Annotated in this window: 36 protein-coding genes, 1 tRNA gene, 1 rRNA gene and 1 other RNA gene; 23 read left to right on the top strand and 16 right to left on the bottom strand. The window is 48.7% G+C overall.

Features of this window, described 5'->3' with window-relative positions:
* The 12 genes from GJ688_RS16845 to dnaA form a co-directional block, all read right to left on the bottom strand.
* A 16S ribosomal RNA gene (locus GJ688_RS16845) occupies nt 1–170 on the bottom strand; the annotation flags it as partial.
* Between the two features lie 294 nt (nt 171–464).
* Nucleotides 465–1631 (bottom strand): ABC transporter permease, encoded by a 1167-nt coding sequence (locus GJ688_RS16840; RefSeq protein ID WP_170292101.1) that lies wholly within the window; start codon nt 1629–1631, stop codon nt 465–467.
* Nucleotides 1622–2260 (bottom strand): ATP-binding cassette domain-containing protein, encoded by a 639-nt coding sequence (locus tag GJ688_RS16835; RefSeq protein ID WP_155477691.1) that lies wholly within the window; start codon nt 2258–2260, stop codon nt 1622–1624. Before GJ688_RS16835 ends, GJ688_RS16840 begins: the two co-directional genes overlap by 10 nt.
* 14 nt (nt 2261–2274) lie before the next feature.
* The gene (locus GJ688_RS16830; protein WP_155477690.1) at nt 2275–3420 is read right to left on the bottom strand and encodes an HlyD family secretion protein; all 1146 of its coding nucleotides are present in this window, start codon (nt 3418–3420) and stop codon (nt 2275–2277) included.
* Nucleotides 3421–3529: 109 nt separating this feature from the next.
* Nucleotides 3530–4117, bottom strand: coding sequence for a TetR/AcrR family transcriptional regulator (locus tag GJ688_RS16825; RefSeq protein ID WP_155477689.1), 588 nt, complete (start codon nt 4115–4117; stop codon nt 3530–3532).
* Nucleotides 4118–4156: 39 nt separating this feature from the next.
* Complete coding sequence (gene gyrA, locus GJ688_RS16820) at nt 4157–6601, bottom strand: DNA gyrase subunit A (RefSeq protein WP_155477688.1); 2445 nt, start codon at nt 6599–6601, stop codon at nt 4157–4159.
* Between the two features lie 436 nt (nt 6602–7037).
* The gene (gene icmF / locus GJ688_RS16815) at nt 7038–10364 is read right to left on the bottom strand and encodes a fused isobutyryl-CoA mutase/GTPase IcmF (protein WP_155477687.1); all 3327 of its coding nucleotides are present in this window, start codon (nt 10362–10364) and stop codon (nt 7038–7040) included.
* 331 nt (nt 10365–10695) lie between these two features.
* Nucleotides 10696–12621 (bottom strand): DNA topoisomerase (ATP-hydrolyzing) subunit B, encoded by a 1926-nt coding sequence (gene gyrB, locus GJ688_RS16810; protein ID WP_328597393.1) that lies wholly within the window; start codon nt 12619–12621, stop codon nt 10696–10698.
* A gap of 113 nt (nt 12622–12734) precedes the next feature.
* Nucleotides 12735–13013 (bottom strand): extracellular matrix regulator RemB, encoded by a 279-nt coding sequence (remB, locus tag GJ688_RS16805; protein WP_155477686.1) that lies wholly within the window; start codon nt 13011–13013, stop codon nt 12735–12737.
* A gap of 11 nt (nt 13014–13024) precedes the next feature.
* Nucleotides 13025–14143, bottom strand: a complete 1119-nt coding sequence (gene recF / locus GJ688_RS16800; protein WP_155477685.1) for a DNA replication/repair protein RecF — start codon at nt 14141–14143, stop codon at nt 13025–13027.
* Nucleotides 14144–14434: 291 nt separating this feature from the next.
* On the bottom strand, nt 14435–15550 hold the full coding sequence (gene dnaN / locus GJ688_RS16795) for a DNA polymerase III subunit beta (protein ID WP_155477684.1): 1116 nt from the start codon (nt 15548–15550) through the stop codon (nt 14435–14437).
* Nucleotides 15551–15709: 159 nt separating this feature from the next.
* On the bottom strand, nt 15710–17044 hold the full coding sequence (gene dnaA, locus GJ688_RS16790; protein ID WP_170292100.1) for a chromosomal replication initiator protein DnaA: 1335 nt from the start codon (nt 17042–17044) through the stop codon (nt 15710–15712).
* Between the two features lie 504 nt (nt 17045–17548).
* On the opposite strand from dnaA, the gene rpmH reads away from it, so the two are divergent.
* The 14 genes from rpmH (at nt 17549) to GJ688_RS16720 (ending at nt 29779) form a co-directional block, all read left to right on the top strand.
* Nucleotides 17549–17683 carry a 50S ribosomal protein L34 gene (gene rpmH / locus GJ688_RS16785; RefSeq protein WP_012282181.1) on the top strand — a complete coding sequence of 45 codons (135 nt, stop codon included), beginning with the start codon at nt 17549–17551 and terminating at the stop codon, nt 17681–17683.
* Between the two features lie 47 nt (nt 17684–17730).
* Nucleotides 17731–18102 carry a ribonuclease P protein component gene (gene rnpA, locus GJ688_RS16780; RefSeq protein WP_155477682.1) on the top strand — a complete coding sequence of 124 codons (372 nt, stop codon included), beginning with the start codon at nt 17731–17733 and terminating at the stop codon, nt 18100–18102.
* A 1-nt stretch (nt 18103) separates the two neighbouring features.
* Entirely contained in the window at nt 18104–18316 is a 213-nt protein-coding gene (gene yidD / locus GJ688_RS16775; RefSeq protein WP_155477681.1) for a membrane protein insertion efficiency factor YidD, read from the top strand.
* A gap of 35 nt (nt 18317–18351) precedes the next feature.
* Nucleotides 18352–19035 (top strand): YidC/Oxa1 family membrane protein insertase, encoded by a 684-nt coding sequence (locus GJ688_RS16770; protein WP_155477680.1) that lies wholly within the window; start codon nt 18352–18354, stop codon nt 19033–19035.
* On the top strand, nt 19035–19829 hold the full coding sequence (gene jag / locus GJ688_RS16765; protein WP_155477679.1) for an RNA-binding cell elongation regulator Jag/EloR: 795 nt from the start codon (nt 19035–19037) through the stop codon (nt 19827–19829). Before GJ688_RS16770 ends, jag begins: the two co-directional genes overlap by 1 nt.
* An 80-nt stretch (nt 19830–19909) precedes the next feature.
* Nucleotides 19910–21322, top strand: a complete 1413-nt coding sequence (mnmE, locus tag GJ688_RS16760; RefSeq protein ID WP_155477678.1) for a tRNA uridine-5-carboxymethylaminomethyl(34) synthesis GTPase MnmE — start codon at nt 19910–19912, stop codon at nt 21320–21322.
* Between the two features lie 26 nt (nt 21323–21348).
* Nucleotides 21349–23259, top strand: coding sequence for a tRNA uridine-5-carboxymethylaminomethyl(34) synthesis enzyme MnmG (mnmG, locus tag GJ688_RS16755; protein WP_328597392.1), 1911 nt, complete (start codon nt 21349–21351; stop codon nt 23257–23259).
* Nucleotides 23256–24035: a 16S rRNA (guanine(527)-N(7))-methyltransferase RsmG gene (gene rsmG / locus GJ688_RS16750; RefSeq protein WP_155477677.1), complete on the top strand. Its 780-nt coding sequence runs from the start codon at nt 23256–23258 to the stop codon at nt 24033–24035. Before mnmG ends, rsmG begins: the two co-directional genes overlap by 4 nt.
* 298 nt (nt 24036–24333) lie before the next feature.
* Nucleotides 24334–25095 (top strand): ParA family protein, encoded by a 762-nt coding sequence (locus GJ688_RS16745; RefSeq protein ID WP_155477676.1) that lies wholly within the window; start codon nt 24334–24336, stop codon nt 25093–25095.
* Nucleotides 25088–26203, top strand: a complete 1116-nt coding sequence (locus tag GJ688_RS16740; protein ID WP_170292099.1) for a ParB/RepB/Spo0J family partition protein — start codon at nt 25088–25090, stop codon at nt 26201–26203. The genes GJ688_RS16745 and GJ688_RS16740 overlap by 8 nt, the downstream gene beginning before the upstream one ends.
* 70 nt (nt 26204–26273) lie before the next feature.
* Nucleotides 26274–26516 carry a hypothetical protein gene (locus GJ688_RS16735; RefSeq protein WP_155477674.1) on the top strand — a complete coding sequence of 81 codons (243 nt, stop codon included), beginning with the start codon at nt 26274–26276 and terminating at the stop codon, nt 26514–26516.
* Nucleotides 26517–26812: 296 nt separating this feature from the next.
* On the top strand, nt 26813–27958 hold the full coding sequence (locus tag GJ688_RS16730; RefSeq protein WP_155477673.1) for an aminotransferase class V-fold PLP-dependent enzyme: 1146 nt from the start codon (nt 26813–26815) through the stop codon (nt 27956–27958).
* Between the two features lie 6 nt (nt 27959–27964).
* Complete coding sequence (locus tag GJ688_RS16725) at nt 27965–28648, top strand: DUF554 domain-containing protein (RefSeq protein WP_155477672.1); 684 nt, start codon at nt 27965–27967, stop codon at nt 28646–28648.
* Nucleotides 28649–28675: 27 nt separating this feature from the next.
* On the top strand, nt 28676–29779 hold the full coding sequence (locus GJ688_RS16720) for an alanine racemase (RefSeq protein ID WP_155477671.1): 1104 nt from the start codon (nt 28676–28678) through the stop codon (nt 29777–29779).
* Between the two features lie 204 nt (nt 29780–29983).
* Here the strand turns inward: GJ688_RS16720 and larE are convergent, their stop codons facing one another.
* The gene (gene larE / locus GJ688_RS16715) at nt 29984–30898 is read right to left on the bottom strand and encodes an ATP-dependent sacrificial sulfur transferase LarE (protein ID WP_155477670.1); all 915 of its coding nucleotides are present in this window, start codon (nt 30896–30898) and stop codon (nt 29984–29986) included.
* Between the two features lie 150 nt (nt 30899–31048).
* Between larE and GJ688_RS16710 the strand changes: the two genes are divergently transcribed.
* The 3 genes from GJ688_RS16710 (at nt 31049) to GJ688_RS16700 (ending at nt 33144) form a co-directional block, all read left to right on the top strand.
* The gene (locus tag GJ688_RS16710) at nt 31049–31546 is read left to right on the top strand and encodes a DUF4446 family protein (protein ID WP_170292098.1); all 498 of its coding nucleotides are present in this window, start codon (nt 31049–31051) and stop codon (nt 31544–31546) included.
* 169 nt (nt 31547–31715) lie between these two features.
* The gene (locus tag GJ688_RS16705; protein ID WP_155477668.1) at nt 31716–32693 is read left to right on the top strand and encodes a M23 family metallopeptidase; all 978 of its coding nucleotides are present in this window, start codon (nt 31716–31718) and stop codon (nt 32691–32693) included.
* A gap of 16 nt (nt 32694–32709) precedes the next feature.
* A complete protein-coding gene (locus tag GJ688_RS16700) occupies nt 32710–33144 on the top strand; it encodes a bactofilin family protein (RefSeq protein WP_155477667.1) in 435 nt (144 codons plus the stop codon).
* Between the two features lie 27 nt (nt 33145–33171).
* On the opposite strand, the gene yyaC is transcribed toward GJ688_RS16700, so the two are convergent.
* The gene (gene yyaC, locus GJ688_RS16695) at nt 33172–33834 is read right to left on the bottom strand and encodes a spore protease YyaC (RefSeq protein ID WP_155477666.1); all 663 of its coding nucleotides are present in this window, start codon (nt 33832–33834) and stop codon (nt 33172–33174) included.
* Between the two features lie 89 nt (nt 33835–33923).
* On the opposite strand from yyaC, the gene GJ688_RS16690 reads away from it, so the two are divergent.
* The 4 genes from GJ688_RS16690 to spoIIR all read left to right on the top strand — a co-directional run bounded on the left by GJ688_RS16690 (nt 33924) and on the right by spoIIR (nt 39141).
* Complete coding sequence (locus GJ688_RS16690; RefSeq protein ID WP_155477665.1) at nt 33924–35066, top strand: YkvI family membrane protein; 1143 nt, start codon at nt 33924–33926, stop codon at nt 35064–35066.
* Nucleotides 35067–35187: 121 nt separating this feature from the next.
* A complete protein-coding gene (gene selB / locus GJ688_RS21425) occupies nt 35188–37176 on the top strand; it encodes a selenocysteine-specific translation elongation factor (RefSeq protein ID WP_170292097.1) in 1989 nt (662 codons plus the stop codon).
* A gap of 90 nt (nt 37177–37266) precedes the next feature.
* Complete coding sequence (locus GJ688_RS16680) at nt 37267–38430, top strand: ABC transporter substrate-binding protein (RefSeq protein WP_155477664.1); 1164 nt, start codon at nt 37267–37269, stop codon at nt 38428–38430.
* A gap of 87 nt (nt 38431–38517) precedes the next feature.
* A complete protein-coding gene (gene spoIIR, locus GJ688_RS16675) occupies nt 38518–39141 on the top strand; it encodes a stage II sporulation protein R (RefSeq protein ID WP_170292096.1) in 624 nt (207 codons plus the stop codon).
* A 162-nt stretch (nt 39142–39303) separates the two neighbouring features.
* Here the strand turns inward: spoIIR and ssrS are convergent.
* Nucleotides 39304–39482: non-coding RNA, 6S RNA (gene ssrS / locus GJ688_RS16670), on the bottom strand.
* 138 nt (nt 39483–39620) lie between these two features.
* Between ssrS and GJ688_RS16665 the strand changes: the two genes are divergently transcribed.
* Entirely contained in the window at nt 39621–39971 is a 351-nt protein-coding gene (locus tag GJ688_RS16665) for a four-helix bundle copper-binding protein (protein ID WP_155477662.1), read from the top strand.
* Nucleotides 39972–40045: 74 nt separating this feature from the next.
* Here the strand turns inward: GJ688_RS16665 and GJ688_RS16660 are convergent, their stop codons facing one another.
* Nucleotides 40046–40372 (bottom strand): hypothetical protein, encoded by a 327-nt coding sequence (locus GJ688_RS16660; protein WP_155477661.1) that lies wholly within the window; start codon nt 40370–40372, stop codon nt 40046–40048.
* Between the two features lie 137 nt (nt 40373–40509).
* Between GJ688_RS16660 and GJ688_RS16655 the strand changes: the two genes are divergently transcribed.
* A tRNA-Sec gene (locus GJ688_RS16655) sits at nt 40510–40607 on the top strand.
* Nucleotides 40608–40919 lie beyond the last annotated feature (312 nt).

The following is a 40919-nucleotide window of genomic DNA, read 5'->3' as shown; positions in this document are numbered from 1 at the left end:
ATTAGCAGCCCTTTCGGGCTGTTATCCCCCACTCTCAGGCAGGTTATCCACGCGTTACTCACCCGTCCGCCACTAAGAGCCTCCATCGAAACTTCAGCTCTCCGTTCGACTTGCATGTGTTAGGCATGCCGCCAGCGTTCGTCCTGAGCCAGGATCAAACTCTCCACAAATAATGTAGATAAGCTTGAGTCAAGCTCTCATTAATGAAATCATTGTCCGTCCCGCTTGCGCGGGCCGAATTGACTTTGGTTTCGCACGCTTTTGCTTTAACAACTGTTTGATTTTCAAGGACCAAAGTTTCACGCCGTAACAACCGGCGACAGTGATAAAGTATAGCACCACTGAATCGCTTTGGCAAGAGCTTTTTTCTACCAGTTTCACTGGCAGTGTTTCTCTTTGGCGCGAAACTTATACTAGCACTAGTTTCTCAAAAGATCAATAGTTTTTTTGATTTTTCCTCTGGATCAATTCAATTTTAGCAATTTCCCCTTCTCCCGTTGCGTCTTCCATACTTCAATACTCAGCATAATGCCGATGAGACCGATGCCATAGAGCGCTGCCATCTCTTTAGGTACTGCCGTTAAAGAAGCACCTTTCATGCCTACGATTCTGAAGGCACTTAAAAATTGAGTTAGGGGCAGACAATTGGATAGGCCGACAATCAAGGCCGGCATTTTGCTTAGTGGCCAAGTAAAGCCGGAGATAAGAAAAGACGGTGCAGCAATCAGCAGCAAGATTTGGTTCGCCCGAAGCTCATCAGGAACCAAGACCGATATGAGGGAAGCCATGCCGACCAACGCCAACACAAATCCAAGAGCAACACAAAAAAGGTCAAATCCGTTTCCCCGTACTCCGATTCCCGCAGTAACGTTGGCCAATAGGATCAGTAAAAATATATTCAGCAGGCTGATCGTGAAATAGGGGATAATTTTTCCCAAGACGACCTGGTTCGCAGAAATTCGTGATGCGACCAAAATCATGTTCGTTCCCTTATCTTTTTCCCGGCAAAAGGAACCGGCCATGGTCGTCAACAACACTTGCTGCAGTACCGTCGCTACGAGGCCAAAGAGCAGAAAGATGCGATAGTTATAAGTGGGGTTATAGCCAATCCGAATCGTCGAGTTGATCGGTTGTAGGATAGACATGGCCTTCGCTGGTACGATGCCGTTTGCTTCCATCAATCGCAGACTTACCCCCGCCGATAACGTCTGAAGCACCTGGGTAGCTCCCTTGGTAGCGCCGTTAGAGATCAGCATATTCGTTCCGTCAACGAGCGTCATCACCGTCGTCGGCCGCCCATCTTTCACATCGCGGTTGAAATGTTCCGGTATGATGACGGCCACGTCTGTTTTTCCTTCTTGAAGCCGCTTTTCTACTTCTTCATAGGAATCGACCAACCCTTGGTAGGAGAACAGTTCCGATTGGCCAAATTCATTGATGAGTTCACGACTCAAGGTACTATGATCTTGGTCCACAATGACTAGAGTCATGTCTGTTACCCGCTGACCCGTATACATATAGGAGAAGAGGACGAATGTCACCAGTGGTGCTAGGAAAAGCAAAAAGATGGTCCGTTTGTCCCGTAGGATATGGATGAATTCCTTGGTGGCCATCAGCAAAATCAGCTGCATGGTGACACCTCCTTCAACCGCTTTCCTAGATCGATCTGCGTGGTGCACCGGCATATTTCTTCCTTGTTGTGGCTGAGAAAAATAATTCCCTTTAGGAAAGCACCCTCTGCAGCATGTTCTCCTTCGATAACCTTCCAGAATCGTTCCTTGTCTTTTGAAGCCATTTCCCGGGTCGCTTCATCAAGCAATATCAGTTCAGATTCGGTCACTAGAGACGCCGCCAGTTGCAAAAACATCTTTTCCGTAAAGCTCAATAGGCCCGCTCGTTGTTTTCGGTATTCGCTAAGATAGCAAGCTTCTATCGACCGATCGATCCGTTCTGCCCGCAATGCCTCCGGTACGGTATAGAGCTCAGCGACAAGCTGAATGTTTTCTTCCACCGTTAAATCGGGATAAAGAAAAAAACGTTCCGGTACAAGACCGATGGGCTGAACTAAACTCAGTACTTCACCGGATAATGGCAGCATCAATCCGGCAGCCACCTGAAAAAACATCCAACGGGCATCGCCATCCGGTAAGTATATTCCCGTTAAGCTTCCTGCTTTGATCTCTAACGAGATATCCCTTAGTACAGGTATGTTTGGGTGACCGATAGTGACCTTTTTGAATTCTAGAACGGTTTTATTCATAGTTGCTGCCCTCCTTACTGCGGAGGGGGGTTGTCAAGATAGATTCGCGCGGACATGCCGTTTTTCATCAGACCTTCGGTGTTGGCAAATTCGATCTTGATGCCGAAAGTTTTGCGGTCAAAGTCTCCTGAATCCTGACTCGCTTTTTTCGTCGCAAAATCGGCACTGGCACTGATCCAAGTGAGCTTGCCGATCAGGTTTTGTTCGATTCCTTCGATGCGGACGGAAACGTCCTGTCCGATCGTTAACTTAGCCACCTGGTTTTCCGGAACATTGGCTTTTACCCAAACCGTATCGGTATCGACAATCGTCGCAATCGGCAATCCAGCCGAGATCATTTCCCCGGGCTGTACCATTTTTGCCGTTACATATCCCTTTTGGGGTGCCTTGATGACGGTATTGTCTACCATGGCTTGGGCAGCCTCCACGACAGCTTTTGCTTGGTCGATGGCAGCTTCTTTTAGTGGCACTTGTGATTTATTGGCGATAGCCAGTTGGACGGTGGCTGCCGCTTGGTCAACTTGGGCTTTGGCGCCGTCTATCTGTTCCGGTCGTGTGCCCTCCTCGGTCAAAGACAGTTTTTCTTGAGCCATTTTCAATGTCGCCTGGGCGGCGTCCATGGCCGATTTGGCGTCATCACGAGTCTTTGCCGGTGCGGCACCACTGTCAAACAGGGCTTGAGACCGATTGTAATTCAGCTTTGCGTTGTCATAGGCCACTTGCGCTTGGGTTACGGCAGCCCGTAACTGTTCAATCTCCTGGGGACGAGCGCCATTTTGCAGAGCTTCCAAATTGGCTCGAGCCGCATTGAGAACCGCCTGCGCTTGCGAGATCGACCCTTCTACCGTATCGGCCGTCAATGTACGACCCACTTCTGCCTGGGCGAAGGTCGCTTTCGCTTGGTTCAGTTGTTCCACCAGTTCGCGGCTTTCCAGCCGGGCGATCACCTGACCTGCTTCGACAAAGTCGCCTTCTTTGACGAGGACTTCCTGTACTCGTCCAGCGATTTTTGAACCGACCGTCACTTCCGTACCTTCCACGTACCCTGTGATCGGTTCTTTGCCGTTACCGGATCGAGACATCCAGGGAAAAGCGATGAACCCAATCGCCGTCAGCAAAATCACACCGATGGCAATGGCGGCCGTCCGCTTTTTGTCCATGTGATTGCACCCCTTTTATGTACTGACCGGTCAGTTTATTTCCTCATTTTGATTATAGTTCTAGCAATTTTTTTCGTCAACCAACAAAAAAAGCAGGGAACGTGTTCGATTAACACGTTCCCTGCTTTTCTTCGGGAAGAGACGCACCATACAGATATTGTTGAAATAGAAATTCGGTCAGTTCTTTCCGGTCGATCGGTCTCCCCTGGAGGATGACCCGTAGGGAGACGATGGAGACCATGCCAAAGAGGGAGACGGCAGCCCATTCGGCCGGCATTTCTCGCAGTTGCTTATGGGCAATGCCAGCGTTGATGATTTCCTGGAGCTGATTAAAGTATTTCTGCATGATTTCCCGGAACTGAATCTGCCGGTCTGATGTAGACCAGACACCCTTTAATAAGAGTTGGCAGAATTCCCGGTTCTGATCGAAAAATACGATCTGGGCTTCAATAGCTCGGCGCAGTTGTTCCACAGGATCGGCACTTTGGTTTCTCGCCTGCTCCACGTGCTCAGTCAGTTGACCGACACCTTCCTCCATGAGAAACCGGATGAGGTCTTCCTTACCGCCGAAATGATAGTAAAGAGTACCTTTGGCCACACCGGATCGTTCGGCCACTTCATCCATCGTCGCTCGGTCAAAACCCTTTTCGGCAAAAACATCGACGGCGCCCTGAAAAATCTGTTTGGCTTTACGCACGTCCCTAGCCCCTTTTTGCGATAACTCGGCTGCCTTTTCTTATTCGTCATCTTCCTCGCGCATAGCCACGCGGGCCACGGCGACGACTTTATCGTTGGGGTTGATTTTCATGATGCTGACACCTTGGGTAACCCGGCTAAAGCGGCTGATCTCGTCCACGTTGAGTCGAATGATCACACCTTCCGCCGAGATGACCATGAGTTCGTCGCCAGGACGGACCACTTTGATGCCAGCCATGAGACCTGTTTTTTGGGTCAAGCGCATGGAGATTATTCCTTTGCCGCCCCGGTGCTGGCTGCGATATTCTTCGACGGCGGTCCGTTTACCCATGCCGCTTTCGGTGATCATGAGCAGATCGATCTTATCGTCGTCTTTGAAGGTTTCCATGGCGACGACAAAGTCGTCTTTGGACAATTCGATCCCTTTGACGCCACGGGTCGTCCGGCCCATCTCCCGCACATCCCCTTCGGGAAAGCGAACAGCCATACCGTTACGAGTCGCTAAGAGGATGTCGCTCTCGCCGTCCGTGAGTTTTACGCCGATCAGTTCGTCACCGTCGTCCAGCGTCAGTGCGATGAGTCCCTCTTTCCGGGACGAATCGTACTGCTGCAATACGGTCTTTTTGACGATCCCGTTCCGGGTCGCCGTTAACAGGTACTGATCTTTGCTAAACTCTTTGACCGGAATGACGGCATTCACTTTATCATCGCCGGTGATATTCAGGAGGTTGACGATGGCCGTCCCTTTAGCGGTCCGGGACGCCTCCGGAATTTCGTGGGTTTTCAAGCGATACACTTTCCCCTTGTCGGTGAAGAACAAGAGATAGTGATGTGTCGTCGTGATAAATAAGAGTTCTACAAAATCGTCTTCTTTGGTCCCCATGGCGGTGACCCCTTTGCCACCCCGGCGCTGGGCCTTGTATGTATTGACATGCAGGCGCTTGATATAGCCGTTATGGGTGATGGTGACGACCGCGTCTTCTTCAGCGATGAGATCTTCGATATCGAAGTCGCCGGCACCCGCGGTAATTTCGGTGCGGCGGGCATCGGCGAATTTCGCCTTAATTTCGCCGATCTCTTTTTTGATAATGTCCAGAACCATTTTTTCAGAATTCAGTACGGCACGGAAGTAAGCGATGCTGTTCAGGAGCGACTGATACTCTTCTTCAATCTTTTCCCGCTCCAATCCGACGAGGCGTTTTAGGCGCATATCCAAGATAGCCTGAGCTTGTTTTTCGCTAAATCCAAACTCGCCCATCATCTGGGAGCGAGCCACATCTTCCGTTTCAGAGGTACGGATGATCTCGATGATGCGGTCGATGTTATCAATAGCGATGCGCAAACCTTCGAGGATATGGGCACGAGCTTCGGCTTTTTCCAAGTCATAACGGGTTCGCCGGACGATGACATCTTTCTGGTGTTCCAGGTAATAGTAGATGATGTCCCGCAGATTCAACACCTTAGGCACGTTATCCACTAAGGCCAGCATGTTCACACCAAAAGTATCCTGCATCTGCGTGTGCTTGTACAACTGGTTAAGCACGACTTGTGGGTTTACATCACGCCGCAGTTCAATGACGATCTGCATACCTTTGCGGTCTGATTCGTCCCGCAGGTCCGTAATGCCGTCGACCCGTTTGTCCCGCACCAGCTCGGCGATGCGCTCCAACAGTTTCGCCTTGTTTACCTGATAGGGGATCTCATGGACCAAGATGCGCATCTTGCCGCCGTTCATTTTCTCAATGCGGGCCTTGGCGCGCATGATCACAGAACCGCGGCCGGTCAGGTAGGCTTGACGGATCCCTTCCCGTCCCATGATCAGCCCGCCTGTGGGAAAATCCGGTCCTTTGATCGATTTCATCAGGTCTTCTGTCGTCACATTCGGATTGTCGATCATCATGAAGACGGCATCGACGACTTCCGAGAGGTTATGGGGCGGGATGTTCGTCGCCATCCCGACGGCGATCCCCGATGATCCATTGAGGAGCAGGTTGGGGACTCTTGACGGGAGAACGATAGGCTCTTCCCGTTTTTCGTCGTAGTTAGGTTTAAAATCGACAGTGTTTTTCTCGATGTCGGCCAAGAGGTAGCTGGTGATCTTGGACATGCGCAGCTCTGTGTAGCGCATGGCCGCTGCAGGGTCGCCATCGATGGAACCGAAGTTGCCGTGACCATCGACCAGGAGATAGCGGGTGGAAAAATCTTGGGCCATGCGTACGGTGGCGTCATAAATCGCCGAATCGCCGTGAGGGTGATAACGACCCATGACGTCACCGACAAGACCGGCAGATTTGCTATAGGGCTTGTCCGGTGTCCGTCCCGTTTCGTGGAGCGTGTAGATGATGCGCCGGTGAACCGGTTTGAGTCCATCCCGCACGTCCGGGAGCGCCCGGGATACGATAACGCTCATCGAGTAATCGAGGAAGGACTTCTTCATTTCGTCTTCGAGTTTTATCGGAACAACTTTACCAATAATATCGGCCATGGGTTTATTCACCTCAAAGTATTTCCACTAGACCCACCTTACCATTAAGGTGCTCATCTTTACTATTATAACCAATCTTTGATCATAGTTAAAGTTATGCGCTTGGATGAAGTCCTGCCAAACCCATTAATTTTCCCTCTAAAAGGGTAAATACCCGCCGCTTTGAATAAGTTCGCTCGCTGCGGAAAAACAGTTTCGGGAATATTCGCCCCATAGAACATCAAGATCGCCAATGGCACGAATATGAAATTTGCACCTACCTAACAGCTAGTTCAAGGTATGGCGACAGTGATCCCATGAATCTGTTTGTAGAATTACATAGAAAAAGGGGCATAAAAGGACCGTCTCGGCATCTAACTCCTAAGACGGTCCTTTGTTTTCGTTATAAAAGTTTATTTGGACTCAAAAATTCAGCCTATAAGGGTTTGAGTTCCATCTACATGTTCCTGCGATACTTGCCGCCCACTTCGTAAAGAGCAGCCGTAATCTGACCGAGGCTGGCCACTTTGACGGTTTCCATCAGTTCGCTGAAGATGTTGCCACCGTGCCGAGCGACCTGTTTCAGTTTTTCCAGTGCCGCTGGTGCAACGCCCCGGTGTTTTTCATGAAACTGGTGCAATTGTTCAATCTGCTGCTGCTTTTCTTCTTCCGTCGCCCGGCTCAGTTCGATTTCATATTCCTCTTCGCTGGCGTTGGGATTGAGAAAAGTGTTGACGCCGATGATGGGCAGCTCGCCGGAATGTTTTTTCATCTCATAGAGCATCGATTCTTCCTGAATCTTATTGCGTTGATACTGCGTTTCCATGGCGCCTAAAACCCCGCCCCGCTCGCTGAGACGGAGAAACTCTGCCAGCACCGCTTCTTCGACCAAGTCGGTCAACTCTTCGATGATGAAAGCACCTTGTAGCGGATTTTCATTTTTTGCCAAACCGAATTCCCGGTTGATGATGAGTTGGATCGCCATCGCCCGGCGAACGGAGTTCTCTGTGGGCGTAGTGATCGCTTCGTCATAGGCGTTGGTGTGTAACGAGTTGCAGTTGTCATAAATGGCCATCAAGGCTTGTAAGGTCGTGCGAATGTCATTGAAGTCCATCTCCTGGGCATGGAGGGACCGTCCCGACGTTTGAATGTGATACTTCAGCTTCTGGCTGCGTTCGTTGCCATGATATTTGTTTTTCATGACGACAGACCAGATGCGGCGAGCCACTCTGCCCATGACCGTATATTCAGGGTCAAGACCATTGCTGAAGAAGAAGGATAAGTTGGGAGCAAAGTCATCGATGTGCATGCCCCGGCTGAGGTACGATTCAACATAGGTGAAGCCGTTCGCTAAGGTAAAGGCTAGCTGAGTGATGGGATTGGCACCGGCTTCGGCGATGTGGTAGCCAGAGATACTGACCGAGTAATAGTTACGGACACGGTGTTGGATGAAATACTCTTGAATATCGCCCATCATCTTCAAGGCGAATTCGGTCGAGAAGATACAGGTGTTCTGTCCTTGATCTTCTTTCAGAATGTCTGCCTGTACGGTCCCGCGAACTTTTTGAAGCGCCTCTTCCTGCATGCGAAGTCGCTCTTCCTCGCTCGGTTGTTTTCCTTGGGCCTCGATAAATACGTCGATATGCTGCTCAATGGCTGTATTCAGATACATAGCCAACAAGATGGGAGCCGGACCGTTGATGGTCATCGAGACAGAAGTACTCGGTGCTAGAAGATCAAATCCGGCATAGAGCTTGTTCATATCTTCGATGGTGCAGACGTTGACACCGCTGTTGCCGATTTTTCCGTAAATATCGGGGCGGATGTGCGGATCTTCCCCGTAGAGGGTGACACTGTCAAAGGCAGTGCTCAGCCGTTTAGCTGCATCATCTTTGCAAAGGTAATGGAAGCGTCGGTTCGTGCGCTCCGGCGAACCCTCACCGGCAAACTGCCGTTTGGGATCTTCCCCTTCCCGCTTGAAGGGAAAGACACCGGATGTATAAGGGAATTCACCAGGGACGTTTTCCCTTAAAGCCCAGCGCAGGATTTCTCCCCAGTCTTCGTAATTCGGCAAGGCCACTTTAGGGATGCGACTACCCGACAGGGTCGTCGTATACAGTTGGGTAACGATCTCCTTATCCCTGACTTTGTTCACGAGCCGGTCTTTTCGGTACGTTTCTTTCAGGCAAGACCAATTGTCGATGATTCTTTTGCAGTATGGGTGCAGTTTTTCTTCGTAACAGGTGATCTGTCCATCGATCTCTAAGACAGCCGCCGCAGTCGAACTATCCGAGGTAATGGTGCTATTTACATCGTCCTCTCTATGGCATAAACCTGCTTGGTCTTTATTTCCCTGCAGTAAGGCCTCTTTTGCTCCTTGCAGTTGATAAAGCTTGCGGGCGACAGCCGTTTGTTCTCGGACAAAGGCTTTATACTCGTGAACGGTGCTGACGATCTCAGCGAGATAATTGACCCGATCTACCGGGATTAGGCCGCATTTTTTGGGAACGGTCTCTTCATCGATCGCGAGTTTTTCCCTGTCCACCGACCAAGGCAGGCCCACCTTTTTGGCAACGATGTCCATCAAATGCGCAAAGAAAAGATTCGTTCCGGGATCGTTAAACTGGCTGGCTATGGTGCCGAAAACAGGGACCTGATCGTCTGACCTATCAAAGGCGTTGTGGCTTCTTCGCCATTGTTTTCGCACGGCCCGCAAGGCATCTTCAGCACCACGACGGTCAAACTTGTTGATGACGATGGCATCGGCATAGTCGATCATATCAATCTTCTCTAATTGCGTAGCGGCGCCGAATTCACTCGTCATCACGTAGAGAGCGATATCGCTCACTTCGATGATCTCGTGGTCTCCTTGACCAATCCCCGATGTTTCGACGATGATCATGTCGTATCCAGCCGCTCGAACCACCGTGATGGCATCTTCAATCGCCCGGCTGATTTCACTGCGGGATTTGCGTGTCGCCAGGGATCGCATGAAGACTCTTGGGTGATGAATGCTGTTTAGCCGGATGCGATCACCGAGCAAGGCCCCGCCCGTTTTTAACTTTGTCGGGTCGACCGAGAGGATGGCCAGTCGTTTTTCTGGATACTGTTCGAGATATCTCCGGACGATTTCATCGGTGATAGAGCTTTTGCCGGCTCCTCCTGTGCCGGTGATGCCGATGGTAGGCGCTTTGCGGCAGTTCTCTCGCAACTTTGCAAAGAGAGAGGTAACTTGACTGTCCTGATCGTCAATATTCTGCTCTGCCCAGGTGATCCAGCGGGCTATTGTTAAATTGTCTGTATTCTCAGATATCTCTTTTGCCGCTAAGTTGTTTCCTTCGGCGATGGTGGAGAAATCGGATCGCTCGATACAGTAGTTGATCATCCCTTGAAGTCCCATGCGCCGCCCATCTTCCGGCGAAAAGAGTTTACAGACACCGTATGCTTCGAGCTCACGTATCTCCCAGGGAACGATGACACCGCCGCCGCCGCCAAACACGCGAATATGTCTGGCACCGCGTTCTTTCAAGAGGTCGATCATGTACTTGAAGAATTCCAAATGGCCCCCTTGGTAAGAGGTGACAGCGATCGCTTGCGCATCTTCTTGAATGGCTGCGTTAACGATTTCTTCGACGGAGCGGTTGTGACCGAGATGGATTACCTCGACACCGCTCGATTGCAGGAGGCGGCGCATGATGTTGATCGTCGCATCATGGCCGTCAAAGAGGCTGGTAGCGGTCACAAAACGAACGTGATAGTGGGGACGGTATACCGATTGGTCCATACTATTGTTCACTCCTGTTCTGATTTTAGGAATCACAAACAGATCACATCGGCCGCTACGTCCGCCAACGCATGAAGCAAAAATGCCCTGGCGCCGAACGGGACAGGTCAAGTACTTTCATTCCTGAATGGTACCTTGTCATAGGTTGAAGACTCTTATCGGCTGAGTGCATATACTTTTCTAGTTTTTGGTATAAAATCCTTCCTTACTTGATTAAATATTTAGAATATTTTATGAATTATGTACCCTTATTATTTCAGCTTTGCCTTCACAAACAAAAAGACCCTCTCGTCTCTGTAAAGACAAAGAGGGCCTTTGTAAAGGTCATTGATTAAATATCCAGGTTCCGGACATCCTTGGCGTGGCTTTGGATGAATTCGCGCCGCGGTTCTACCCGGTCGCCCATGAGGGTAGTGAAGATACTTTCCGCTTCCGCAGCATCTTCCATGGATACCTGCAAGATCGTTCGATGTTCCGGATCCATCGTCGTATCCCATAACTGCTCTGGATTCATCTCTCCGAGACCTTTGTAGCGCTGAATGGTGACACCGTCTCGACCGTTTTTATCGAGATATTGGTTTAGTTCATTGTCGTGGTAGTAATAGCGCACATCTCGGCCTTTTTTCACTTGGTACAAGGGGGGCTGTGCGATATAGACATAGCCGTTTTCGATGAGCGGCTTCATATGGCGGAAGAAGAACGTCAACAGCAAGGTGCGGATGTGACTGCCGTCGACGTCAGCATCGGTCATCAGGCAAACACGGTGGTACCGGGCTTTCGACAAGTCAAAATCCTCACCGATACCCGTACCTAAAGCCGTAATGAGAGCCCGGATCTCTTCGTTGGACAAGATTTTATCCAAGCGGGATTTTTCCACGTTGAGGATTTTTCCACGCAGCGGCAAGATGGCTTGAAACCGCCGGTCACGGCCTTGTTTAGCGCTGCCGCCGGCGGAATCTCCTTCGACGATGTAGAGCTCGCACATGGAGGGATCTTTGAAGGAGCAGTCAGCCAGCTTTCCAGGCAGAGAGGTACTCTCCAAAGCGCTCTTGCGACGGGTCAGTTCCCGGGCTTTGCGAGCCGCTTCTCGTGCCCGCATGGCGCTAAGGGCCTTCTCGATGACCTTTTTCCCGACAGAGGGGTTCTCCTCGAGGTAAGTGCTCAATCCTTCAGTGACACAGGAATCGGTGATCCCGCGCACTTCCGAGTTGCCCAGCTTCGTTTTCGTCTGTCCCTCAAACTGGGGCTCACGGACTTTGACGGAGATGACGGCGGTGATCCCTTCACGAATATCTTCACCGCTCAGATTGCTGTCATTTTCTTTGATCTGGTTGATGCGGCGTCCATAGTCATTGATCACCCGGGTAAGGGCTGTCTTAAAGCCCGACTCATGGGTGCCGCCTTCCTGGGTATTGATGTTGTTGGCGTAGGAAAAGAGGGTTTCCGAATAGCCGTCGTTGTATTGCAGGGCCATTTCCACATGGACGCCCTCTTTTTCGTTTTGAAAGTAAATCACATGGGGATGAATTAAGTCTTTGTTGCGATTTAAAAATTTGACAAAATCGATGATGCCGCCTTCGTGGGCAAAGATACTTTCTTGCCCAGTCCGCAAGTCTTTTAGGGTGATCTTGACACCCCGGTTCAAAAAGGACAGTTCCCTCAACCGGTGGGAGAGCGTTTCATAGCTGTATTCCAATTCTTCGAAAATCAGGCCATCCGGTTTAAAATAGATCGTCGTACCGGTACTTTCCGCATTCCCAACGACCTTCAGATCGGTCATGGTGACGCCCCGTTCATAGTACTGCTCATGAACTTTGCCGTTACGGCGGACCGTCACTTTCAGCTTTTCCGAAAGGGCATTCACGACGGATAAACCGACACCGTGTAAGCCCCCGGAGACTTTATATCCTTCGCCGCCGAATTTACCGCCTGCGTGCAGTACGGTCAAAGCCACTTCGACAGCTGGTTTTCCCATCTTGGGGTGAATATCTACAGGAATCCCCCGGCCGTTATCGCTGACTTCGATGCTGTTATCTTCGTGAATAATGACTTCGATCGTGTCACAATAGCCGGCCAGCGCTTCATCAATCGAGTTGTCTACAATCTCATAGACCAAGTGATGCAGGCCTCGGGCGCTGGTCGATCCGATGTACATCCCCGGCCGGCGACGAACCGCCTCTAAGCCTTCAAGTACTTGAATCTGACTGGCATCGTATGTCGATTCTCCGTTCACGGTCCAGGTCTCTTGATCAGCCACCCGAAAACCCTCCCATCAGGCAATACAAAAATACCGGACTGAACCCCTTCCGGTCTTCCAAAAGCATATTATAGCATACTTTACCGATTTACACAAATTTCTCAGTATCCTGGCTATTTCTGTGCTTCTTCCCAGGCTTTCAACATCGTTTTGATGTTATTACCTCGTTTCATCAGGGTCATCGAGGAGATGGGTGAGAGGTAGATAAAATCGGTGGTGACGACAAAAGATTTCTCTTTTCCCTCTTCCGCAATCCGCTTGACAAAGCCTTCGTCCCGTACCGTCGATAAAAACTCTTTCGTCGTCGCCGCCTGCGTCGACGATTCCAGGTCGATGATCGCGATAACATCCTCTTTCGGGACGATGATTTCCCCGCCGAGATGTAAAAACATAGGTGGACCTCCTAACTATCCCTTTGAGAAACCTGTCCCGCTTGAACTTGATAGATGCCGGCTTTGGCCAGCAGTTCTGCCGGAAACGCCTGCAAGTGGGTTGTCGTGATAAAGACCTGGATTTGTCGACGGTCCAAGTCAGCGAGCAACTGCTCCCGACGGGTCGGATCGAGTTCACTCATGACGTCATCGAGCAACACGAGGGGATATTCCCCGCGGCTTTGCTGAATAAAGGCGATCTCAGCCAGCTTGAGCGATAAGGCGATCGATCGCTGCTGCCCTTGGGAGGCGTATAAACGAGCTTCACGCCCCTGCAAATAAAGCTGCAAGTCATCTCGATGCGGGCCAGTCAACGTAGCATGACGGGCGATCTCTTCAGCCCGGCGCTCGATCAACTTTTCCCGGTAAACTTGCGGCCATTTCCCGCGATCGGCCGGCAGCGAAAAGGAGGAACGATAGGTAAGCTCTAGTTCTTCCTTCTCCCGGCTCAAGCCCCGGTAAATCTGGCGGGCATGAGGTGCGATCCGTGCCACTCCTTCAAGGCGACGAGCGAGAACTTCCACGGCGAGCGGGGTGATCTGCTCATCCCACAGTTCCAGTTCGGCCGGTTTTGCTTTTCCCTCGCGAATTCCCCGCAAGATCGCATTGCGCTGCGTCAAGAGACGGCTATAGCGGGAGAGCACATCCCCATAAGCCGGGGATGCCTGGGCGAGTTCCCGATCGAGAAAACGTCTTCGCTGAGCCGGCGATCCCTTGACCAGGGATAGATCTTCTGGGGAAAAGACGACCGTGTTGATCGCATCAGATAGTTCGGCCATCCGGCGAAGCTTGCGGCCGTTGATACGGGCCAGCTTTTTTCGTTCGCCGCCGTAGGCGAGTTCCAACGTCACCGGGTGAGCCGAAGAGAGGCCTGTCGCCTTAATGCGATAAAACTCCTCCTGCCACTGCACCATATCGGGATCGCGAGCATCCCGGTGAGAGCCGCTGCCGCTCAAGAGGGCGATGGCCTCCAACAAGTTTGTCTTCCCTTGACCGTTTGGGCCGACGAAGATATTTAACCCCGGTTGGAAGGTCCTATTCAGTTCTTGGTAATTACGAAAATGAACCAACTCAATTTGTTGGATCTCCATGTGCCACGCCCATTTTATCAATTCTGAATTGAATATATCGACTATAGTCCAATTTTACTACAGTGATGTAATTTTTTCCAACAAGCCTGTATATACTCCAATAGGAGTCAGCCGGAAGAAAAAATTTCCTCCGGCTGGCCTAATGGGATATCCAAAACGTTTTTTCTATGCGGATCGATCTTTCTTTTAGGATCATTGTTCCGGAATATCGGTATGACCAAAAGTTATTCACAACGGCCTATCCCGTTCCAGGGAGCGAATTAGTTCGTAAAGATATCCACAGTGGATAACTTATACGGTCCGCACAGGCACGATGAGATAGAGGTACCGCTCTTCCCCGACAGGGCGCAGTACACCGGGAGCTAAGGTGGCTGTTAAATCCATATAGACATCGTCGGTTGTGATCACCTTCAACGCATCCTGGAGGTAACGGTAGTTAAAGGCGATGGGAATCGGATCGCCGTTCACATCGACAAAGACTTCTTCGTAGATATGGCCCACTTCCGGCGAGTTAGCCCGGATCGTCAAGGTGTTTTTATCGCTGGAGAGCTTGATGATGTTAGATCCTTCTTTGCCGATAGCTGCGAGAGAAGCCCGGTCTACCGAATCGGCTAAGGCTTTGACGGAAACAGTCATCCGGGTTTTGTAATCTCGAGGGATAACCTGTTGATATTTCGGGTATTGACCTTCGATGATGCGCAGGATGACACGCATGCGATCCGTTTCCAAGAGCGCTTGGGACCGAGTGATGGTGATCTGTAAAGAGGCTTCATCATCGCTTAGCAACCGTGCTACATCGGACAAGGTTTTGGCATGCAGGATCACCTGCCGGTTCTGCTGGATCACCGACTCGGTAGCTTGGCCGGACAAAAGCGCCAACCGGTGCGTATCGGTAGCCACCCAGCGAACCTCTTCCGGCGAGATGTCCCAAAGGACCCCTGTAAACCAAGGCCGTGATTCATCGGTCGATGCGGCAAAACAGACGAGCCGTGTCATCTCTTTGAATTGTCCTTGGGTCAAGATCAGGTGGTCACCATCTAAAATCGCCGGAAGTAAGGGGAACTCCTGTGGATTCATGGTGTTTAATGTCAATTCGGATCCATGGTAGCGCACCTTTAAGGCCGGTGTTTCTCCGGAAATATAGAATGTGATCGGGCCTTCCGGCAAACGGCGAGCCATTTCGTTAAAAATCCGAGCGTTGACGACCGTCGATCCTGTTTGCACGGTCTTGACAGGAATGGTGTACTCAATCCCCAGTTCCATATCTGTAGCAACTAAACGCAAGACATCGTCGAGGGCTTCCATGTATATTCCGCTGAGGATAGGAATAGTGGCGCGGGACGAAACTGCACGGGAAACGGCGTTCACCGCTTCGAGCAGTTCACCGCGGGAACAGGAAAACTCCATGCCGTGGAACCTCCTTGGTTTGGGCCTTTTCTCCCTCTTTAAAAACCGTAGTCATCGTAGGGAGCCGGGATATGTGGAAAACTCCGCCAAAATCTTGCCAGATTTCAATTGGAGCTGTGGATAACTCTGGGGATAAGTGGACTATTCAGGGGATAACTTTTAAGTTCTTTGGATTTTTTCTTTTAAAAGTTGAATAGTCATTTCTAACTGGGGATCTTTTTGAATATCTTTCGTGATCTTTTCGTGGGCGTGAATGACCGTCGTATGGTCCCGGCCGCCAAATTCTTCGCCGATTTTTGGCAAAGATACATCAAGCATCTCCCGGGACAGGTACATGGCGATTTGGCGGGGGAAGGCCACGTCGCGGGTACGCTTTTTCGCTTTAAAATCATCGACCTTCATCGAAAAGTGTTCCGCCACCACCTCTTGAATCAAGGCGATGGTGATCACTTTAATCCGATGGTTCGGGATGATGTTGCGCAACGCTTCTTCCGCTGTGTCTGCATTGAGCGGTTTTCCGCTCAACGATGCAAAAGCCATCACCCGGTTGAGGGCGCCTTCTAACTCCCGAATGTTCGATTGAATCGTATTGGCAATGAAGACCATGACTTCGTTAGGTACATTTAAGTTTTCCAGGATAGCTTTTTTACGTAAAATCGCGATTCTTGTCTCTAAATCAGGCGGATTGATGTCCGTAATCAAGCCCCACTCGAATCGGCTGCGCAGCCGGTCTTCCAGAGTGGGGATTTCTTTTGGTGGGCGATCAGAGGAGATGATGATCTGTTTACTTGATTCGTGAAGTGCGTTAAAAGTGTGAAAAAATTCCTCTTGAGTGCGTTCTTTTCCAGCCAAAAACTGAATATCGTCGATTAGGAGGACATCGATGTTCCGATAGCGGTTCCGAAATTCAACGGTCTTATCATCCCGGATGGAATTAATCAGCTCATTGGTAAACTTTTCGGAAGAAACATAGACGACGCGAGTGCTCGGTCGCTGATCGATGACGAAGTGACCGATGGCCTGCATTAAATGAGTTTTCCCCAAACCGACGCCGCCATAAATGAACAGGGGGTTATACGCTTTGGCTGGCGATTCGGCGACGGCTAAAGAAGCGGCATGGGCAAAACGGTTTGAGTTACCGACGACAAAGGTGTCGAAGGTGTACTTTGGGTTTAGGACCGGCGGGTCAACATCCTCGACCGGTGCCGCTCGCCGGGGCGAATCGGCGGGGCGGCGTGGTTCCTGGTTCGGTGAGAAAAAACGCACGTCCACCGTATCTCCCAATACCAGGGACAAGGCATTCTTAACCAATGTGGCGTAGCGGTTTTCTAACCAATCTCGGGCCAAGTCATTGGGAACGCCCACATGCGCTTCCCCGCCTTGAAGCGCGATCAACTGCGTGTTTTTCAGCCAGGTATCAAAACTGGCCGGCTTCAGTTCTTGTCGTAAAATTTCCAACGTTTGTTGCCATAGTCCGGCAAGCTGTGATTGCACCACAGGTACCCCCAGTTCGGACGTTATTCACAGGGATTGATCGATTATCCCCATTCTGACCGTTTTTCTATCTAGCGTTATATATATTAGGATAAAAAGGTTTCAATTTCGGATTATCCACATTGTGCGGCCATGTGGACGAAAAAAATGGGGGATGAAAAAGGTAAGGAGATAAAATAAATCGTATTTCTGTCGAAACTGTGAATATGGGACGGAAAAACGCACATTTTATCCACACGCTGTGGAGTAAATTCGGGAAAACCGCATGGTTCGTCGAGTTATCCACCTGTGGATAATATTCATTCACAATTGTACCGTGCGTGAGAGTTATCCACAAGGGGATAACTTTGAAAAAATTCCCCTCTCTTGGGACGATGGCTCAATCTTGACTTTTCTATCGATGCTCCACTATAATGTAAATTGTTTGTCTCGAGCCGCCAGGGCATGTGTTGTCTATTGCGGATAGATTTGTCGAGAATGGTAAAAGCTAAGGAGGTGTAAAAATTGAAACGCACCTATCAACCGAAAAATCGTAAACACAAGCGCGTTCACGGTTTCCTGAGCCGTATGAGCACGCCGAACGGCCGAAACGTTTTGAAACGGCGCCGTGCAAAAGGAAGGAAAAAACTTAGTGCATAAGGCCGCTTCGGGGGCCTTCTTTTGTTTTCCGGGGGGGATGACGAGTAATGCTGGCCCGGCGCTATCGCTTGCGTCGAAACAAAGATTTTCAATCCGTCTATCAGCGGGGTAAATCCTACGGTGGAAAGTTTGTCGTCTTGTATCGACTCCAGCATCGATCCCCCTCGCCTTCTTTATCTAAAATGAAACTGTCTCGTCGATTTGGGTTTTCCGTGTCGAGTAAGGTAGGTAAAGCGACTGTACGCAACAAGATTAAACGTATCTTTCGAGAGATCTGTCGTCGACACAGAACCGAGTTGATGGACGGTAGTGATATAATTTTAATCGCCCGGTCAAAAATAAAAGGAATTCCCTTCCGTTTAGTCGAAGAAGATGTCATCAAATTATTCAAACGGGCCAAGCTCTGGACGGGGGGATAAGATGCGGATAGTTGATCTGTTTATCGCTCCGATCCGGTTTTATCAACGTTATATTTCTCCACTAAGCGGACCTTCTTGTCGGTTTGTTCCCACATGCTCGGAATACGCTATTCAGGCGCTGCAAAAATACGGCGTCATAGTAGGTTTGGGGAAAGCAATTTGGCGTTTGCTCCGTTGTCACCCCTTTCACCCCGGGGGATATGATCCCGTATGACCGTCTCCGATCGAGCGGTACATAAGTAAGGAGGAATGCGCGTCTTGTGGGACCAGTTGGTTAAGTCATTTACCGATATGATCGAGTTCTTTTACTCCATTACGGTTACCGCCGGAGTACCGAGTTACGGACTGGCTATCGTATTGATCACCATCGTGATTAAAATGCTGCTTTATCCGTTGAGCGCAAAGCAGATGAAATCGATGAAAGCCATGTCTGAATTGGCGCCGAAACAAAAAGCAATTCAAGAAAAATATAAAAAAGATCCTCAAAAAGCCCAAGAAGCCATGATGGCTTTGTACAAAGAACACGGTGTAAACCCCTTAAGCGGTTGTTTACCCTTAATCATTCAGTTTCCAATCCTGATCGCTTTTTACAACGGTTTAAGGAATTTTCAATTTCAAAACGAAGCCCATGCTCAGTTTTTATGGGTACCGAATCTCTCGCTTGTAGATCCCTATATTCTCCCCTTACTAGCAGCTGCAACAACCTTCTTACAAATGAAAGTGTCTAGTCCTGCCACTTCGACCGGTAATGCCCAAGCCGAGCAAACGCAAAAGATCATGCTGTATGTCATGCCGGTCATGATTGGCTGGATGGCTCATAATTTTCCCGCCGGCTTGTCCCTTTATTGGGTGGTATTCAACACGGTCGGTATCCTTCAGCAACTGTACATCAACCGGAGCCTGAACGTGCGGAAGGGAGAAGGAACCGCTTAATGACCGAACCGATCACTTTGGAAAAGACTGCAAAAACTGTAGAAGAAGCAGTTCGTGCTGGATTGGCTGAATTACAGCTCGAAGAAAAGGACGTAGAAGTTCTCGTCCTGGAAGAGCCGTCGAAAGGTTTTCTGGGGTTGATAGGGACAAGACCGGCACGGGTGCGTTTAACCGTTAAGCCCGATCCAGTCCGAGATGCCGTCCGTTTTTTGAAGGATGTATTCCGTACCATGGGCGTCGAGGCGGAAATTGTACCCGAATGGCGCGATACGAATTTGTTTATTGGGTTCAAAGGCGATGACCTAGGCATTCTGATCGGCCGCCGCGGTGATACCTTGGACGCACTACAGTATCTTGTCAACTTAGCTGTCAACCGGCAAGGGCCGGAACGGATCCGTATTGTTCTCGACGTAGAAAATTATCGTCAACGCCGGGAAGAGACACTGGTGCGGCTGGCTAAACGACTTTCTGAAAAAGTGATCCGGACAGGTTCCCGGGTAGTCTTAGAACCGATGAGCCCGCAGGAACGACGGATCATTCATACAGCCTTACAGGGAAATCCGAAAGTCGTCACTTATTCCGAAGGTGAGGAACCATTTCGTAAAGTGGTGATCGGGCCCAAGTATGAGTCTAAACGTCCCCGGACGGAGGCAACGGCACCGAATCGGTTTGATCCTCGCCGGTCTTCTCGTCCTTACCGGACTGATCATAAGGATAATTATACGACGGGGACACGGGTCAACTCTTACGGAAAACGGACCCCCCTCAATGGGAACGATGAAGAAATCCTTTAGTATGTGTATCTACAATTGAGGAAATAATAAAAAAGCGCCTAGGCGCTTTTTTTTCCTATCTGTTTGGAAGAGGGATGTTCATGGTTGGCGATACCATAGCTGCAGTAGCTACTGCGATCGGTGAAGGCGGAATCGGGATCGTCCGTGTAAGCGGTCCCGACGCTAAAGAAGTGATCCAAAAAGTCTTCCTTCCTCGCTACGGCAGCAGCGTCGACAGTTGGACTTCTCATACGCTTCATTTAGGTCACGTCGTTCATCCGGATGATGGACATGTGATTGATGAAGTGTTATGTGCATGGATGGCTGGACCTCATTCGTTCACGACGGAAGATGTGGTGGAGTTTCACTGTCATGGCGGTTCAGTTCCCGTTCGAGAGACATTGAATGCGGTGCTCCGTGCCGGTGTCCGTTTAGCCGAACCGGGTGAGTTTGCCCGTCGTGCTTTTTTAGGAGGTCGCCTTGATCTGGCACAAGCAGAGGCGATCATTGGCATTATTCGAAGTAAAACCCGAGATGGGCTGGGCGCAGCCGTTTCTCAGCTTGAGGGTCAACTTTCCCGTCGCATCAGCAAGGTTCGCAATGAGATCCTCGCGGTGTTGGCGCACTTAGAAGCGCTCATTGATTTTCCTGAAGAAGATCTTCCCGATATAACACCAGAACGTCTTTCTAAGGACGTTCAAGCCATATTTATGGAAATTCAACGTCTTTTAAATCGGTCTCAAACTGGTCGTGTGTTGCAAGAAGGTTGGCGTACAGTTATTGCCGGTCGACCAAATGTGGGTAAGTCTAGTTTGCTCAATGCCTTGCTCGATGAGCAGCGAGCGATCGTCACCGATATTCCCGGAACAACACGCGATGCGATTGAAGAGTTCATCGAAATCGGCGGTATTCCTCTTCGATTGGTCGATACAGCCGGTATCCGAGAGACGGAAGATCTTGTCGAGAAAATCGGTGTGGAAAAGACTCGCGAATATATGGAAAAAGCTGATCTGGTACTATATGTGCTGGACGGATCGGATGAGCTATCCAATGATGATGAAGAACTTTTGCGCTCTCTGCAGGAACGGCCTTCTGTCGTTTTAGTCAATAAAAGCGATCTAGCTATTCGTCGTCTCGATGAACAGCAGCTTCGAGCGGTTATCGGAGATAAGTTGATTATTTACATGTCTGCGAAAGAGGGATGGGGCTTAGAGGAATTGGCGGTGCAAATCCGCCGTCTTGTCTATAAGGACGAAGCCGGAAATTCACTTTCTATCATGGATCCGACTGAGAGCCGTCTTGATTTGATTACACAGGCTCGACATCGGGAAGCGTTAGAACGTGCTCAAAGTCATATTCGCAGTGTACAATCAGGATTAGAGATGGCCTTAAGTCCTGATTTTTTGACGATCGATCTGAAAGCGGCCTGGGAAGCCCTGGGGGAAATCATCGGAGAGACTGTGGGTGAAGATATATTGGACAAGATTTTCTCTTCCTTCTGCATTGGTAAATAAGAGTTTTGGAAAACGAGGGTGTAGCGATGTTGGAGTATCTAGCCGGTCAGTATGATGTGATTGTTATCGGAGCAGGTCATGCCGGCTGTGAAGCCGCTTTGGCGGCGGCTCGGATGGGATGCAAAACCTTGATTTTGACGATCAGTTGGGACAATGTAGCCTTAATGCCTTGTAACCCAGCTATCGGAGGCCCGGCCAAAGGTCACTTGGTCCGGGAGATAGACGCTTTAGGCGGTCAAATGGGTGTAACGATTGACGCAACGGCGATCCAAATCCGAATGCTAAACACTGGGAAAGGGCCTGCTGTCCATGCTCTGCGGGCACAAGCGGATAAAAAGAAATATCAGCAGTACATGATTCAAGTGCTTGAGCATCAGGAAAATTTAGATGTACGCCAAGCCATGGTCGAAACGATACGGGTGGAAGATGGCCAAGTCCAAGGTGTGCTCACACAGACAGGGGCTTTTTTCGCTGCGCCGAATGTTGTCATTACTTCAGGTACATATCTGAAAGGCCGGATCATCATCGGCGATCTCCATTATCCAGGTGGCCCGAACGGGTATTTTCCATCGACAGAACTGGCGGCTTCTTTGCGAGAGGTCGGTGTACAACTGGGACGGTTTAAAACAGGCACGCCGGCAAGGGTCGACGGGCGCACCGTCGATTTTACGAAGATGGTGGAACAACCGGGTGATTCGGACCCGTTAAATTTTTCTTTTATATCCTCTCGATTCGAGCGGAAGCAAATCTCCTGCTGGCTTACGTACACGACGGAAGAAACTCATCAAATCATTCGGGATAATCTGCATCGCTCACCGCTTTATGCAGGAGTCATCGAAGGGACTGGACCCCGTTATTGTCCATCCATCGAAGATAAGGTCGTCCGCTTTGCTGATAAAAAAAGTCATCAGGTTTTTGTGGAACCGGAAGGTGCCGATACGCATGAGATGTATGTGCAAGGGATGTCGACGAGTCTCCCCGAAGATATACAACTCGCTATGCTTCGCTCCATCATCGGAATGGAAAATGTGAAGATTATTCGTCCCGGTTATGCGATTGAGTACGATTATGTGGTCCCTACCCAACTGAAACTCTCTCTGGAACACCAGACGATTCAAGGATTATTTACTGCCGGTCAAGTCAACGGCACATCTGGGTACGAAGAAGCAGCGGCCCAAGGGATCATAGCTGGAATCAATGCAGCTTGCCGGGCACAAGGAAAAGAACCTTTAATTCTAAAACGTTCCGATGCTTATATCGGTGTATTGATCGACGATTTGGTAACAAAGGGAACGAATGAACCCTACCGGATGCTTACTTCACGGGCGGAATACCGGTTGTTACTTCGTCAGGATAATGCCGATCAGCGTTTAACTGAAATCGGCTGTTCGATTGGGTTGGTCGATGATGTTCGTTATGAGCGTTTTCAACGTAAAATGGAACGGGTGGAGCAAGAAAAAGAATTATGGTCGAAAACATTTGTGACACCCGGTAATATACGGCTGCAAGAAATCTTAGAGCAAAAACGAAGTGCTCCTTTGACCAAAGGTTTATCTCTCTTTGATCTGCTTCGCCGACCTGAATTGTCTTTTGACGATCTTCATTCGTTGTTGGAATATGACGAGGCTCGGGAAACGGTTGATCCGGAGGTAGCCGAGCAAGTAGAAATTTCGGCGAAGTTTGAGGGGTATCTGGTCAAACAACAAGCGCAGGTGGAACGATTCAATAAGCTGGAAAGTCGCCGCGTGCCGCCCGATTTGGATTATGCACTGATCGGAGGACTGTCGACCGAAGCGAGGCAGAAACTCATCGCTCGTCGTCCCGAATCACTCGGACAAGCGTCGCGCATCTCCGGGGTGAATCCCGCCGATATTTCCTTGCTGTTGGTTTATTTGGAACAACGGCGACGTCGGGATAACGGAGGAAACGGTGAATGACCGAATCGATTAGCGCTGGTAAAATGACCGACTGGAACGGAGAGCAAATAGCTCTCTTTCAAGAACAGTTACGTAATGGAATGGCCCTTTGGGATCTTCCATTTACACCGTCATTAGAGCAGATCTATACGGCTTATGCCATAAAACTCGTTCAAACGAATGCGCATATGAACCTAACAGCCATCACCGATCCGGCTGGTGTAGCGGAGAAGCATTTTGTAGATTCCTTAAGTCCTTTTCTGTTACGACTACCTCAACTGAATGGTTCGTTACGAATAGCCGATGTAGGAACAGGTGCTGGTTTTCCTGGATTGCCTTTAGCTATCGCAAGACCTCAGTGGAATTGCGTCCTGATGGATTCTTTGCAGAAACGATGCCGTTTTTTATCGGATATCGTAGCGGAACAGGGCTTAAAAAATGTAGAAGTCCTTCATGGTCGTGCTGAGGATATAGGACAACAACCACAGCGAAGAGAAAAATTTAATTTAGTCTTCAGTCGAGCAGTAGCCCGACTCCCCCTATTATTAGAGTTGTGTTTACCGTTGGTTGAGGTAGGTGGCTTTTTCATCGCCTTGAAAGGTTCCGACGGTCCTGCCGAAGTGGAGGAGTCTCGAAAAGCATTATCTATTTTGGGTGGGGTTATCGATCACGTTAAAGAATTGAGATTACCGAGTTCTCAAGATGGGCGAACGCTTATCGTCGTGCGAAAAACAAAAGGCACACCGAAAACATATCCGCGCAAAGCAGGAACACCGAGTCGGAACCCCCTCATTTAGGGGGTTCCGAAATTTTTTACCCCCCTAAATGTTCCATGTGGAACACGAATAGATATTCCCCTTTTATTTCCCTTTTTAAGGGACTAAAAAAATTATACTAAGGTGATTCTCTTTAGAAGGGGGGTAAATTCATTCTTGCCCCCTTTATGCATTTCTCAAAGGTGGTCACTTTTTTTAGCTTTCCATCACTGTGAAATCTGTCGGAAAGGGTGATTAAGTTGAGCAGGACTTACTCTTACCGTGTTGAACATGATAGGAATGAGTTTCTTTATAATCGTGGGTAAGGGTGGTGCATCCGTTGGCAAACATTATTGCTGTTGCGAATCAAAAGGGTGGAGTAGCTAAGACAACAACTGCAGTAAATTTGAGCGCTTGTCTCGCTGAGTTGGGTAAGGAAGTTTTACTTGTCGATATGGATCCGCAAGGGAACGCCTCGAGCGGTTTAGGAATTGATAAAGTTCGTGTTCGTCATTGTATTTATGATGTACTTATCAACGGCGCCCCGGCCGATTCTGTAATCGTTCAAAGTGATTGGGAACATTTACATATTCTTCCCGCGACGATACAACTGGCTGGTGCAGAAATTGAGTTAGTCTCAGCGATCTCTAGAGAAGTAAAATTAAAACGTTCCATCGATCCGCTTCGATCCCGTTTCGATTTTATCGTCATCGATTGCCCACCGTCGTTAGGCTTACTGACATTAAACTCGTTGACTGCTGCTGATTACATGTTGATCCCGATCCAGTGTGAGTATTACGCACTGGAGGGTTTGGGACAATTGATGAGTACGATAAAACTAGTGCAAAAGCACCTCAATAATGAATTGAGTATCCTCGGTGTTTTGCTCACGATGTTTGACGCTCGGACAAACTTATCGATTCAAGTTGTCGATGAGGTCAAAAATCACTTCCCTGATGAAGTTTTTCGTACCATTATTCCGCGTAACGTACGGCTTAGCGAGGCACCCAGTCATGGGCAACCGATCATCGCCTATGATCCAAAATCCCGCGGCGCCGAAGTGTACCGTGAACTGGCAAAGGAAGTGTTACAGCGTGTCTAAAAAAGGGTTAGGTCGCGGGCTCGGCAAGGGATTGGAAGCTTTAATTCCATCGATGGCCGAAACAACTGACGATGGAAGTTCCATAATTGAAGTAAAATTAGAGCAAATAGAACCGAATCAGAATCAGCCGCGAAAGTACTTCGACAGCGAATCCTTGGATGAATTGGCCCGTTCCATTTCAGAACATGGAGTCATTCAACCGATGGTCGTTCGTAAAATCGGGAAGGATCGTTATCAACTGATTGTTGGTGAGCGTCGCTGGCGCGCCTGCCGGCAGGCTGGCATAGAAAAAGTCCCCGTTATTATTAAAGAGTGGGACGAGCAAACTATAGCAGAAGTGGCATTGATCGAAAATATACAGCGTCAAGATTTGAACCCCATTGAAGAAGCTCTAGCATACCGCATTCTGATGGACGAGTACAATGTAACACAGGATCAGTTAGCCAAACGGCTCGGTAAAAGCCGATCTTACATCGCTAACACTTTACGCCTTCTTCATCTAGCTGAACCCATTCGTTCTTTTATCGCTGAAGGTAAACTCACAGCTGGTCACGGTAAGGTCATTTTAAGTATTGAAAACATTGATGAACAGAAAGAACTTGCGGAGCGAATTGTTGAAAAGGGCTGGTCTGTCCGTCGAACCGAAGAAGAGATACGCATTCGGAATACTAGCCATGGTCAGGATGAAGTTAAGACGAATTTACAGATTCAAAATCCTCCCGTTTCCTATTCCTCAACGCAATATCTCACTTCGGAAATAAATCCTTCTGTTTTAGATCAGAATTCTAACGGTATGAATGGACTACCAACGGAGTCTATCGGTTATCCAACATCGTCTTCAGAGGTACCTAAATCGAATCTCTACACAAATCCAGATCCTGATCCTAACACTAATGTGAATGTTTTAAAGTCGAATTGTATTACTCCCTCCGTATCACAACGATCCCCCGAACTAGTAGCGATGGAGGAAAGACTCCGTTCTTGGTTACAAACTCAAGTTAGATTTCGTTCGAATGGCTCATCAGGTGTGATCGAGATTTATTACTATAACGACGAGGATCTCCAGCGCCTTTACGATAATCTAATCGGACAAGAAATCAGTAACTAAAATGTTCCACGTGGAACACTTCGAGATAAGCACTTGGAGTAAAGATAGTGCGAATGAGTAGGAGTCAAAAATGTTCCACGTGGAACATTCCGCGAGATACACTTGGATTGAAGATAGTGCGAATGAGCAGGAGTCAAAAATGTTCCACGTGGAACATTCCGCGAGATACACTTGGATTGAAGATAGTGCGAATGAGCAGGAGTTAAAAATGTTCCACGTGGAACACTTCGAGACAAGCACTTGGATTGAAGATAGTGCGAATGAGCAGGAGTCAAAAATGTTCCACGTGGAACACTCCGAGATAAGCACTTGAATTAAAGATAGTGCGTACGGGCAGGAGTCAAAAATGTTCCACGTGGAACACTCCGAGATAAGCACTTTGAGTAAAGATAGTGCGAACGGGTAGGAGTCAAAAATGTTCCACGTGGAACACTTCGAGATAAACACTTGGAGTAAAGATAGTGTGAATGGGTAGGAGTCAAGAATGTTCCACGTGGAACACTTTGAGAGAAGCGATTGAATCGAAGTTAGTGCAAATGATTAGGGTTAAAAAATGTTCCACGTGGAACATTTTTTAGATTTTTTTACGAGCAAGGGGATGAAAAACTATTGATATACATGGACAACGCCGCTACGTCCTGGCCAAAGCCGGACAGTGTTTGGGATGAAGTGTTGAGAGTCGGAAAAAATGTCGGTGCTAACCCAGGGAGAGCAGGACACCAAATGGCCATTGATGCTGGTCGGGTGATATACAAAGCGCGTGTTGCTATCGCCCGGCTTTTTCATTTATCCGATCCTCTCCGTGTAGTATTCACCATAAACGCGACGGAAGCTCTTAATTTGGCCATTCTCGGATCAATAAAACCAGGGGATCATGTGCTCACGTCTCAATTGGAGCATAACGCAGTCGCTCGACCTTTGCGATACTTGCAAGATAAAGGGGTGGAAGTGACATATCTGCCCGGGGACGAGTATGGAAGGATTTCTCCCAATGAATTGCGTCAAAGTCGAAAAGCTAATACGAAAGCACTCATTCTCAGCCATGCTTCGAACGTGACTGGAGCATTACAAGACTTGAAGTCACTGTCAAAGGCGGCCAAGGAATTAGATTTACGGGTGATTGTCGATGCTGCACAGACTGCCGGTGTACAGCAGATCGATATGGAAGAATGGGGAATCGACCTTTTAGCTTTCCCAGGTCATAAAGGACTTGTAGGACCTCAAGGTACGGGAGGATTATGTATTGCCCAAGGTATTGATGTAGAGCCCCTACGATTTGGCGGAACCGGTAGTCAAAGCGAGTCAGAACTGCAACCGGATGTTCTTCCGGATCGCTTTGAAAGCGGTACCCCAAATACACCTGGTATCGCTGGATTGGCTGCGGGATTGGAGTTTATCGCCCAAACAGGTCGGGAAAACATTGAATCGCATGAATCCAAACTTACAGAACTAATTCTGAACGGATTAGGAGATATAGAAAAAGTTAAGGTATATGGGCCTCCAGTGAAAGAACCAAGGGCAGCCGTCATATCTTTTAATGTAGACGGAATGGAAGCTTCAGAGATGGGTTTCTTATTGGATCAGGTCTATCAAATCGCTGTTCGAACAGGGTTGCATTGTGCACCAGTATCACACCGGAAAAATGGGACCCTCGAAAGGGGAACTGTGCGCTTAAGTCCAGGTTATTTTAACAGCGAAGCAGAAGTGAAGGAGGTTCTGGCCGCCATCAAAACATTGGTGGAAGAAGCTAGATAAAAACATATGATAGGTACAATCGTAAATGCCGCCGCCGTCATCGGAGGTGCCCTCATGGGCACATTGTTTCATAAAGCTATTGCAGAGAAGTACAAAATCACCATCATGCAAGGAATTGGCCTATCGGTAGGACTGATTGGGATACAAATGGCACTGCAGACGAAAAACCCTTTAATTGTTGTCGCTTCCCTCGTTCTAGGAGCGATTGCCGGGGAGACAATCGACATAGAGGCACAGCTAGAAAAAATCGGCAAGTATTTGGAAAGCAAAATCGGTTCGGGCCGAGGAGATGTAGCTAAGGCCTTTGTTACGGCCAGCCTTATCTACTGCGTTGGAGCTATGGCGATCATGGGATCGATCCAAGACGGACTGACCGGAGACTCATCTATATTGTTTGTTAAATCCCTGCTTGATGGAATCACATCCATCATACTGGGATCTACACTCGGTATTGGAGTAGCTCTTTCATCTATCCCTGTATTTTTATATCAGGGGGCCATAACACTCCTATCCTCCTATATTCAGCCATTGCTTAAACCGACGATGGTCACTGAGATGACGGCTGTGGGCGGTCTTCTGATCCTTGGGATTGGCACAAACATACTTGGAGTAACTAAACTGCGTGTGGGAAACCTACTTCCAGGAATTATCGTCGCAGTAATCGCTGCCGGGTTATTTCCGCCGGCGTAAGCTAGCTACATAAAAGGGGATGGTCAGTTGGGTATATATACAACACCTTATGTGGCCGTCAGTCGCACGCGGTTGATAGAGAACATTCGTCGTATGGCCGGAGAATGTAACCAACGAAAGATAAAATTGAGACCACACTTCAAAACCCATAAAATGATTCCTATTGCCCAAATGCAAGCGGAATGGGGAACTGTAGGTTTTACTGTGGCCAAATTGACGGAAGCTCAAGTGCTCATCAAAGCTGGTTTCAAAGATATTCTCATCGCCTATCCCCTCTGGGGAGAAGATAAATGGAATACTTATTGGTCCTTATCGAAACAAGCGAAACTCTCCACCATCATAGATTCAACGGAATCCTTGCAAGCCTGGTCTGAACAAGCCAAACAAAAGGGTCAACCGATTCGAGCTTATGTGAAAGTGGACAGTGGATTGGGACGAGTGGGTTATCCGCCGGGAGAACGACTAAACGAATTGGTACGGCGTGTCGCAGCCTCTGAGGAGATAGAGTTTTTAGGACTGTTGACACATGCTGGTCATGCTTACGGGGCAAATTCTCCCTCTGCACGGGAACAGATCGGTCGAGAAGAAGGAAGAATTTTAATGCAAATAGCCGAGTCAATGAAGGCTGGGGGGATTGAAATTCCAGAAATCTCGACGGGTTCCACACCGACGGTGGAATTCAACCTTCAAACACCGGGAGTCACTGAGATCCGACCGGGTAACTACGTCTTTAACGATGCGACACAAGTCCGGTTAGGTGTAGTGCCAAAAGAACGGTGCGCCTTAACGGTCGTAACGACGGTTGTCTCTCGACCGAATGAAAACCGCTGTATTATCGATGCTGGTGCAAAAGTACTGGCGCTCGATCAAGGTGCTCACGGAAACCATGCCGATATCGGTTATGGTATCCCTTCCATCGCCGGTTGGAAATTATCAAGACTATCGGAAGAGCATGGGGTTCTAGAACGTGTTGATTCAACGGCCCCGTCAATTCCAGTGGGTGCTCAAATGACGATCATTCCGAATCATGCCTGCCCCGTCATCAATTTAGCTGACCAGGTCGTTCTTGTAGACGATCAAGGAACTCCGAAGGATGTTTGGTACGTCGATGCCAGAGGTTGCAGTCAATAGATGAAAATTAGATAAAATAAATCAAGCGAAAGACTAAATAATAAAACAAAAGGTATTTTGGGAACTGATATTAAAAATATAAAACAAAAAGGATGAACTGAATTTTATTTTCAGTTCATCCTTTTTTAAGTAGACGCCCATGCCGATAAAGCGGCACCATCAGGTGAATGAAAATGATTAATTTTCAGGATAGTCAAACAGAAACTATCGGTCTGATTCATCCATTTCAGGATTCAAACTTCCCGTGCGATATCCTTCTAAGTCAATCGTCACGTAGCGAAATCCGAGCGATTTCAACTTAGCCACTATCGAGGAGGTCAGAGAAGAGTCCAAAAATTTTTCGATAGAATCGCCAGCTTCAATTCGTGCGATTTCCCCATGATGGCGTACACGAATGTTGTTATATCCTATGGAACGAAGATATCTTTCCGCTTCGTCCACTTGAAGTAATTTTTGTTGGTCCAAAGGAGTACCGTAGGGAATCCGAGAGGCCAAACAAGCCATACTGGGATGATCCCATGTCGGTAGACCCATCATTTGGGACAGGCAACGAACATGCTTTTTTCCCATACCTGCTTCCACTAAGGGACTGCGGATCCCTAACTCTTTCAGTGCACGATGACCAGGCCTGAAATCGAGATGGTCATCCACTTGCTCACCATTTAGTACTAACGGAAGTCCTTCCGCACTCGCTAATTCATTCAGTGATTGAAAAATCATTTTCTTGCAATGGTAACAGCGATCCGGCGGGTTAGAAGACACCAAAGTGGACGACAAAGGATCCATATGTACGACACGATATTCTGCTCCAATCTGCTGGGTTAGACTAAGTGTCAAATCCAGAGTGCCTTGCGGAAGCAATGGTGAAGCAACAGTACAGGCTAGCATCCGGGGTGTAATGGATGAGGTAGGAGTGACTATAACAGAAGGATAAGGTTCATTCGACTTCGACTTCGCCCACGTATCGTGCCAGGCCGCTAACAAAAAAGTGCTGTCCACACCTCCGGAGAAAGCTAATAAGGCTGATGGAATCTGGAGTAGAATTTCTCGCAGTTGGGAATACTTGTGAAGGGATTCGGTTTGAATGTCTGATAAGTCAGCATGACGATGGAGTTTCATTTTGTGCCCCCTTTCGTATCGATTATAGCCGATAAAAGCTTGTTTTCCGAGTGACATAAAAAGACTTGTTTGTAAGAGAACTTGTCGAAATACAAAGGAAATGAGCTAACCATGTGGAATTAAACTAGTCGGATGAAAGGGGGAGGGCACTTGCCAGTATACTTACCATGGATTACGGAGAACATCAACGGACTCGTCGTCACCAGCCTGGGATTGACCTTGATCAGTACGGTACTGCTTATCTTTATATATCAGCGCTTTCGCAAAATCACTGCGATGTATGGCGATTTGATGAAGGGCCAAGAAGGACGCAATCTGGAAGAACTTTTGCTGGAGAACCAGCGTGTAAATATGGAAGCTTCCCAGCGTCTAACTCAACTGGAGACGGCAGTGACCAAACTTGAAACCGAAAGTGAAGAAATGGTTCGCCATATCGGGATTGTTCGTTTCAACGCTTTTGAAAATGTGGGCTCCGATCAAAGTTTCTCTGTGGCCCTGTTGAACAACCACTATAACGGTGTGGTGATCAGCAGTCTCTACGGACGCGAACTATCCCAAGTGTATGCCAAGCCGATTCAAAAGGGGAAATCAACATATCTGTTGACCAAAGAAGAAGAAGAAGCCCTGGCAAAAGCAATAAACAAATAAAAAGCAATAAACAAATAAAACAAAAAAACAACAGCGATTTTCCGAAATTTTACTGTGACAGCAGGAAATGTTGAGGCGTTGTCGAATCATCATGTTTATGGATATTTATACCTAGGGGGTGATTTCCATACCCAAAGATGATTCGCCGCGCCGGAAGCGCCAGAAGCCTATGACGATCATGTTTGTCCCAGGCACCGGCGAAAAATCTTTTAGTATCAACTTATCCCCCGAACGGGCACGACAGATGCTGATCGGAGGTATCATTGCAGGTGCATTGGGAGTCCTGTTGTTGATATTGTCCGTCTATACATTGACCCAACTGTCGGAACTGCATCGACTTCGCAGCGTCAATGAAGAACAAGCTCAAAAAATCGAAGAACTGCAACAATTCACCTTGACCGTCCAAGATCGCCTGGCCAAGATTAAACAATTGGACAAGCAGATACGTCGAATGGTCGGAATAGACGGAGAAGAAGAAAAAACAATTGCTCCTCCGGCAAAAGACTCGGAAGTCATAGAAGATTCCAGTTTGGTGGAACCCGGAAACGAGAATCATAGCCTACACGCTTTTGCTATGCCCTCTCGGTCGGGAGGGACAGTTCCCATAGCGATGTCGATGGACCAAGAAGCGATCGAATTAGATGACGTAAACACCTTGTCCGCTTTGCTGCATGAATACTGCGAGGAACTGGATCAAGAGACAACTGACTTGCATCAACTCAATAAAGAAGTGGGCGAACGGCTTAACTACCTTGCTGCTGTTCCATCCACCTATCCTGTACGAGGGGAAATCACATCACCCTTTGGGTCACGAAAATCACCCTTCGGGGTGAATAAGGAATTTCATACAGGACTTGATTTGGCCGCCGACTATGGTACGCCAGTCCGTTCCGCCGCCAAAGGGAAAGTCGTTTTTACGGGTTCGAAACCGGGGTTGGGGAACGTTGTGGAAGTTGACCACGGCTACGGATTCACAACTGCGTACTGTCATCTATCCGCAATCACTGTGAAAGCAAATGATACGGTGGAACGTGGGGATCAAGTCGGTAAAGTCGGCAACAGTGGACGAAGCACTGGCCCCCATTTGCATTTCATGGTTAAAAAAGACGGCCAACTCCAAAATCCGGAAACGTATCTGATTCACTAAATGGAGGCGCGATTTGATGTTTGGGCGTAAAAAAGAATCTACCATGACAACAATCGAGCGTGTAGACACCATCGTTGGGAAAGAATCAGTGTTCACAGGCACCTTAAAAGCCATGGGCAGTGTCCGGATAGACGGTCAGCTAAACGGAGAAATACTGGGAAAAGGCGATATCGTCATCGGTGAAACGGGAAAGGTCGAGGCTGCCATTGAAGGACGCAACGTGATCATCGCCGGAACCCTACGGGGCAATGTCGATGCCAGTGGCCGATTAGAAATCGCATCGACAGGACGTCTTTATGGCGACCTGCAAGCGGCCAGTTTGGTGATCGACGAAGGGGCTGTCTTTCATGGCAGTTCTCGAACCGAACGGTGCCAGTCTACCATCGCTGAAGTTGCCGATGATGTAGAAGAAAGCCAGGTAGAAGGATTGCAGGTGGAAGGGGCGCGGTAATACCCCGCCTTTTTCTTTTTCAGCTTTTTACGGCCAGTTCGGTCCGAGCCATAAATAATCGGCAGCCGGAGCGGACGCGTTATAGGTAAGTGACGTGACCGGTTGCCGACGGGCTGCTTGATAATAGCCGAATAATATCCCTCGGCTGATTTGATCAGCCAGTCTGACGACTGCCGATAGGCGTGTGTTTTGTAAGACCATAAATTCCATAAAGCCGCCGACATTGACGATGCCGGTGACGTGAAGATCTCCTATCACAGGGAGGTCTTTTTTTACGCCTGCGCCCGGGCGTAACCCGCCGAGAGACAAGGTCACTTGACCGACTTGATCGACCCGACCGAGCGAAGCATCTACAGCTATAACCAACGCATCGGGATGAGCTTCTTCGATCGCTTTTTTTCGTTCAACTAGGTTTGTGGCGTGAATGGGATCATCCAAGGTCCCGTAAATATGATAATAAGCCGAAGCCAGCGGTTTCAACTGTGTACCGACGAGTGGACCGAGGCAATCGCCTGTAGAGCGATCGGTTCCAATGCAGACAATAACCCGTGGACGACTGAGGCTGGGATCTAAATAGAGAAAGAGTTCGGCCAAGGCCTCACCGATCTCATAAGCGCACCGCCGATCAGACCCGGTGAAATAATGTTTTTCTCCTGCCAGCAGGTGTTGCCAGTCTCGTTTATTGGCCATGACGATACTCCTTTCATCCAGTTTTATTATCATCATGCCCCTGGGAAAGGGAAATTAAACCATCACTCCTATGGAATGGGGGAAGAAAGATGGGATTCCTCTGGCAGGCTCAAGTTGCCTCTGTTTATGTTGGCGCTGTATTGGGTGCAGGTTTTGCCTCCGGACAAGAAATCATGCAATTTTTTGTTCGCTATGGACCCGCTGGGTCGGGTTCCGTCATCTTAGCGGGGCTTCTCTTTGGACTGTTGGGACCGGCGATCATTTACGTCTGCCGTCAAAAAGGGGTCGCCCAATATCAGGACCTCATCCACATGCTCTTTGGACGTCGGATAGGGCAAGTGATGGATGTGGTCATCGCCTCATCTTTGTTCATCGGTATCATGGTCATGTTGTCCGGTACAGGAGCACTGGTAGAACAGCAATGGGGTTGGCCTTCTTGGATCGGTGTAACTGGAACAGCGTTCCTTGTTACCGCTAGTCTTTGGTGGGGGTTAAAGTCTTTAGTTTGGGTCAATACCATCCTTGTACCGTTAAAGTCAATCATCTGCTTAGCAGTAGCGACAGCCGTCGTTTTTTGGATGCCGCCGATAGAAACAGGTACCCTCGCGTCGCTCCAAGGGGAAGCCGCGATTCCGGCGATGGCCGGCTTGAATAATCCTTTTGAAGCAACCGAGGTGAGTGGAGGAGTTGGACTCCTGCCGTCATCGCCGGCACTGAGCGCCTTTTTGTATGTTTCTTTTAACCTAACCATGTCTCTCGTCGTCTTAGTGGCTCTAGCACCTCAAGTTCGTCATCGAGGGGGATTCTTCGGTGCCGCTGTAGGCGGGCTCTCGCTAGGGCTTTTCGCCTATGTCTTAACCTTGGCTATGCTGCATTATGTGCCTGCCATCGAGGGGTACCCTGTGCCGATGCTGTTTTTAGCTGGTGCCTTACACCCTTGGACAGGTGAGATATACGCTTTTTTGCTCTGGTTAGCCATGTTTACGGCCGCTCTTGGCAGCGCCTTTGGTGCTGCCTTACGGCTCTCAAAAATGGAAAAAGGGCCGAAGTATCGAAAAAGTTTATTGTTTTCCATCATCGTCGTGTCCCCCTTCGCCTTACTGCCTTTTTCCGAGCTAGTGGCCACTTTGTATCCCTTTTTCGGGTATGTGGGACTTCCCCTGATCATCGCGATCGCCTGGGTGGCACTGAAAGAATTATTGCTCACTCACGATAAGAAAATTTCCATTTAAAACCAATCATTGAACGCTATATCCTATGCATTGCATGGTTCCATCGAACCGGGCTTCCCAAAGGCGCTAAAAGATTAGAAAATAGATATAGAGACAGCAGAGAGATGAGGGGGGCCTTATCGTGGAGAAGAGTGTCGTAAATCTTGAAGACCACCACATCATCATCGGTACGGCCGGCCATGTCGATCATGGCAAAACCCAATTGGTGAAAGCGTTAACCGGTGTAGATACAGATCGACTGAAAGAAGAAAAAGAACGGGGCATCTCCATTGAACTTGGATTTGCCCCCTTTGTCCTTCCGAGGGGGCTGCAGGCTGGCTTTGTCGATGTCCCCGGCCATGAACGTTTTATCAAACAAATGGTGGCAGGGGTCTCAGGGATGGACCTGGTGATGCTCATAATCGCTGCCGATGAAGGGATCATGCCGCAAACGCGAGAGCATCTCGATATTATCGAACTGCTCCAGGTGCCCCGGGGGATGGTCGTATTGACAAAGGCTGATCTTGTGGATGAGGAATGGCTTGAACTGATGGTCGACGAAGTCAAAGAATTTTTATCAGGTACCAGCCTGTCCCAGGTACCGATCATTGCCGTTTCGTCGACAACGGGAATTGGATTGCCCGAACTAAAACAATGTATCGTCGAAAAAGTGAGCCATCTCCCTCGACGTCCATTTGCCGGTGCAGTTCGACTCCCCATCGACCGGGTTTTTACGGTCTCCGGTTTTGGTACAGTCGTTACCGGTACTTTAGCATCAGGTGTCATCAGCGCTGGCGATGTACTTTCCATCATGCCTTCAGAACGGACAGTACGTGTGCGAGGTCTGCAGGTGCACGGAAAAAAAGTCGACGCTGCCCAAGCCGGGCAGCGGGTGGCGGTCAATGTTACCGGTGTGGAAGTAAGCCAAGTGGAACGGGGCGACGTGCTGGCCAAGCCTGGTTTATTGACACCGTCTTACCGAATAAGCGTACGGCTAAAAGCACTGCCGGGGCGGGACAAGCCCCTCAAAGATCGGGAACGGATTCGCTTTCACAGTGGAACTCGCGAAACGTTAGGACGGATCTCCTTGCTCGATCGGGAAGAACTGGCGCCGGGAGAAGAGGCCTATGCGCAAATCATCCTGGAAGATCCCATAGTCACCGTAAAGGGAGATCGCTTTGTCCTTCGCACCTATTCGCCAGCCCTGACCGTTGGTGGTGGTCAAATCATTGAACCCGTAGCGGCAAAACTAAAAAAAAATCGTCAAGATATCGTGTACGCTCTTGCGACGAAAGAGACAGGAAGCCCTATCGAACGATTGACCCATCATCTTACCCAAACAGGGAATCCCCTTTCTATGAGTGAGGCAGCCAAAGTACTCGATGTAACGAAGGCGGAAATCGAATCCATCGTGACGGAAATTAGATCTTCAGAAACCCCCTTCGATATTTTCGTTTTCCAGGGCGATGGTGAACCCTATTTTCTCGCGGTGACAAGATTGGAAGGACTGGTAAAATCCATCGAAAGGGAACTGGGTGCTTTTCATCAAAAATATCCCCTTCGTCCAGGCTTACCGAAAGAAGATCTCAAAGGGCGACTGACACCCCAATGGGACCAAAAAGCCTATGGTGCACTGCTGGCGACGCTCCATCAGAAAGGAAGGATCAGCCTGCACGAAAACCTCTTGGCGCGTTCAGGTTACGTACCGGTACCGGAGGGGGAAGTGGCTCGGAGACTGAACGCTCTAGAGCAGCAGTTTGCGTCTACGGGACTGCAACCACCTACTTTAAGCGAGGTGACCAAAGAATGGGTCGAGGCGGAACAGCGTACTCTCTCAGAATTAGAAGAATATCTAAATTATCTTACGGAATCAGGAAGACTCCAAAAAATCGCTGACGGATTGCTTTTTCATAGACAAGCCCTTCAGAACTTTATCGATACAGTTGAAAAAGGTCTTACGAGCTATGGAGAACTCACCGTGGCTGATGTGCGTAACCTGACCGGGAGTTCCCGCAAGTATATCGTTCCCTTATTGGAGTGGTCGGACCGGGAACGAGTGACCCGGCGAGTAGGGGACAAACGGGTAGCGTTCAGCAAAAACATGAACTTTAGAAAAGAAGCTGGTCATTAGCGTCTGAAATAAATTGAGGTAACAATTGGAAAAATGGTCATAGCCTCGTTTTTTTTCACATACCCTCTTCAATAGAGAGGAGGGTTGTCTTTGATCTTTATTACAAAACGTTCTTTGATCACCGTATTTGGACTGATGTTTCTCCTACCTGGGCTCTTCTACGTCAGCTGGATGAAAGCAGTTTCTGTGATGGCACCGGGAAAATTAGAGGGCCCCCCTATTATGATAGAAGTAGCCGTGGAACTGACTGGGCCGGTAGCACCTTGGGGCCAGGCGGCCATGAAAGGGGTCAAGATGGCTGTCGAAGAGGCAAACCAAATAGGGAAAAATGGCCGACCTTTTGAAATCACCACGGTTGACGCCAACGACACCACCGGATTGTCTGGAATTCCAGAACAAGTGCAGAAAAATGCCGCCGTTGCCGTTTTGGGGCCCATCACTCCGTCCAAAGCAGAAGCGCTGCTCAAGGCCGGTCTCACAGTTCCGCTCATCAGTCTGTCGACTAACCCGTCCATCCCTGCCTTAGGGGAAAAGGTCTTACAGGGAACCTACAATGATGAACAGCAAGGAACTGCTGCCGCACAGTACGTTGTCAAAAGCGGCTACCGGCAAGCCCTCATGGTGACCGAGGAAAAAAGCGCTTACGCTCAGTCCCTTGCACAGGCGTTTCAAAAAGCTTGCGAAGGACAAGGCGCTACAATTGTTAAAGAGATTAGCTACAAACGAGGGCAACAGGATTTTGGTGCGATCTTAACGGAAATCCAAAAAGAAAAAGCCGACCTGATCTATTTGCCCGGCTACGCCAAAGAAGCACGGGCCTTTTTACAACAAGCTCGGCAAAAAGGAATAGAGACACCGATCATCGGCGGTGACGGACTAGAGTCGGCCGCGAAAGAACTTGCCAACAAAGAAAAAACAGGAGAATCCTGGCGGTTGCTTTATACGACGCCGAATTTTATCCCCACTGGACAAGCCGATGAATTTATCCAAGTTTATCAAAAACGGTATAACGAATATCCTCAGCCGATGGCCCTGTGGGCTTACGAAGCGACAAGGGGCCTGATTAATGCACTGTCTACGCCGATCGTCCAAAGAGATCCGTCAAAATTGATGCAACAGATGGCCATATCTAGTTGGCCAGTCACTGGTGGACGGATGCGAATCGACGGGGAGCGCCATGCTTTGCGTCCCATGGCGATTATGAAGCTTGATTCAGAACTTCGTCTGGTTGAAGTGATTCCTCCCAACCAGTAAAGAATCCGAAACCTCATGTTTAAGGGGCGGTTGACGAAGGCAAGAATACTTCCTGTAAGGGAAAACACCTTCAGGGAGGAGAACATCTTGTTCCGCAACCGCTTCTCTCCTGCCTTCCAGGTCCTGACCTTTTCCACCTTACTCATCATCCTATTGGGTGGAGTGGCCTTCTACCTGCCGCACTTGGAGGCCCGCACGACTTCACCTTTACCCCTGCTTCGGTTGCATGTGATCGCACCATCGGACGATCCGGCCGACCAAGCCTTGAAGTTAAAAGTTCGAGACGAAATCCTTGCCTATGTGGACCCGCTGCTCGCTGATTGTCACTCTGTCGAAGAATCCCGGGAAGTAGTCTTGCAGCATCTGGATGAAATCCAGAAGAAAGCAGAGGAGCGGGTTCAACAAGAAGGCTACAATTATAGCGTAGCACCGCAAGTCGGCCGGTTTCAGTTCCCCAAAAAGGTCTACGGCCATCTTGTCGCCCCAGCCGGTGAATACGAAGCCTTGCGCGTCGTTATCGGCGAAGGCAAAGGGGCCAACTGGTGGTGTGTACTCTACCCGCCCCTGTGCTTAAGTGATCGAACTGGCGCTCAGGTAACGGTCCCTGCAGCTACGGTAGAGAATAGCACCGTAAATGAAGGCCAACCGGAGATGGCGAATGTGGAAATACGCTCAAAGCTTTGGGACTGGATTCAAGAAAAAACGCAATAAAACAGGGAAAATAATAAACACTTTTAATAGAGCAAAACAAACAATGTATTTAGGGATATTCGATTAAAAATCAGCAGAATATTGGTAAGCAAAAAACCTCCAAGCAATAATCGCTTGGAGGTTTCTTTTTACTCAAAAAATACAGACTGTTGTTTTACCTATGTAAGGCCCACAAAGGCCGTCACCGACACGTTTTCCAACCATGCTCTCGCACGTGGGTGCCTTGTCACTCACATTTGCCGTCCCATCATAGCAGGCATGACAGCCGTAAGCGAACCCGGCTCCCTAAATTAAACTTATAGATTGAAAACATTAATCGGCAACGTACCCAGCAGGTACCGCCGGTGTTCCACCGACAAGATGTATTCTACCTGAAGCAGTGAAAAAAGTCACTAGGATGTATTTGGAAATGGGACAAGTTTCAATTGTTTGGGCAAAGGAATATGCATATTTCGTAAGTTAGACAGGGAGGAATCCGAATGTACGATCACATGGGCCATCAGGGCCATCATTCCCGGTTGCTCGATACAATCCAAAACTGTGAAGCTACTTGCGAACACATGGTTACTCATGTGGCCTGCCTCCATGATGTACGTCAGCGCTCACGGCAACTGTTGCTACTGCGCGACTGCGCCGATATTTGCGGGCTTACCGCAAAATTCGTCGCCCGTCGGAGTCCCTTTGCCCAACAGTTGGCACATGTTTGTGCTTGCATCTGTGAAGCCTGTGGGAAGGAATGTTGCCGATTCCCTGACCGGGAATCGCAAGAGTGCGCCCAAATCTGCTTCCATTGTGCGAGAGAATGCGAAGCCTTTGCTAGGGGTAGATAGAAAACAGGGAAGATAAGGAGAGTCGCTCTTTAAGTACAGAGCATGTAAGGACTCGCTTAATAAAGGCGAGTTCTTTACTTTTCAGCTTCTTTAAGGTCTGCTTCTAAGGCGTCAAGGCGTTGAACAGCCTGGGTTAACTCGTCAAAGTGCAATGCACAATCTTCCTTAACAGCTTGGTGAACGAGGGAGCGGGCAAGGTGCACCACCCTGTCTTTGGTGCTTAGCAAGGAATTTTTAGTTTCAGAGAGGGCTTTTTCATATTCCACTTTGGATTTCATCTGAAAATCATGAAAAAAAGCATCCCCCACGTTAATCCACTCGACATCTTTTCCACTGCCCGAATCGAATTTTTCTTGATCATCTAAGTAATTCTGCTTGAGTTCGGATAGTGTTTTCTCCATGATATATCCGCTCCAAATATTTATTTTTTCGACAATTAATGCTATCATAGAGCAACAGATAAGTCACAGTCTCTCATTTCCAAGGTGATTAGCCCCATTTAATCTACTCAACAGAAGCGATCTTATTTGCAGTACACGGGAGTGAATGGGTCCTGGTGGGCTTCACGGGCTTCAAACCCGGTAGGCGCGCGGCTAACCCGGGCGCGGTAGGTTCGATTCCTACGCACTCCCGCCAATTATGACAAACTAAGACGAATAGTAATGTCACTTACAGCATAGCTTTGCGCGAAAGGCAAAGCTATGCTTTTATTTTGGAAACGCAAAACTATGGTTTTATTACAAAGGTTTTACGATTTTACTTTGAATTAAACGTTTACATAAAATAACGATTGTTTGTTAAGTACTCTGAATTTTTCATTGGAGTTTTACGCTAATAAGCCGTTTACTGTGTCGTAAAGTCTAGCTATTTTTAACTCAAGTTTCGCAGATTAAAAATCGCGTTAAACCCTTAACCAGTATGGGAATTTCGCCAACAAATTCTGGTGCT

The organism is Heliobacterium mobile (assembly GCF_009720735.1).
GTDB classification, from domain to species: Bacteria; Bacillota; Desulfitobacteriia; order Heliobacteriales; family Heliobacteriaceae; genus Heliobacterium; species Heliobacterium mobile.
This window is presented reverse-complemented; position numbering and strand designations above follow the sequence as displayed.

What these genes read in the sequence shown, in the direction of transcription:
- yyaC (WP_155477666.1), bottom strand. Translation starts at nt 33,834, where the DNA reads ATGGCCAATAAACGAGACTGGCAACACCTGCTGGCAGGAGAAAAACAT.
- dnaN (WP_155477684.1), bottom strand. Translation starts at nt 15,550, where the DNA reads ATGGAGTTTTCCTGTTCCCGCGGTGAACTGCTCGAAGCGGTGAACGCC.
- GJ688_RS16705 (WP_155477668.1), top strand. Translation starts at nt 31,716, where the DNA reads ATGACGATCATGTTTGTCCCAGGCACCGGCGAAAAATCTTTTAGTATC.
- GJ688_RS16690 (WP_155477665.1), top strand. Translation starts at nt 33,924, where the DNA reads ATGGGATTCCTCTGGCAGGCTCAAGTTGCCTCTGTTTATGTTGGCGCT.
- GJ688_RS16700 (WP_155477667.1), top strand. Translation starts at nt 32,710, where the DNA reads ATGTTTGGGCGTAAAAAAGAATCTACCATGACAACAATCGAGCGTGTA.
- GJ688_RS16660 (WP_155477661.1), bottom strand. Translation starts at nt 40,372, where the DNA reads ATGGAGAAAACACTATCCGAACTCAAGCAGAATTACTTAGATGATCAA.
- yidD (WP_155477681.1), top strand. Translation starts at nt 18,104, where the DNA reads ATGCGGATAGTTGATCTGTTTATCGCTCCGATCCGGTTTTATCAACGT.
- mnmG (WP_328597392.1), top strand. Translation starts at nt 21,349, where the DNA reads ATGTTGGAGTATCTAGCCGGTCAGTATGATGTGATTGTTATCGGAGCA.
- remB (WP_155477686.1), bottom strand. Translation starts at nt 13,013, where the DNA reads ATGTTTTTACATCTCGGCGGGGAAATCATCGTCCCGAAAGAGGATGTT.
- GJ688_RS16770 (WP_155477680.1), top strand. Translation starts at nt 18,352, where the DNA reads ATGCGCGTCTTGTGGGACCAGTTGGTTAAGTCATTTACCGATATGATC.
- icmF (WP_155477687.1), bottom strand. Translation starts at nt 10,364, where the DNA reads ATGGACCAATCGGTATACCGTCCCCACTATCACGTTCGTTTTGTGACC.
- GJ688_RS16835 (WP_155477691.1), bottom strand. Translation starts at nt 2,260, where the DNA reads ATGAATAAAACCGTTCTAGAATTCAAAAAGGTCACTATCGGTCACCCA.
- GJ688_RS16735 (WP_155477674.1), top strand. Translation starts at nt 26,274, where the DNA reads ATGTTCCACGTGGAACATTCCGCGAGATACACTTGGATTGAAGATAGT.
- rsmG (WP_155477677.1), top strand. Translation starts at nt 23,256, where the DNA reads ATGACCGAATCGATTAGCGCTGGTAAAATGACCGACTGGAACGGAGAG.
- rnpA (WP_155477682.1), top strand. Translation starts at nt 17,731, where the DNA reads ATGCTGGCCCGGCGCTATCGCTTGCGTCGAAACAAAGATTTTCAATCC.
- GJ688_RS16725 (WP_155477672.1), top strand. Translation starts at nt 27,965, where the DNA reads ATGATAGGTACAATCGTAAATGCCGCCGCCGTCATCGGAGGTGCCCTC.
- GJ688_RS16830 (WP_155477690.1), bottom strand. Translation starts at nt 3,420, where the DNA reads ATGGACAAAAAGCGGACGGCCGCCATTGCCATCGGTGTGATTTTGCTG.
- larE (WP_155477670.1), bottom strand. Translation starts at nt 30,898, where the DNA reads ATGAAACTCCATCGTCATGCTGACTTATCAGACATTCAAACCGAATCC.
- recF (WP_155477685.1), bottom strand. Translation starts at nt 14,143, where the DNA reads ATGGAGATCCAACAAATTGAGTTGGTTCATTTTCGTAATTACCAAGAA.
- mnmE (WP_155477678.1), top strand. Translation starts at nt 19,910, where the DNA reads ATGGTTGGCGATACCATAGCTGCAGTAGCTACTGCGATCGGTGAAGGC.
- gyrA (WP_155477688.1), bottom strand. Translation starts at nt 6,601, where the DNA reads ATGGCCGATATTATTGGTAAAGTTGTTCCGATAAAACTCGAAGACGAA.
- GJ688_RS16840 (WP_170292101.1), bottom strand. Translation starts at nt 1,631, where the DNA reads ATGCAGCTGATTTTGCTGATGGCCACCAAGGAATTCATCCATATCCTA.
- jag (WP_155477679.1), top strand. Translation starts at nt 19,035, where the DNA reads ATGACCGAACCGATCACTTTGGAAAAGACTGCAAAAACTGTAGAAGAA.
- GJ688_RS16665 (WP_155477662.1), top strand. Translation starts at nt 39,621, where the DNA reads ATGTACGATCACATGGGCCATCAGGGCCATCATTCCCGGTTGCTCGAT.